Source organism: Azorhizobium sp. AG788 (assembly GCF_004364705.1).
GTDB lineage: Bacteria > Pseudomonadota > Alphaproteobacteria > Rhizobiales > Xanthobacteraceae > Azorhizobium > Azorhizobium caulinodans.
On record NZ_SOBM01000001.1, the window covers coordinates 620,431 to 678,101 of the forward strand.

General features: G+C 66.4%; 46 protein-coding genes, 1 tRNA gene and 1 pseudogene (2 of these 48 only partly in view). 27 read left to right on the forward strand and 21 right to left on the reverse strand.

Annotated elements, in window-relative coordinates; translation table 11 throughout:
* On the forward strand, positions 1-1,043 hold the 3' portion of the coding sequence (locus DFO45_RS02855; RefSeq protein ID WP_166657033.1) for an autotransporter domain-containing protein. The gene continues 2,380 nt to the left of window position 1, outside the view; the window shows 1,043 of its 3,423 coding nt (coding positions 2,381-3,423); the start codon falls outside the window, past its left edge; it ends in the stop codon at positions 1,041-1,043.
* Between the two features lie 299 nt (positions 1,044-1,342).
* On the opposite strand, the gene DFO45_RS02860 is transcribed toward DFO45_RS02855, so the two are convergent.
* From DFO45_RS02860 to DFO45_RS02875, 4 genes are all read right to left on the reverse strand, one after another.
* Positions 1,343-2,962, reverse strand: a complete 1,620-nt coding sequence (locus DFO45_RS02860) for an ABC transporter substrate-binding protein (RefSeq protein WP_133863665.1) — start codon at positions 2,960-2,962, stop codon at positions 1,343-1,345.
* A 296-nt stretch (positions 2,963-3,258) separates the two neighbouring features.
* Positions 3,259-5,256 (reverse strand): RNA polymerase sigma factor RpoD, encoded by a 1,998-nt coding sequence (gene rpoD / locus DFO45_RS02865; RefSeq protein WP_043879595.1) that lies wholly within the window; start codon positions 5,254-5,256, stop codon positions 3,259-3,261.
* A 178-nt stretch (positions 5,257-5,434) separates the two neighbouring features.
* Positions 5,435-7,366, reverse strand: a complete 1,932-nt coding sequence (gene dnaG / locus DFO45_RS02870) for a DNA primase (protein WP_133863666.1) — start codon at positions 7,364-7,366, stop codon at positions 5,435-5,437.
* Between the two features lie 135 nt (positions 7,367-7,501).
* Positions 7,502-7,960: a GatB/YqeY domain-containing protein gene (locus tag DFO45_RS02875; RefSeq protein WP_133863667.1), complete on the reverse strand. Its 459-nt coding sequence runs from the start codon at positions 7,958-7,960 to the stop codon at positions 7,502-7,504.
* Positions 7,961-8,141: 181 nt separating this feature from the next.
* Here DFO45_RS02875 and carA point away from each other — a divergent pair, with 181 nt between their 5' ends.
* Positions 8,142-9,347 (forward strand): glutamine-hydrolyzing carbamoyl-phosphate synthase small subunit, encoded by a 1,206-nt coding sequence (gene carA, locus DFO45_RS02880; RefSeq protein ID WP_133863668.1) that lies wholly within the window; start codon positions 8,142-8,144, stop codon positions 9,345-9,347.
* 101 nt (positions 9,348-9,448) lie between these two features.
* On the opposite strand, the gene DFO45_RS02885 is transcribed toward carA, so the two are convergent.
* Entirely contained in the window at positions 9,449-10,138 is a 690-nt protein-coding gene (locus tag DFO45_RS02885; protein WP_012172160.1) for a GntR family transcriptional regulator, read from the reverse strand.
* Between the two features lie 347 nt (positions 10,139-10,485).
* Here DFO45_RS02885 and DFO45_RS02890 point away from each other — a divergent pair, with 347 nt between their 5' ends.
* From DFO45_RS02890 to oxlT (DFO45_RS02905), 4 genes are all read left to right on the forward strand, one after another.
* Positions 10,486-10,956: a CBS domain-containing protein gene (locus tag DFO45_RS02890; RefSeq protein WP_012172159.1), complete on the forward strand. Its 471-nt coding sequence runs from the start codon at positions 10,486-10,488 to the stop codon at positions 10,954-10,956.
* A gap of 200 nt (positions 10,957-11,156) precedes the next feature.
* A complete protein-coding gene (frc, locus tag DFO45_RS02895; protein ID WP_133863669.1) occupies positions 11,157-12,386 on the forward strand; it encodes a formyl-CoA transferase in 1,230 nt (409 codons plus the stop codon).
* A 179-nt stretch (positions 12,387-12,565) separates the two neighbouring features.
* Complete coding sequence (gene oxlT, locus DFO45_RS02900; protein ID WP_012172157.1) at positions 12,566-13,867, forward strand: oxalate/formate MFS antiporter; 1,302 nt, start codon at positions 12,566-12,568, stop codon at positions 13,865-13,867.
* Between the two features lie 467 nt (positions 13,868-14,334).
* Positions 14,335-15,645 (forward strand): oxalate/formate MFS antiporter, encoded by a 1,311-nt coding sequence (gene oxlT / locus DFO45_RS02905; RefSeq protein WP_043879592.1) that lies wholly within the window; start codon positions 14,335-14,337, stop codon positions 15,643-15,645.
* 95 nt (positions 15,646-15,740) lie between these two features.
* On the opposite strand, the gene DFO45_RS02910 is transcribed toward oxlT (DFO45_RS02905), so the two are convergent.
* The 6 genes from DFO45_RS02910 to DFO45_RS02935 form a co-directional block, all read right to left on the reverse strand.
* The gene (locus DFO45_RS02910) at positions 15,741-15,941 is read right to left on the reverse strand and encodes a hypothetical protein (RefSeq protein WP_043879591.1); all 201 of its coding nucleotides are present in this window, start codon (positions 15,939-15,941) and stop codon (positions 15,741-15,743) included.
* A gap of 144 nt (positions 15,942-16,085) precedes the next feature.
* Positions 16,086-17,768, reverse strand: coding sequence for a glucose-6-phosphate isomerase (gene pgi / locus DFO45_RS02915; RefSeq protein WP_133863670.1), 1,683 nt, complete (start codon positions 17,766-17,768; stop codon positions 16,086-16,088).
* A gap of 13 nt (positions 17,769-17,781) precedes the next feature.
* Positions 17,782-18,507, reverse strand: coding sequence for a 6-phosphogluconolactonase (gene pgl / locus DFO45_RS02920; protein ID WP_133863671.1), 726 nt, complete (start codon positions 18,505-18,507; stop codon positions 17,782-17,784).
* Between the two features lie 69 nt (positions 18,508-18,576).
* A complete protein-coding gene (gene zwf / locus DFO45_RS02925) occupies positions 18,577-20,049 on the reverse strand; it encodes a glucose-6-phosphate dehydrogenase (RefSeq protein WP_012172152.1) in 1,473 nt (490 codons plus the stop codon).
* A 252-nt stretch (positions 20,050-20,301) separates the two neighbouring features.
* Complete coding sequence (gene rpsU / locus DFO45_RS02930; protein WP_012172151.1) at positions 20,302-20,535, reverse strand: 30S ribosomal protein S21; 234 nt, start codon at positions 20,533-20,535, stop codon at positions 20,302-20,304.
* A 316-nt stretch (positions 20,536-20,851) separates the two neighbouring features.
* Entirely contained in the window at positions 20,852-24,139 is a 3,288-nt protein-coding gene (locus tag DFO45_RS02935; protein WP_133863672.1) for a ribonuclease E/G, read from the reverse strand.
* A gap of 870 nt (positions 24,140-25,009) precedes the next feature.
* Between DFO45_RS02935 and DFO45_RS02940 the strand changes: the two genes are divergently transcribed.
* The 3 genes from DFO45_RS02940 to prfB all read left to right on the forward strand — a co-directional run bounded on the left by DFO45_RS02940 (position 25,010) and on the right by prfB (position 30,274).
* Positions 25,010-26,305, forward strand: a complete 1,296-nt coding sequence (locus tag DFO45_RS02940; RefSeq protein WP_245517931.1) for an N-acetylmuramoyl-L-alanine amidase — start codon at positions 25,010-25,012, stop codon at positions 26,303-26,305.
* A 245-nt stretch (positions 26,306-26,550) separates the two neighbouring features.
* Entirely contained in the window at positions 26,551-29,001 is a 2,451-nt protein-coding gene (locus DFO45_RS02945) for a penicillin-binding protein 1A (protein ID WP_012172148.1), read from the forward strand.
* A 142-nt stretch (positions 29,002-29,143) separates the two neighbouring features.
* Positions 29,144-30,274, forward strand: a complete 1,131-nt coding sequence (gene prfB, locus DFO45_RS02950; RefSeq protein ID WP_012172147.1) for a peptide chain release factor 2 — start codon at positions 29,144-29,146, stop codon at positions 30,272-30,274.
* Between the two features lie 81 nt (positions 30,275-30,355).
* Here prfB and DFO45_RS02955 read toward each other — a convergent pair whose 3' ends face one another.
* The 3 genes and pseudogenes from DFO45_RS02955 to DFO45_RS25475 form a co-directional block, all read right to left on the reverse strand.
* Positions 30,356-30,835, reverse strand: coding sequence for a nuclear transport factor 2 family protein (locus tag DFO45_RS02955; protein WP_208299732.1), 480 nt, complete (start codon positions 30,833-30,835; stop codon positions 30,356-30,358).
* Between the two features lie 107 nt (positions 30,836-30,942).
* Complete coding sequence (locus DFO45_RS02960) at positions 30,943-31,557, reverse strand: hypothetical protein (RefSeq protein ID WP_133863673.1); 615 nt, start codon at positions 31,555-31,557, stop codon at positions 30,943-30,945.
* Between the two features lie 61 nt (positions 31,558-31,618).
* Positions 31,619-32,062, reverse strand: a pseudogene (locus DFO45_RS25475) (peroxiredoxin); the annotation flags it as partial.
* Positions 32,063-32,339: 277 nt separating this feature from the next.
* On the opposite strand from DFO45_RS25475, the gene DFO45_RS02970 reads away from it, so the two are divergent.
* On the forward strand, positions 32,340-35,861 hold the full coding sequence (locus tag DFO45_RS02970; RefSeq protein WP_133863674.1) for an AsmA-like C-terminal region-containing protein: 3,522 nt from the start codon (positions 32,340-32,342) through the stop codon (positions 35,859-35,861).
* 101 nt (positions 35,862-35,962) lie between these two features.
* Positions 35,963-36,328, forward strand: coding sequence for a hypothetical protein (locus DFO45_RS02975; RefSeq protein WP_133863675.1), 366 nt, complete (start codon positions 35,963-35,965; stop codon positions 36,326-36,328).
* Between the two features lie 81 nt (positions 36,329-36,409).
* Here DFO45_RS02975 and tyrS read toward each other — a convergent pair whose 3' ends face one another.
* The gene (tyrS, locus tag DFO45_RS02980) at positions 36,410-37,654 is read right to left on the reverse strand and encodes a tyrosine--tRNA ligase (protein ID WP_133863676.1); all 1,245 of its coding nucleotides are present in this window, start codon (positions 37,652-37,654) and stop codon (positions 36,410-36,412) included.
* 95 nt (positions 37,655-37,749) lie between these two features.
* Here tyrS and DFO45_RS02985 point away from each other — a divergent pair, with 95 nt between their 5' ends.
* Entirely contained in the window at positions 37,750-38,865 is a 1,116-nt protein-coding gene (locus DFO45_RS02985; protein ID WP_133863856.1) for an anhydro-N-acetylmuramic acid kinase, read from the forward strand.
* A gap of 63 nt (positions 38,866-38,928) precedes the next feature.
* Here the strand turns inward: DFO45_RS02985 and DFO45_RS02990 are convergent, their stop codons facing one another.
* On the reverse strand, positions 38,929-39,591 hold the full coding sequence (locus tag DFO45_RS02990) for an alpha/beta hydrolase (protein WP_012172140.1): 663 nt from the start codon (positions 39,589-39,591) through the stop codon (positions 38,929-38,931).
* A gap of 304 nt (positions 39,592-39,895) precedes the next feature.
* Here DFO45_RS02990 and DFO45_RS02995 point away from each other — a divergent pair, with 304 nt between their 5' ends.
* The 10 genes from DFO45_RS02995 (at position 39,896) to DFO45_RS03040 (ending at position 48,389) form a co-directional block, all read left to right on the forward strand.
* Positions 39,896-41,074, forward strand: coding sequence for a cysteine desulfurase family protein (locus DFO45_RS02995; protein ID WP_133863677.1), 1,179 nt, complete (start codon positions 39,896-39,898; stop codon positions 41,072-41,074).
* Between the two features lie 48 nt (positions 41,075-41,122).
* Positions 41,123-42,592, forward strand: a complete 1,470-nt coding sequence (gene sufB, locus DFO45_RS03000; protein ID WP_133863678.1) for a Fe-S cluster assembly protein SufB — start codon at positions 41,123-41,125, stop codon at positions 42,590-42,592.
* A 118-nt stretch (positions 42,593-42,710) separates the two neighbouring features.
* The gene (gene sufC / locus DFO45_RS03005) at positions 42,711-43,466 is read left to right on the forward strand and encodes a Fe-S cluster assembly ATPase SufC (RefSeq protein WP_133863679.1); all 756 of its coding nucleotides are present in this window, start codon (positions 42,711-42,713) and stop codon (positions 43,464-43,466) included.
* A gap of 11 nt (positions 43,467-43,477) precedes the next feature.
* Complete coding sequence (sufD, locus tag DFO45_RS03010) at positions 43,478-44,800, forward strand: Fe-S cluster assembly protein SufD (protein ID WP_133863680.1); 1,323 nt, start codon at positions 43,478-43,480, stop codon at positions 44,798-44,800.
* A 226-nt stretch (positions 44,801-45,026) separates the two neighbouring features.
* Positions 45,027-46,274, forward strand: a complete 1,248-nt coding sequence (locus DFO45_RS03015; protein WP_133863681.1) for a cysteine desulfurase — start codon at positions 45,027-45,029, stop codon at positions 46,272-46,274.
* Entirely contained in the window at positions 46,271-46,645 is a 375-nt protein-coding gene (locus DFO45_RS03020) for an SUF system Fe-S cluster assembly protein (protein ID WP_012172134.1), read from the forward strand. Before DFO45_RS03015 ends, DFO45_RS03020 begins: the two co-directional genes overlap by 4 nt.
* A 4-nt stretch (positions 46,646-46,649) precedes the next feature.
* Complete coding sequence (locus DFO45_RS03025) at positions 46,650-47,069, forward strand: VOC family protein (protein WP_133863682.1); 420 nt, start codon at positions 46,650-46,652, stop codon at positions 47,067-47,069.
* 137 nt (positions 47,070-47,206) lie between these two features.
* On the forward strand, positions 47,207-47,584 hold the full coding sequence (locus DFO45_RS03030; RefSeq protein ID WP_043879587.1) for an iron-sulfur cluster assembly accessory protein: 378 nt from the start codon (positions 47,207-47,209) through the stop codon (positions 47,582-47,584).
* A 186-nt stretch (positions 47,585-47,770) separates the two neighbouring features.
* Positions 47,771-48,205 (forward strand): DoxX family protein, encoded by a 435-nt coding sequence (locus DFO45_RS03035; RefSeq protein ID WP_133863683.1) that lies wholly within the window; start codon positions 47,771-47,773, stop codon positions 48,203-48,205.
* A gap of 98 nt (positions 48,206-48,303) precedes the next feature.
* Positions 48,304-48,389: transfer RNA gene (locus DFO45_RS03040), tRNA-Leu, on the forward strand.
* A gap of 109 nt (positions 48,390-48,498) precedes the next feature.
* Here the strand turns inward: DFO45_RS03040 and DFO45_RS03045 are convergent.
* Entirely contained in the window at positions 48,499-49,563 is a 1,065-nt protein-coding gene (locus DFO45_RS03045; RefSeq protein ID WP_133863684.1) for a DUF3616 domain-containing protein, read from the reverse strand.
* Positions 49,564-49,802: 239 nt separating this feature from the next.
* Positions 49,803-50,201 (reverse strand): hypothetical protein, encoded by a 399-nt coding sequence (locus tag DFO45_RS03050; protein ID WP_043879568.1) that lies wholly within the window; start codon positions 50,199-50,201, stop codon positions 49,803-49,805.
* A 298-nt stretch (positions 50,202-50,499) separates the two neighbouring features.
* Here DFO45_RS03050 and DFO45_RS03055 point away from each other — a divergent pair, with 298 nt between their 5' ends.
* Entirely contained in the window at positions 50,500-50,880 is a 381-nt protein-coding gene (locus tag DFO45_RS03055; protein ID WP_012172091.1) for a hypothetical protein, read from the forward strand.
* Positions 50,881-50,952: 72 nt separating this feature from the next.
* Here DFO45_RS03055 and DFO45_RS03060 read toward each other — a convergent pair whose 3' ends face one another.
* Complete coding sequence (locus DFO45_RS03060) at positions 50,953-52,467, reverse strand: amino acid permease (RefSeq protein ID WP_133863685.1); 1,515 nt, start codon at positions 52,465-52,467, stop codon at positions 50,953-50,955.
* Between the two features lie 212 nt (positions 52,468-52,679).
* On the opposite strand from DFO45_RS03060, the gene DFO45_RS03070 reads away from it, so the two are divergent.
* Complete coding sequence (locus DFO45_RS03070) at positions 52,680-53,981, forward strand: sensor domain-containing diguanylate cyclase (RefSeq protein ID WP_166657035.1); 1,302 nt, start codon at positions 52,680-52,682, stop codon at positions 53,979-53,981.
* A 9-nt stretch (positions 53,982-53,990) separates the two neighbouring features.
* Here the strand turns inward: DFO45_RS03070 and eutC are convergent, their stop codons facing one another.
* Together eutC and DFO45_RS03080 are read right to left on the reverse strand one after the other, a co-directional pair.
* The gene (gene eutC / locus DFO45_RS03075; protein WP_133863688.1) at positions 53,991-54,764 is read right to left on the reverse strand and encodes an ethanolamine ammonia-lyase subunit EutC; all 774 of its coding nucleotides are present in this window, start codon (positions 54,762-54,764) and stop codon (positions 53,991-53,993) included.
* Positions 54,761-56,149 carry an ethanolamine ammonia-lyase subunit EutB gene (locus DFO45_RS03080; protein ID WP_133863689.1) on the reverse strand — a complete coding sequence of 463 codons (1,389 nt, stop codon included), beginning with the start codon at positions 56,147-56,149 and terminating at the stop codon, positions 54,761-54,763. The genes eutC and DFO45_RS03080 overlap by 4 nt, the downstream gene beginning before the upstream one ends.
* A 199-nt stretch (positions 56,150-56,348) precedes the next feature.
* On the opposite strand from DFO45_RS03080, the gene DFO45_RS03085 reads away from it, so the two are divergent.
* The 3 genes in view from DFO45_RS03085 to DFO45_RS03095 are tightly spaced (at most 6 nt apart) and all read left to right on the forward strand, a layout consistent with a single transcriptional unit that may run on beyond the window.
* Positions 56,349-57,206 carry a hypothetical protein gene (locus DFO45_RS03085; RefSeq protein WP_133863690.1) on the forward strand — a complete coding sequence of 286 codons (858 nt, stop codon included), beginning with the start codon at positions 56,349-56,351 and terminating at the stop codon, positions 57,204-57,206.
* Positions 57,203-57,565: a DUF2019 domain-containing protein gene (locus DFO45_RS03090; RefSeq protein ID WP_133863691.1), complete on the forward strand. Its 363-nt coding sequence runs from the start codon at positions 57,203-57,205 to the stop codon at positions 57,563-57,565. Before DFO45_RS03085 ends, DFO45_RS03090 begins: the two co-directional genes overlap by 4 nt.
* 6 nt (positions 57,566-57,571) lie before the next feature.
* Positions 57,572-57,671 carry the 5' portion of a DUF2019 domain-containing protein gene (locus tag DFO45_RS03095; protein WP_133863692.1) on the forward strand. Its footprint extends 272 nt past the window's final position, so 100 of the gene's 372 nt are visible here — the first part of the coding sequence; the start codon lies at positions 57,572-57,574; its stop codon lies beyond the right edge, outside the window.

A 57,671-nucleotide genomic window follows, 5' to 3' on the forward strand; every position in this document is an offset into this window, starting at 1 on the left:
TGGGGCAGGCACTCGCGGTCATGCCGGGGGCTGCGGCGCCGGCGGCGCTGGCCAGCCTCTCCGGCGAGATCTATGCCTCCGCGCAAGGCGTGCTCCAGGTTCAGTCCTCTTACGTGCGCAACGCCGTGACCGGCCGCCTCGCGCAGGCGGAAGGCGCGCCGGGCACGGCGCAGCTCGCACCCGTCGATGGCTTCGGAACGACGCTCTGGGGGCAGGCCTATGGCGGGTGGGGCAGCACGGCCAGCGACGGCAATGCCTCCGCCATGACGCGGTCTCTCACCGGCTTCCTCATCGGTCTCGACGGGCGTCTGTCGGACTGGCGGGTGGGCGTGGCCGGCGGCTACAGCCAGTCGGACTTCAGCACGGACAGCCTGCCGGGCAGCGGCACCAGCGACAATTACGATCTGGCCCTCTATGCCGGCCGGACCTTCGGGGGCGATGCCAACGGGGCCTTCGCGCTGCGGGCGGGTGCGGCCTATAGCTGGCACGATCTCTCGGTGAGCCGCACCGTCACGGCGCCAGGTCTCGTGGCCGGCTATGGCACCGGCTATTCGGCGGGAACGGCGCAGGTGTTTGGCGAACTCGCCTATACCTACGCGCCCAGGACCGAGGGACTGCCGGTGAGCCTTGAGCCCTTCGCCGGTCTCGCCTACACGGCGCTTTCCACCAACGGCTTCACAGAGCCCTTCGGGCCGGCGGCGCTCCGGGCACAAAGCGCGAGCTTCGACACGCTGAGCACGACGCTGGGCCTGCGGGCGCGCACGACTGTGCAGGTGGGGGCCGTGCCCGTGGCGCTCACGGGCAGCGTCGGCTGGCAGCATGCCTTCGGCGATGTGACGCCCACGACCACCTTCACCTTCGCGGCCGGCTCGCTGCCCTTCGCCGTGGCGGGGGCGCCGCTCGCCACCGACGCTCTGCTGCTGGGCCTCGGCGCAGGCGCGAAGCTCGCGGACAATCTCGACCTGTCGCTCGCCTATAACGGCCAGATCGCCTCCGGCTTCACGGAGACGGCCGTGAAGGGGATCCTCTCCTGGCGCTTCTGAGGACGTGGGAGGGCGGTCTCTGGGGCTGACATTCCCCGGCTATCCCCCTCTCTATCCCTCCCCCGATCCCCCTCCCTATCCCTCCCCCGCAGGCGGGAGAGGGGACCTGTTGTGTGGAGCTTGAGACCGTGCGCCATCAGGAGGCGTTGAACGCAGGTGGGCGCCCCCCCAAAAAGGCGGGAAAAGCCCTCTCCCGCTTGCGGGGGAGGGTTGGGAGGGCGCGCGGCCGGGCGCGACGCCGACCGCTGAGGGGGCCCTGGGAGCCCGCGAGCCCCAAACGCCGCCTCCGCCGCCAGCCGTCAGCCCTTGGTGAACTGGCGATAGTCCGGCTCACGGTGGAACCAGAATTCGTAGCCCGAGACGCTCTTCTGCATGGCGACGTCATGCATGGGCTGGTTGAGGGGCACGATGGGCACCTCGGCCATGCACATGGCGATGAACTGCTTCACCGTCTCGGCGTATTCCGCCTTGTCGGCGCTGAAGCGGGCCTTGTCGATCAGCTTGTCCATCTCCGCATTCTTGTAGGCGGAGATGTTGAAGATCGAATTGTTGCCGTGCAGGTTCCAGTAGAAATAGTATTCCGGATAATCCAGCCAGCCGCTGAACCTGTTGAGCACCATGGGGAGCTCCTTCTTGTTCAGCGTCGTGCGCCAGTTGGCGCCGGGGATCTTCTCCACCGCGGCCTTGATGCCGATTTTGGCGAGGTTTTCCTGAATGAGCAGGGCCGTGGGCTCGCCCACAGTCGCGGTGCCCACGTCCAGCGAGAGCGTCGTTTCCAGCCCGTTCGGGAAGCCCGCCTCCACCATCAGCGCCTTCGCCTTCTCAAGGTCGGTGGCATAGGGGAAGGGCTGCGGCCACACCGACTCGGCGGGCGTCGCGCTCTTGGCGCCATACATGGGAATGGCGCGGCCGAAGAAGGCGTTGTCCTGGATCTGCTGGTAGGGCATCGCCCAGGCGATGGCCTGGCGCAGCTTCACGTTGTCGAAGGGCGGCTTCGACGTGTTGAGGGCGATGTACCAGAGGCAGTTGGGGATCGGCACGCCGACCACCTTCACCTTGGCCTCCTTGATGAGCTGCTCGAAATCCTTGGGCGGGAAGCCGGCGGAGAGGTCCGCGTCCCCCCGCTCCAGCATGGCCCGGCGGGTGCCGGCGGAGGGCACGTCGCGGATGATGATGCGGCGGATGGAGGGGAGCTTGCCGTTCTTCCAGCCGTCGAAGCGGGTGAGGATCGTCTCCGAGCCCGGCTTCCAGCTCTCCACCTTGTAGGCGCCGCCGCCGGCCGTGTTCGTCTTCAGCCAGTTCATTGCCCACGGATCGTCCGCCGTGGCGTTTTTCTGGGCGAGGGCGGAGTTGATGACGAAGGGCACCACCACCGCCACGTTGAACAGCAGCATCTTGTCCTTGCGCAGATAGTCGATGCGGAAGGTGTGGTCGTCCACGACCACGAACTGCTCCTTCTTCTCCAGCGAGCCCGCCGACATCTGGAAGGTGGGGAAGCCGCCGACGCTCACTGCCCGGTCAAAGGACCACTTCACGTCCTTGGCCGTGACGGGCGTGCCGTCATGGAAGACGGCGTCCTTGCGCAGGTGGAAGGTGCAGGACATGCCGTCCGCCGCCTCTTCCCAGCGCTCCGCCAGCTCCGGCGCCAGCGTCGCCCGGTCATAGGAGAGCGTGCCGTCGGGCAGCGTCTTGGGGGCATAGGTGAGCAGGCGGTCGTACGTGTTCCAGGAAAGGCCGTTGACGGTCTGGTTGGAGCCGACGCCATGCATGTCGAGGCTGTTGGGGCCAAGCTCCTGCACCACCAGCAGGGTCTCGTTCCGGGCCTGCGCGGAAGCGGTGCCGCCCAGAAGCAGCGACAGGCCCAAAGTTCCCGAACCCTTCAGCAGCGTGCGGCGGTCGAGCGGCAGTTCAAACGGCATCCTGTTCCTCCTCGGCGGCACGGTTTCGTGCCGTTGCCGCAGAGGTAAGCAAGGCTTGTGCCTGCCGCTCGGAGGGCTGGCCAGCCCCTCAGAGGCTGAGCATCGCGTAGATGACGGCCGCGCAGGCGGCGATCAGCGTGGCGCAGATCAGGCCGGCTTGCGGAAAGGGCGCGGGGCGATCGTTCATACCGCCATGCTGCGCCCACAGGCTGGCGCGGAACTGTTGTTGCTCCGCAACGAAAAAGGCCCGTCGCGGGGTGCGACGGGCCTTCGGGTTCGATGGGCGGGCGGCTGCCTCAGTTGTCGAGGAAGCTGCGCAGCTTGCGCGAGCGCGAGGGGTGCTTGAGCTTGCGCAGCGCCTTGGCTTCGATCTGGCGGATACGCTCGCGGGTCACGGAGAACTGCTGGCCCACTTCCTCAAGGGTGTGGTCCGTGTTCATGCCGATGCCGAAACGCATGCGCAGCACGCGCTCCTCGCGGGGCGTGAGCGAGGCCAGCACGCGGGTCGTGGTCTCGCGCAAGTTGGACTGGATCGCGGCGTCGATGGGCAGCACCGCATTCTTGTCCTCGATGAAGTCGCCGAGGTGCGAATCTTCCTCGTCGCCGATGGGCGTTTCGAGGGAGATGGGCTCCTTGGCGATCTTCAGGACCTTGCGGACCTTCTCCAGCGGCATGCCGAGCTTCTCAGCCAGCTCTTCCGGGGTCGGCTCGCGTCCGATCTCGTGCAGCATCTGGCGCGAGGTGCGGACGATCTTGTTGATCGTCTCGATCATGTGCACCGGGATGCGGATGGTGCGGGCCTGATCGGCGATGGAGCGGGTGATGGCCTGCCGGATCCACCACGTGGCATAGGTCGAGAACTTGTAGCCGCGCCGGTACTCGAACTTGTCGACCGCCTTCATGAGGCCGATGTTGCCCTCCTGGATGAGGTCCAGGAACTGAAGGCCGCGGTTCGTGTACTTCTTGGCGATGGAGATCACGAGGCGCAGGTTCGCCTCCACCATCTCCTTCTTGGCCTGGCGGGCTTCCTTCTCGCCCTTCTGCACCATCTGCACGATCTTGCGGAATTCCGCGATCTCCAGCGCCGTCTCGGTGGCGAGGGCGTGGATGTCGCCGCGCAGGGTGTGGATGCCGTCCTTCTCGTGGGCGACGAATTCCTTCCAGCCCTTCGAGCCGAGCTTGGAGACCCGCAGCAGCCACTTCGGGTCGAGCTCATAGCCCTGGTACTGGCGCAGGAAGTCGTCGCGGGCGACGCCATAGCTCTCCGCGAGGCGGAGCAGGCGGCCCTCGAGGCTCACGAGGCGCTTGTTGATCTCATAGAGCTGCTCGACCAGCGAATCGATGCGCGCCTGGTTGAGCGACAGCGACTTCATGTCGAGAACGAGGTCTTCCTTGAGCTTCTTCGCCTTGCGCTCCTGCGCCGGCGAGAGGGTCTCGTTCTTCAGCTTCGATTCGACATTCTGGTCCTGGAGGCGGCGCAGCTTCTTGTAGTTGTCGGCGATGCGCTCGAAGGTCTCCAGCACCTTCGGTTTGATCTCCGTCTCCATGGCGGCGAGTGACAGGGAATTCTCCATGTCGTCTTCGTCATCGCCCGGAGCGGCGCTGTCGTTGAGGAGGCCGTCCTCGCCGGCTTCGGGCGCGAGCGCCGTCTCGCCCTCGATCACCGGACCCGCCTTGCCCTCGGGGCCGGCATAGGTGGCTTCAAGGTCGATGATGTCGCGCAGCAGGACGCGGCCTTCGGTGAGCTCGTCGCGCCAGATGATGATGGCCTGGAAGGTGAGGGGGCTTTCGCACAGGCCGGCGATCATGGCCTCGCGGCCAGCCTCGATGCGCTTGGCGATGGCGATTTCGCCCTCGCGGGAGAGCAACTCGACGCTGCCCATCTCGCGCAGGTACATGCGCACCGGATCGTCCGTGCGCTCGCCCGGCTCGGACTTGGTCTCGGAGCGGACGACGGCGCGCGGGGACTGCTCGGCGAGTTCGCCGCTGTCCACCTCTTCCGGCTCGTCGGCGGTCTCGCCTTCCTCGCTCGCTTCCTCGGCTTCCGCCTCTTCAGCCTCGATGACGTTGATGCCCATGTCGTTGAGCATGGCGAGGGTGTCCTCGATCTGCTCGGAGGTCACCTCCTCGGAGGGCATCACTTCATTGAGCTGCTCGTAGGTCACATAGCCGCGGCGCTTGGCAGACTTGATCATCTTCCGGACAGCCGCGTCCGAGAGGTCGAGCAACGGCCCGTCGGGGGCGTCGACCTCCTTCTCCGGAGCTTCGGTCGTCTCGGTGGCCTGCTTCGCCATGGACATCTCCTGCACATCGCCGCGCGGCGGCGAAAGCGGTGTGCCGCCTGCGCGCCACCGCTCATCCCAATTCAAACGCGGGCCACCCTATGGCGATCCCGTTAAACCAGCCTGAAGGCCGCTCCAACCCCAAAAAGAGGCGGCAGGCCCCCTTGGCCCTTCAAAAAGCGCAGAGCGGCTAGACGGATTTGTGCGATCCGCGGCCGGACGAGGCGCCGAAACCTTCCACCAGGGCCTCCGTTCCCTCGGCTGCCGAAAGGCGCTCGCGCACATCGCGCAGCCACGCGAAGTTCGCCTCGCTCGGATCGGAGCCCAGGGAACGTTCAGCTTCCCTCAGTTCCTTAGATAGCGCGTAAGCCTTTTGATGCAAGGCCGCGCGCTGCAACCACCAGAGCCTTGCGTCCTCCGGAGCGGTGTCGGGATAGGCCGGCCAGTCCATCTTCGGATTGGCGAAGGCTCGCACGCGTTGCGCGAGGGCGTCGAGATCCTCGCGCGTCAGGTGTTCGGTGAGCGCCTCGCCCTCATGGGCGCCTTCCAGATGCGCCTCCAGAAGCGCGCGCCGGAGCCGGTCCGCGTCCTTGTTGGCAAAGGGCAGGCCGGCGACCTCCTCGGCATATTCGTCCATCAGCCAGGGATGGTTGATGAGGCAGAAGAGCAGCAGCGCCTCATTGCGCGGCAGGCTGGCGAGCGGCCCCCGCACCACCGCAGATCGTGCCAACTCCGTGCCTGGCACCAGCGGCGGCTCGCGCATGAAACGGCCGTTCTGGGGCCGGAAATTGCCCGAACGACCGGGCGCAGCGCTCCAGCCGCCCTCGAATCGGCGCGGGCGGTTCTCGCTGCCGGGGGAGAGCAGGCGGCGCAGGCGATCCTGCAGATCCTGCTTGTAATGGCGGCGGACGTTCTCGTCCTGAATGGCGGCCACGGCCTCGCCGATGCGCGCTTCCAGCGCCGCCCGGCGCTCCGGCGTCTCGAGGTTGCTGCCCTCGGTCTCCCGCGCCCACAGCATGGCGGAGAGCGGCTGCGCCTGCGCCAGCACGCCTTCCATGGCCTCGCGTCCGCTGGCACGGATGAGGTCGTCCGGGTCCTGCCCGTCCGGCAGCGCGCCAAAGGAGAGGCTCTTGCCCGGCTTGATGTGGGGCAAGGCAAGCCCCACCGCGCGGAAGGCGGCGCGGCGGCCGGCCTTGTCGCCGTCGAACAGCAGCACGGGCTCGTCCGCCATCCGCCAGAGCAACTGGAGCTGCTCCTCGGTAAGGGCGGTGCCGAGCGGGGCGACGGCGCCCTCGAAGCCCGCCTCCACCAGCGCGATCACGTCCACATAGCCTTCCACCGCGATGACGGGCGCGCCCTTCTGGACGGCGGCACGGGCGGAATAAGCGTTGTAGAGCAGCGAGCCCTTGTGGAAGAGCGGCGTCTCCGGCGAGTTCAGGTATTTGGCCGGAACGTCCTTCTCCAGCGCCCGGCCCCCGAAGGCCACGACGCGGCCCTTCAGATCGGTGATGGGGAACATCACGCGGTCGCGGAAGCGGTCGTAAGGGACGGGAATGTCGTCGCCGGAGATCAGTAGGCCGGTCTCGACCATGTCGGAGACGGGGACGCCGGCCTTGCCGAGCGCCTCCTTGAGCGCGAAGCGGTCGCCCGGCGCGTAGCCGAGGCGGAAGCGCTTCTGCGTGGAGGGGCCGAGCCCGCGATCGGAGAGATAGCCCCGTGCCTTGGCGCCGGCCCGTGCCTGAAGCTCGGCCTCGAAGAAGGCGGCGGCCATCTCCATCACCTCATGCAGCGTGCGGCGGCGGGCCTCCTTGGCGGCCGCCTCCGGCGTCACGTCCGGCAGCGGCAGGCCGGCCATGGAGGCGAGCCGTTCCACCGCTTCGCCGAAGGGGAGGCCTTCGGTCTCCATCAGGAAGTCGAACACGTCGCCGTGCTTGCCCGAGGAGAAGCAGTGGTAGAAGCCCTTTTGGTCATTGACGAAGAAGGAGGGCGTCTTCTCCGCATTGAAGGGGGAGAGGCCGGCGAACTCGCGGCCCTGCTTCTTCAGCTTGACCCGTCGCCCCACCACTTCCGAAACCGGCAGCCGGGTTCGGATTTCGTCGAGGAAGGAGGGCGGGAAGCGCATGCCGGCTGTCTCAGGTCCACAAACGGCTGCGGGAAAGCTCAGCCGGAAACTCTAGACGCGGGCGGGAAACGCGTGCGCCCCGGCCAGTCCAGCCGAGGCGCCAATGCCCGCTATCCCCATTATTCACCGATGGGGTTACGCCGCCGTCAAGGCGTCCTTCACCCAGGCGGAGGCCTTGCCGAAGTCGATGGCGCCGGCGTGGCGCTCCTTCAGCACGCCCATAACGCGGCCCATGTCCTTGATGCCCTTGGCCTCGATCTCCGCGACCACGGCGGCGATGGCCGCGCGGGTCTCTTCCTCCGAGAGCTGCTTGGGCATGAAGTCCTGGATGACCTTGATCTCGTCGCGCTCCTGCGCGGCAAGCTCCGGCCGTCCGTTCTCCTCATAGATCTTCGCGCTCTCCTCGCGCTGCTTCACCATCTTGGCGAGCAGGGCGCGCAGGTCGTCGTCGGAGAGCGGGTCCTTGCCCAGGCCCCGGGCGTCGATATCGCGGTCCTTCACGGCGGCATTGATCAGCCGCAGCGTGGACACGCGGCACTTGTCCTGGGCTTTCAGCGCCTCTTTGAGGGCTGTATTGATCTCGTCACGCAGCACGGCGTCCTCTTGAATAACAGCATCCGCGCCGGTGCCGGTGCCCGGCTCCGCTCTGGGCGCAGATCAGGGGTATGAGCGCGGCCCTTGTCACCAGCGGCATCCTCAGGTAGCCGGGCATTCGGCGCACAAATTCGCGCGCATGGCTGGCAACGCCGCGCGCAGTCCCTTATCTAGGCGATCCATGACGCAGGAACAAGACGCACCCGGCTCCGCCGAGGGCTGGACCGAACCGAAGCCGACCGCCCTTCTGGTTCTCGCTGATGGCACCGTGCTGGAAGGCTTCGGCTTCGGCGCGGCCACCGAGGGCGTGGGGGAGGTGTGCTTCAACACCGCCATCACCGGCTATGAGGAGATTCTCACCGATCCCTCCTATGCCGGTCAGATCATCACCTTCACCTTCCCGCACATCGGCAATGTGGGCACGAACGAGGAGGACATCGAGACGGTGTCCGCCGCCGCCGTGTCCGGCGTGCGCGGGGTCGTGGTGCGCGGATCGGTGACCGATCCATCCAACTACCGGGCCACCCGCCATCTCGACGCCTGGCTGAAGGCGCGGGACATTCCCGCCATCAGCGGCATCGACACCCGGGCGCTCACCGCCCTCATCCGCGAAGGCGGCATGCCGAACGCGGTGCTCGCCCACAATCCGGCCGGCGTGTTCGACATCGAGGCGCTCAAGGCCAAGGCCAAGGAATGGCCGGGCCTCGTCGGCATGGACCTCGTGCCGGGCGTCACCTCGGTCCAGCGCTTCAACTGGGACGAGACCGAGTGGCAGTGGAATGGCGGCTATGGCCACCAGGGCGCGCCCAAGTATCACGTGGTCGCCATTGACTATGGCGTGAAGCGCAACATCCTGCGCCTGCTCGCCACCGCAGGCTGCAAGGTGACCGTGGTCCCCGCCACCACCTCGGCGGCGGACGTTCTGGCGCTCCAGCCGGACGGCGTGTTCCTGTCCAACGGCCCCGGTGATCCGGCGGCGACAGGCGAATATGCGGTGCCGGTGATCCGCGAGCTGATCGCCAAGGAGATCCCCACCTTCGGCATCTGCCTCGGCCACCAGATGATCGGCCTCGCGGTCGGTGGCCGCACCCTGAAGATGCATCAGGGCCACCATGGCGCGAACCATCCGGTGAAGGATCTGACCACCGGCAAGGTGGAGATCACGTCCATGAACCACGGCTTTGCCGTGGATCGCGACAGCCTGCCGGCCAATGCGCAGGAGACCCATGTGTCCCTGTTCGACGGCTCCAACGCCGGCATCGCGCTGGCCGACAAGCCGGTGTTCTCGGTGCAGTATCACCCCGAGGCGAGCCCCGGCCCGCGCGACAGCCACTATCTCTTCACGCGTTTCGTGGAGCTGATGGCCAAGCACAAGGCGGCCGCCTGAGGCATCCGAAGGTCCGAACATAAGAAAGCGCCCGGCCAGACGGTCCGGGCGCTTTTCTTTTGGGGCCTCACTCTGCAGGTTGCCCGCTAGGGCGGCTGGTCTCAGTCGAGGAAGTCGCCGTGGGCTTCCACGTGCTTGGCAAGGCCGAGCGTGTGCTCGCGCACGAGGCGTTCGGCGAGGTCGGCATCGCGCTTCTCGATGGCCTCGACGATCTTCGTGTGGTCGATGATGGAGCGCTGGGCGCGGTGATCCTGCCCGATGGTCACCTTGCGCACGCCGCGCATGTGCGGGAACAGGTTGTCCGTCGTCTCCACCAGGAGTTCGCTGCCCGAAAGCCGGATGATGAGGCGGTGGAAGGCGAGATTGGCCTCCGAATATTCCGAGACGAACGCCTCCGGATCGCGGTCGGCGAAGGCGCGGATGTTCTCGCGCAGCAGCTTGATGTCGGCGTCCGTGGCGCGCTGGCAGGCGAGGCGGGCGGCCATGCTCTCGAGCGCCGCCCAGACGGTGATCATCTCCAGCACTTCGCGCTTGGTCTTGCGCACCACGAAGATGCCCCGACGCGGCACCGAGCGCACGAAGCCTTCCTGCTCCAGAAGCGTCATGGCCTCGCGGATCGGGGTGCGGGAGACGCCGAGCTTCTCGGAGAGCTGTCGCTCCTCCAGCCGGATCTCTTCCTCATGGCTGTAGATGTCCATCTCCATGATGGCAGCCTTGAGTGCCTTATAGGCTTTCATCCGGAAGCTCGATTCGGTCTCGATCGGCTTCACGTTGATATCCTGGTAAGTCATCTCGCCCTTGCCTGACCCAGCCGTTGCAAGCCGTTGCGTATGATCGGGCCGGTGCGCAGGCCCGAAGGATCGGGCGGCGCGGCGCTTCCGGCTTTTCGCATACAACATACTCTGTGTCATCTCTGGGCGGCGAGAGCAAGCAAGCTCTGGCCGACAAAATTCCAGAACATCCGGTTGCAGTGCAGCGTAAAAGTCCCGTTCGGGCTGCGGCACTGCTTATTGACATCACGTATTCTGCATACCAGCATGGTTCCAATGAAGGAGGTGCCATCCTCCGACGCGGCCTGCCTCAGGCGCTGCGCTTCCTCCGCGGGCTTCCGCGGCGTTCCAGCTGAATGAGGACTGCCATGATCTCGGTCGACGATATTCTGCGCGAGAAGCGCGACACCCGCATCGTGACGGTGCGGATGAACGAGACCATCGCCACGGCGGCGATGATCATGCGGCGGGAGAACGTCTCCTCCGTGGTGGTGAAGGACGTGTGCCGGACCGAGGGCAATACGGTGGTGGGCGTGTTCTCCGAGCGCGACGTCACCCGCGCCCTGGTGGAGCATGGCGCAAACACGCCGAGCCTGACGGTCGGCGCCTTCCTGAAGCGTCAGGTCATCTCCTGCGCGCTGACGGACAGCATCGTCACCGTCCTGCGGCTCATGGACGAACATCAGGTGCGCCACCTGCCGGTGATGCAGGAGCATGCGCTCGTGGGCGTGATCAGCGCCACCGATCTCATGCGCCATTACTTGCATGAATCCGAGGTCGCGACTTTCGCTGAACAGGCCCACAGCGGCATGAATGTCGCTCTTGCTGCATTGCGGTAGTTCTCGCGCAGTTGCAGCAAGAAAACGGCTGCAAAACATTTGCAGCCGTTCGGGATGAATGGTACGCTCAAATGTACTTGGTATACGGGATACAATAGCGGAGCCAACGAGCTTCAACCCGCGGCTTGGGCGGGCGGTTTCCAGGGTCGGCGGAAGACCGGCATCGGAAAAAAGAGGGCAGGATCCAGGGGTTAGAAGGCATGGCCAAGGCGCTCGAAGGCGTGCGGATTCTCGATATGACGCACGTTCAGTCCGGACCGTCCGCGACGCAGATGCTCGCTTGGATGGGCGCGGACGTCATCAAGATCGAGATGCCGCGCCGGGGCGATATTACCCGGAGCCAGCTGCGCGACCGCTCCAACGTCGACAGCCTGTATTTCGCGATGCTGAACGGCAACAAGCGCAGCGTCACGCTGAACATCAAGTCGCAGCAGGGCCAGGACGCCCTGACGCGCCTCATCGAGCGCTGCGACGTGCTCGTGGAGAATTTCGGCCCCGGCGTGCTCGAGCGGCAGGGCTTCTCCTACGAACGCATCAGCGCCATCAATCCCCGGATCGTCTACGCCTCGATCAAGGGCTTCGCCGGCACGGACGATCAGGATGCCAAGGCCTATGAGACCATCGCCCAGGCGATGGGCGGGGCCATGAGCACCACCGGATGGCAGTCCGGCCCGCCCACCGCCTCCAGCGCCCAGGTGGGCGACACGGGCACCGGCATCCACTGCGTGGCGGGCATCCTTGCGGCCCTCTACCAGCGCACGGTCACCGGCCGCGGCCAGCGGGTGGACGTGGCCATGCAGGACTGCGTGATGAACATGCTGCGGGTGAAGCTGCGGGACCAGCAGCGCCTCGCCTCCGGGCCGCTGACCGAATATCCCGGCGCGCCGCGCGGGGATTCGGTGCCGCGGGCCGGCAATGCTTCCGGCGGCGGCCAGCCGGGTGCGGCCCTGCGCTGCGCTCCGGGCGGCGAGAACGACTATTGCTACGTCATCATCCAGCCGCAGGGCTGGGCGCCGCTCATGCGCCTCATCGGCCGCAAGGACCTGATCGAGGATGCCCGCTTCGCCTCCCACGAGGCGCGGGCGGAGCGGCTGGACGCCTGCTTCGAGGTGATCGAGGCCTGGACGCGCAAGCGCACCAAGTTCGAGGTGATGAAGGCGCTCTCGGCCATTGACGTGCCGTGCGGCCCCATCCTCTCCACCAAGGACATCATCGAGGACCGCAGCCTCTACGAGCGCGGCTTCCTCGTGGAAGTGCCCCATCCCGAGCGGGGCAATTACGTGACCGTTGCTTCGCCCATCCAGCTCTCGGACAGTCCGGTAGAGGTGGAAAGGGCGCCCCTGCTTGGCGAGCACACCGAACAGGTGCTCGCCTGGATCGGTTTCGGTGCCGACGATATCGCCAACATGCGGGCCTCCGGGGCCGCGTGAATCGTCGGGATCGAAAGAAGGAGCCGGATCCGGCCGGGCCAGAAAGAGCCCGTCCGGCATCTGCGTGATCAGGAAAGGACAAGTTCTACGCGTTCGCAACAGCCGCCCAAAGAGGGACAGAGGGTCGGGCGGTCCTCATATCAATAGAAGAAAAATCATCTTCATCAGGGGTAGGAAACATGGTCGCTCAAGCTGGGAGCAGCCCCGCGCCGTCTACGCGCTGGCTGCAGTTGGTGGCCGGCATCGTCTGCATGGTCGCGGCTGCCAACATTCAATATTCTTGGACACTCTTCGTTCCGGAGATCCAGAACGCCCATGGCTGGACGCGCGCGTCCATTCAGGTGGCCTTCACCATCTTCGTGGTGGTGCAGACTTGGCTGACGCCGATCGAGGGCTACTTCATCGACAAGTACGGCCCGCGCGCCGTGGTGTTCGTGGGTGGTCTCTTCACCGGCCTGTCCTGGATCGTCAACTCCTATGCCACCACGCTGACGGGCTTCTACGTGGGCGCGGTCATCGGCGGCATCGGCGTCGGCTGCGTGTATGCCACCTGCGTCAACAGCGCGCTGAAGTGGTTCCCGGACAAGCGCGGTCTTGCGGTCGGTCTCACCGCGGCGGGCTACGGCTCGGGCACGGTCCTGACGATCATGCCGATCGCCAACATGCTCAAGACCTCCGGCTATCAGGACACCTTCTTCCTGTTCGGCCTCATCCAGGGCGCCATCATCCTTCTCGCGGCGGGCTTCCTGCGGCAGCCGGGCTCCGGTGAAGTGGTGTATTCGGCGAGCGTCGCCCAGTCCCGGCGTGACTACACGCTCGGCGAAGCGCTGCGCACTCCGGTCTTCTACGTCATGCTTGGCATGTTCATCTGCACCGTTACCGGCGGTCTGATGGCTGTGGCGCAGCTCGGCGTCATCGCGGAAGATCTCGGTGTGAAGAAGGTGGAAGTGAACCTCTACTTCTTCGCCATGGCCGCCCTGCCGTTCGCGCTGATGCTGGACCGTATCCTCAACGGTATTTCGCGTCCGCTGTTCGGCTGGATCTCGGACCATATCGGCCGTGAGAAGACCATGTTCTTTGCTTTCGCCATGGAAGGCATCGGCATCGTCGCCCTCGGCACGTTCGGTCACAATCCCTGGGCCTTCATCATCCTGTCCGGCGTGGTCTTCCTCGCCTGGGGTGAAGTCTACTCTCTGTTCAGTGCAACCGCGGCCGATACGTTCGGTTCCAAGCATGTGGGCAAGATCTACGGCGTTCTTTACTGCGCCAAGGGTGTCGCGGCTCTGCTTGTTCCCGTGGCGAACCTGATCATGGAAGCATCGGGCAGCTGGGCGACGGTTCTTTACATCGTCGCTGCCATGGATCTGACCGCTGCCTTTGCCGCGCTTTTCGTTCTGCGTCCGATGCTGGCGCGCCATCACCGGCAGAACGAAGCGGCGGCCCAAGCCCTGCGCGAGCGCGACGGTATCGTCCGCGCTTGAACAAAGAGCCCTCTGTCGCCCTCGGGCGACCCCTCGCGGCCCCGGCTTTGCCGGGGCCTTTTTTTTGTTTTTGCGCGCGATCCGGGCGCTGTTGCCCGTCGCTGCGCAACGCAATAGTCTCGTGCAGGCGAGAGATTTTGAGTAAATTGGCGTATTCGTAAATACATATATCCAGGCGGAATTTTCTAATCGCCTTCATGAAATGTAGTTTCGATTATATCCGCGTATAGATGTGAAATTCGCCTTCCGCAAAATCCGCCTTGATCGGCGAAAATCATTGATAAATCAAGCGGATGTAGCTGTTACATTACAGTAATTAGCATGCAAGACGAACCTTCTTCATGGGATCACAGTGACGGTACGCAAGCCGGCCCGACGCCAAGCGGGCACGGCCTAGAAGAACGGCGACCGTCACGGGCCTTCATCGACCAGTCTTCGATGACACCAACGTGTGGGAAGGGAAGGAAATGTCGTCAGTCCAAACCGCAAGCCAGGGGCCCGTCGGAGGGCGTTGGCTGCAGCTGCTCATCGGCGTGGTCTGCATGTCGATGATCGCCAACCTGCAATATGGCTGGACCCTCTTCGTCGAGCCGATCAACGACAAGTATCACTGGGGTCGTCCGGCGATTCAGGTGGCGTTCACCATCTTCGTGCTCACTGAGACCTGGCTGGTCCCGATCGAGGGCTGGTTCGTCGACAAGTTCGGTCCCCGCATCGTCGTCTTCATTGGCGGCATCCTGTGCGCCGCGGCCTGGGCCATGAACTCGGTCGCGAGCTCTCTGGCGCTCCTCTACGTCTCCGCGGCCATCGGTGGCATCGGCGCCGGCGCGGTGTACGGCACCTGCGTGGGTGCGGCGCTCAAGTGGTTCCCGGATCGTCGCGGTCTCGCCGCCGGCCTTACCGCCGCGGGCTTCGGTGCCGGCTCGGCCATCACCATCGTCCCGATCGCGGACATGATCCACAATGCGGGCTATGAGCAGACCTTCCTCGTGTTCGGCCTGCTGCAGGGTGGCGTGGTGCTGCTGCTCTCGCTGCTGCTCCAGAGCCCGAAGGAAGGCCAGCTGCCGAAGACGGTCTCCAAGGGGATCGTGCAGAGCCGCCGCAACTACGGCCCCGGCGAGATGGCCAAGGCTCCGGTGTTCTGGGTCATGTACCTGATGTTCGTGCTGGTGGCCGCCGGCGGCCTGATGGCCACGGCGCAGCTCGGCTCCATCGCCAAGGACTTCCACATCGGCGATGTGCCGGTGAGCCTCATGGGCATCACCATGCCGGCGCTGACCTTCGCGCTGTCCATCGACCGCGTGCTGAACGGCCTCACCCGCCCGTTCTTCGGCTGGGTGTCGGATAACATCGGCCGCGAGAACACCATGTTCATCGCCTTCGCCCTCGAGGCGGTCGGCGTGCTAGCCCTCGCCAAGTTCGGCTCCAACCCGGTGGCCTTCGTTCTGCTCACCGGCCTCGTCTTCTTCGCCTGGGGCGAGATCTACTCGCTCTTCCCGGCCACCTGCGGCGATACCTTCGGCTCGAAGTTCGCCACCACCAATGCCGGCCTGCTCTACACGGCCAAGGGCACGGCCTCGCTGGTGGTCCCCTTCGCCAGCATCGCCGTGGCGCAGATGGGCAACTGGGACATGGTGTTCCTCGTCACCGCGGCGGTGAACGCCATTGCGGCCCTGATGGCGCTGTTCGTTCTGAAGCCCATGCGCTCCCGCTTCGTGGCCCAGGCCAAGATCGAATCGGAAGAGATCGGCAAGGTTCAGGCGAAGATCGCCAACTGAGGACGAGAGGCGGGGCTGAGCTCCGCCGGTCATCGAGACTGCGGTCCCCGGTCCGTCCGGGGGCCGTTTTCATTTGTGGAAGGGAAAACGTCGTCTCAGAGCGCGCGGGGGAAGGACGCCCAGGCGGGCTCGTGCTCTTCGTCCTTGCGGCCGCCGAAGCTGGCGCGCGGGGCGGTGTCGGTCAGCGTGGCAGCCGGCGCGCCGGCGAGCGCGGGAGCCTGCACAGGAACGGCCGACCGCAGCATCGCGCCGAGGGTGCCAAGGAGACGCGAGAGGGTGGATTCGTTCGTGGTCATGTCTGCCTCCAGGTGCGGGCCCTTCCCGCACCGTCTGCCGGCCGCCACGTCGGCGGCCGTCGTTCACGGAAGACATACTGACCCAGTTTCAGGATCCGTGGTATACAAAATAACGCAGAACGCTCCCGCGTTTGCGCATATCAATTACTTTACGTAAGCGGCAAGATTTCGCAGGTGCGAAAGAGTGCCGCGCGTCGATCCGGACGTGCCGGCGGGCACGGCGCCTTCTGTCACGGCGGGCAGGAAGTCCGTCGCCAGCTCCTTGCCGAGTTCCACACCCCATTGATCGAAGGCGTCTATGCCCCACACTGCGGCCTCTATGAAGACGCGGTGCTCATAGAGCGCGATCAGGCGACCTAGGGTGAAGGGGTCGAGGAGCGTATAAGCGAGGGTGAGGGACGGCCGGCTGCCGGAGAAAACACGGTGCGGTGCAATACGTTGCGCCTCCGCCTCACCCATGCCCTTGGCGCGGAGCTGCGCGGTTGCCGCCTCCAGCGAACGACCCCGCAGCAGGGCTTCCGACTGGGCAAGGCAGTTGGCGATCAGCAGATCGTGCTGGTGGCGCAGCTTCGGCTCGTGGCCCTGGGCGGCAATCAGGAACTCCACCGGAATGATGTCTGTGCCCTGGTGGATGAGCTGGAAGAAGGCGTGCTGTGAATTGGTGCCCGGCTCGCCCCACACCACCGGCCCCGTGGGTCGCGCCACCGGCGTGCCGTCGAGGGTCACCGACTTGCCGTTGCTCTCCATGTCGAGCTGCTGGAGATAGGCGGGCAGGCGGGCGAGGCGCTGGTCATACGGAATGACGGCGCGGGTCGGATAGCCGCACACGTTCCGGTGCCACAGGCCGACCGCCGCCAGTAGGGCCGGCAGGTTCTCCTCCAGCGGCGCATTGCGGAAGTGCTCGTCGATGGCCGCGCCGCCGGCGAGGAAATCCGCGAACAGGGCCGGGCCGATGGCGACCATGAGCGGCAGGCCCACCGCCGACCACACCGAATAGCGCCCGCCCACCCAATCCCAGAAGCCGAAGGCGCGGGCGGTGTCGATGCCGAAGGCGGCCACCTTGTCGAGGGCGGTGGAGACGGCGGCGAAATGCGCACCCACCGCCGCCTCGCCCTGCGCATCGGCGATCCAGGCCCGCGCGGTGCGGGCGTTGGTCATGGTCTCGATGGTGGTGAAGGTCTTGGAGGCGATGATGATGAGCGTGGTCGCCGGATTGAGCGGCTTCAGCACGTCATGGATGTGCGCGCCGTCCACGTTCGAGACGAAGTGCAGGCGCGGGCCATCGTGATAGGGCGCGAGCGCCAGCGTCGCCATCACCGGGCCGAGGTCGGAGCCGCCGATGCCGATATTGACCACGTCCGTGAAGGCCTGCCCGCGCGCCCCGGCGATGGTGCCCTTGCGCACGCCTTCGGCGAATGCGGCGAGACGGCCGAGCGTTTCGCGGATCTCCGGCTTCACATCCTGCCCGTCCACCAGCAGCGGCGCGGCGGTGGTGTCGCGCAGCGCCGTGTGCAGCACGGCGCGATCCTCGGTGATGTTGATGTGGGCGCCGGCGAACATGGCGTCCCGCCGCGCTTCCACCCCTGCCGCGCGCATGAGTGCGTAGAGGCCGGCCAACGCCTCCTCGGTCAGCGAGGTCTTGGAGGCATCGAGCAGCAGGTCGCCGAGGCTGAGAGAGAAATGCTCGAAGCGGTTCGGCGCGTCAAAAAGCCGGGCGATGGGGGTATCGCTCGTCGCGGCGCGCAGGGCGGCGAGGCGCTCCCAGGCCGCGGAGACCGCCTCGGCACGCGCCTGTGGGTCCGCGATCTCGGTGGTCACGTCGGTCATCGAAGGATCTCCGTCAGGGGCACCACAGCACGTCGAGCGGGCGTGGGCTGTGCAGAAGGATGGCGCGGATCGGACGCTCCATGGGATCGCCGGGTTCCCGCGCCGCATCGAGCACGGCTTTCTTGCCGGCCCCCTCGATGTGCAGGAACAGGGCGTCCGCGCCGATCAGCGGGCCGATGGTGAAGGTGATGCGCGGCTCGCCCGCTGCCGGCGCGCGGGCGGTGATGAGGTCGGCATCGGTGCGTGGATCGATGGCCGCCGCCAGCGTGTCCGCGCCGGGAAAGAAGGAGGCGGTGTGGGCATCATCGCCCATGCCCAGCACCACGGCCGCGAAGGGGCGGGGTAGGGTCGCGACGGCGGCATGGGCAGCGGCGAGTCCCTCCTCGGGGGAGGGGGCGCCCGTATAGAGCGGCACGAACCGGGCAGCGGCGGCCGGGCCTCGCAGCAAATGGGCGCGCACGAGGGCGGCGTTGGAGCGGTCCGAAGTCTCCGGCACCCAGCGCTCGTCTACCGGCGTCACGCTGACCTTTGCCCAGTCGAGGGGCGCGCCGGAGAGCGTCTCGAAGAAGAGGGTGGGCGTGCGCCCGCCGGAAACGGCTAGGGAGGCCCGACCATCGCTGGCGAGGCGCCGGCGCAGGGCCTCGGCCACGTGGGCTGCGAGGGCGCGGGCGAGCGCCGCGCGATCCTCATAGGCCGTGAAGGCGACGGGCAGCAGCTCGCCCGGTGCGGTTTCGGTCATGGCGGGCTCCAGTGCGGGGCCGGAAGGGCAGGGCGGTCCCCGGCCGGAGCCAGGGTCACGCGGCAGGCGTCAGTCATCCATCCAGGTGCGGCCGTCGCGCTCGATGAGCGCGATGGAGGCGGAGGGTCCCCAGGTGCCGGCCGTATAGGGCTTGGGCGGCTCGTGGGAATTGCGCCAGGCTTCCAGGATGGGATCGATCCATTTCCACGCCGCTTCCACTTCGTCGCGGCGCATGAACAGGGTCTGGTTGCCGCGCACCACGTCCATCAGCAGCCTCTCGTAGGCGTCTGGGTTACGCACCCCGAAGGCCTCTGCAAAGCTCATGTCGAGGGGCACGTGCTGGAGGCGCATGCCGCCCGGGCCGGGATCCTTGATCATCAGCCACAGCTTCACACCCTCATCCGGCTGAAGGCGGATGACGAGGCGGTTGGCCATGATCGGCCCCGCCTGCCCGTCGAAGACGGAATGGGGGATGGGCCGGAAGGCCACGACGATTTCCGAGACGCGGGAGGGCAGGCGCTTGCCCGTGCGCAGATAGAAGGGCACGCCGGCCCAGCGCCAGTTGGCGATCTCCGCGCGCAGGGCGACGAAGGTCTCGGTGTCGCTCTCGGGCGATCCGAGTTCTTCGAGATAGCCCGGCACCGCGCCACCGGCCGAGGCGCCTGAGCGATACTGGCCGCGCACGGTCAGATGCGGGGCGCTGCGCTCGTCGATGGGCACGAGGGCCTTCAGCACCTTCAGCTTCTCGTCGCGCACCGCGTCCGCATCCATGGAGACGGGCGGCTCCATGGCGACAAGGCAGAGCAGCTGGAGGATGTGGTTCTGCACCATGTCGCGCAGGGCGCCGGCGGTGTCGTAATAGCCCGCGCGCCCGGCGGTGCCGATGCTCTCGGCCACCGTGATCTGCACATGGTCGATATGGGCGTTGTTCCACACCGGCTCGAACAGGGCATTGGCGAAGCGCAGCGCCATCAGGTTCTGCACCGTCTCCTTGCCGAGATAGTGGTCGATGCGGAAGATCGAGTCTTCCGGGAAGACCCGGCCCACCGCCTCATTGACCTTGCGGGCCGAGGCGAGATTCTTGCCCACCGGCTTTTCCACCACCACGCGGCTCTGGGGCGTGACGAGGCCATGGGCGCCGATGCGGCTGCAGATGTCGTCGAAGAGGTCCGGCCCCACCGCGAGATAGAACACGCGCACCCGGTCGCCGCCTTCGGAGAGGCGCGCCTTCAGGTCGGTCCAGCCTTCGTCGGAGACCGCATCCACCGCCACATAGTCCACGCGGTCGAGGAAGCGGGCGAGGCGCTGGGCCTCGATGGTGTCGATGCCGTCGCGATCCTCCACCGAATCGCGGGCCAGTTCCTGGAACTCGCCCCGCGACATGGGACGACGGGAGACGCCGATGATGCGGGCGTCGGGCGGGATCTGCCCGGCGAGGTCGCGCTCATAGAGGGCGGGCAGCAGCTTGCGTTTCGCCAGATCCCCAGTGGCGCCGAACACCACGATGTCAAACGGATCCACGGTTATGACGCGAGCAACCATCTCAACTCTCCAGACCCGGCCCAAGGCCGAACACCGTCGTCAAAGGACCCTTCTAGCAAATCCTTCGCGTCGATGATGCGACCATCGGGCGGGAACGTTAAGGCCGCGGTGAAGTTCCCTCGCGACCAGGGCGCGCGGCCGTCCGGCGTTGCCGGGCCGGGGAGGGACAAAACGCAAAACACCCGCGCGGCAGCGGCCACGCGGGTGTCTGGCTCAACTCGAATTTATCGGCCGACGGGTCGGCCCTCAGCCTCAGCGGCCGGCGGGACGCGGCTTGGAGGGCAGCAGGCCTTCACGCTGGGCGCGCTTGCGGGCGAGCTTGCGAGCGCGACGAACGGCTTCCGCTTCCTCGCGGGCGCGCTTCTCGGACGGCTTCTCGTAGTGGCCACGCAGCTTCATCTCGCGGAAGATCCCCTCGCGCTGCATCTTCTTCTTGAGCGCCTTGAGGGCCTGATCGACATTGTTATCGCGGACGAGAACTTGCACGTGTATCCCTCTTCGAGCTGTTGCGCCGAGCGAGCGTCAATAAAATCTGGGATCGAAAGCCTTGGTCCGCAAACGCTTCAGCGCCCGGGGCCAATCTCCCGAAGGAGCGCTTCCATATCAGGGCACGCCTGCCTTGTCCACCTGTGGCGGCAGAGAATCCGATCACGCTTTCGAGGCGCCGCATTGCATTGCTGGCTCTTGATCCGCTGACGGTCGTCTCAGGGGCGAGGGCCGGCGTTCCAGACCCCTGAAAGCAGAACGGCGCCCGAAGGCGCCGTTCCAAGATCACTCAAAGAGTCTCTCGCCCAAACAGGGCTCACTCGCCGAACAGCTTGCGCTGCCACCAGCCGGTGCGCGGCTTGGCGGGCGGGGCGGCTGGCGCTGCAGGCGCCTCTTCCGCCTGCGCCACCGCCCGCTCGACCGGGGATTCGGGGGCGGCCTCCACCGGCTCGGACGCGGGTTCCGCGGGAGCCTGCGGCGCCGGAGCGGCCTCGGCGGGCGCGGAGCTTGCGGCGCCGCTCACGGGTGCCTTCTCGCGCACCGTGGACCGGCGACGGGGGGCCGGGGCGGCAGGCGCCTCGGGCTCGGCAGCGGGCGCCGGCGCCAGAACCTCGGGAACTACGACCGGCTCCGGCAGCGGGGCATCGGCGGTGACGGGGGGCTCGTGGGAGCTCGCTTCGTGGGAGGGGGATTCGCTCGAGGTGGCCTCGATCTCCGCGAAGGTCTCCTGGCCGGGGAAGCTCAGCGCGCGCGCCGGCTCTTGGCCGTCGCTCTCGAGGCCCTCGCCTTCCGCGCTCTCGCCATCGGCTTCGGCGTCTGCGGAGGTCTCGTCACCGGAACCGGCCTCGCCCTCGCGGCGATTGCGGCGACCGCCACGGCGGCCGCGGCGGCGGCGGCGGCGCTCGGCGCTGTCGGCCTCTGAGCGGTCCTCGCCCTCGGCCCGGGCTTCGTCGGCGCCCTCGCCGGATGCGGATTCGGTCTCGTCATCGCCCTCGGCGCCGTCCTCGTCGGAGCCGTTGGCGTCATCGGCGCGCGATTCGCGCTCGCCCCCCCGCCGACGGCGGCGGCGGCGACGCTTGCGCGGCTGATCGTCGCCGCGCTCGGACGCGACGGCCTCGCCCTCGCTTTCGTCCTCGGCTTCCGCCTCGGCGCTCTCCTCCAGTTCCTCCTCATCGTCCTCATAATCCTCATCCGGCAGGATGGAATCGGGATGGACGGCGGAGCTGAGGCGCGGCGCGGGCGCGGGCGGGGCGGCGATCTCGCCCTTCTCGATCAGGAAGGGCTGGTGTCCGGTCACGCTCTCGTCCGCCTGGACGATGAGGGTGACGGAGAAGCGGTCTTCCAGCTCGCGCAGGTGCGCGCGCTTGTGGTTGAGCACGTAGAGCGCCACCTCGCCGCGGGTGCGGGCGATGAGATTGTGGCTGGCCGAGCGCAGGAGCTGCTCTTCCAGCGCGCGCAGCAGCTGGAGCGCCACCGAGGCGGCGGAACGGACATGGCCGGTGCCGCCGCAGACGGGGCACACCTCGATGGAGCTTTCGAGCACGCCAGTGCGGATGCGCTGGCGGGACATCTCCATGAGACCGAAGTGCGAGATGCGGCCCACCTGGATGCGGGCGCGGTCGTTCTTCAGGCAATCCTTGAGCTTGCGCTCCACCGACCGGTTGTTGCGCTTCTCCTCCATGTCGATGAAGTCGATGACGATCAGGCCCGCGAGATCGCGCAGGCGGAGCTGCCGGGCGATTTCCTCGGCGGCTTCCATGTTCGTCTTGAGCGCGGTGTCCTCGATGTGGTGCTCGCGCGTGGCGCGGCCGGAGTTCACGTCGATGGAGACCAGGGCCTCGGTCGGGTTGATGACGATGTAGCCGCCGCTCTTGAGCTGGACGACGGGCGAGAACATCGCGTCGAGCTGATGCTCCACGCCATACTTGGCGAAGATCGGCTGCGGCTCGCGATAGGCAATGACATTCTTCGCATGGCTCGGCATGAGCATGCGCATGAAGTCGCGGGCTTCCTGGAAGCCCTCCTCGCCGGCCACGTGAATCTCGTCGATCTCCTTGCTGTAGAGATCGCGGATCGCGCGCTTGATGAGGGAGCCTTCCTCATAGACGAGGTTCGGCGCGCTGGAGGTCAGCGTCAGCTCGCGCACCGTCTCCCACAGGCGCAGGAGATATTCGAAGTCGCGCTTGATCTCCACCTTGGTGCGGTTGGCGCCAGCGGTGCGCAGGATGATGCCCATCCCTTCGGGCACCTCCAGCTCCTGCACCACTTCCTTCAGGCGCTTGCGGTCGACCGCATTGGTGATCTTGCGCGAGATGCCGCCGCCCCGGGCGGTGTTCGGCATGAGCACCGAGTAGCGGCCGGCGAGCGAGAGATAGGTGGTGAGGGCGGCGCCCTTGTTGCCGCGCTCCTCCTTGACCACCTGCACCAGCATCACCTGGCGGCGGCGGATGACTTCCTGGATCTTGTAGGTGCGGGCACGACGCTGGGGCGCGCGCTCGGGCACCTCCTCCAGCGCGTCGTCGGAGCCCATCTGCTCCACGCCCTCGTCTTCCTCTTCGCCGTCCTCGCTCTCGCCGTCCGTCTCATCCTCGACGGGCTTGCGGTTGCGGTGGCGGGAGCGGCGGCGGCGGCGATCCTCGCGCGGCGCGCGCACGGGCTCGGCTTCCGCCTCGACTTCGGCGCCTTCGCCCTCGGCAGCGTCCGCCTCGGAGGCGCCGACGTCCGTGGCCTCTTCACCGGCGTCGTTGGCCGCAGAGGCTTCCGGCGCTTCGGACCCGGTGGCGGGCGCCGGCTCGACCGGCTCGCTCAGCACGGCGTCGCCCGAGGCCAGCATGGGCTTCGATTCGACTTCGGCGGCGGCGGCCTGCTCGGCCTCAACCTGGGTCTCGGCTTCCGGCTGGACGGGCTGCTCGGCGGGCGCGGGCAGGGCTTCAGCCGGCGCCTCGGGGGCAGCGGCCTCAGGCTCGGCTTCAGCCGCGGACTCCGCGGCGTGGCTCACCACCGGCGCATCGGCCTCGACGCCATCCTCGGCGGCAGCGATGTGGGCGACGTCGGTCTCGCGGGGCAGCGTCTCCGGGTCGAGCGGCTCGACCTCGGCGTCCTCATCCTCGTCCTCGTCGTCCTCCTCGTCGGAGAAGGAGGAGATGATGGTGCCGTCCTCGATGGTGTCGATGACTTCCTCGTCCTCGACTTCCTCGACGTCGCTGTCCTCGGCTTCCTCGTCGGCGGCCTCGACCTCGGGGGCGGCGGCGCGCTTGTGGCGGGACCGCTCGCGGCGGCGCTCGCGGCGCTCCTCCTCGTCCTCGGCGGCGCGGGCGGCGCGCTCCTCTTCCTCGATCAGAGCCTGACGGTCGGCGACGGGGATCTGGTAGTAGTCGGGATGGATCTCGCTGAAGGCGAGGAAGCCGTGGCGGTTGCCGCCATATTCGATGAAGGCCGCCTGGAGCGAGGGCTCCACGCGCGTGACCTTGGCGAGATAGATGTTGCCGCGCAGCTGCTTGCGGGATGCGGACTCGTAGTCGAATTCCTCAACCCGGTTGCCGCGCACGACCACCACCCGGGTCTCCTCCGGGTGGGTGGCATCGATAAGCATCTTGTTTGCCATGGAAATCTCTCTTCGCGGCGTCGGAGCGCGTGCGCTTCCATGGGCGCCGGGGCAAGGCCCGCGACCCGTTCAGACACCGGATGTGATGGCGGAAAAGGACAGAGGATCGGCAGCGCGCAGGCGTCCTCACGACACCTTCGGCATCGGGCCACACGGGAGCACGCTCGGCGTGCTGTTCGTGCGATAGAACGTCCATGCCCTCGGCTACTCGTCCCTCAGCGAAACATGGGGACGGACCCGTGTCCGACCCAAGCACATGGCTGCTTGTCCCCTTGTGATCGGGGCAGTCCTCGGCATCCGTGCGACCTAACAGCCCATCCCTCGAACCGGTACCGTGCCCGCGCTTGCGTGGGGCCGGTGGGCCGCGAAGCGCGCTTTCACGCCTTCGCCGCAGACGGCCTCCCGCGGAGCGCCTGCGCTGGAAGGGTCGCGTCCCGGGGAAGGGCCGCGCCCATGGGAAGCTGCGGTTTCAGGAAGGCCAGAGGCGAATTCCGGAGCGCAAACCATATGCGTTTTCTTCATACTCGCCCCGCGCCATCTTTGGCAAGGATGATGCACGCGCCGTGGGCTGCCAGCTTGTTAGGCAGAGACGCCGTGAACAGCCTCGCGACGGCTTTGTCCGCCACGACTTGCCGCATGGCGGTTGTGTGGTAGCGGCGCCACAGCTTCCTGCCGGGAACGGGCGCGGGATCAACGGTGAGTTAACGCCGACGCCCGTATCGAGTAGGACTATCGCAGCGGATACGGAAGGTCGAAGTGCCGACGCTCCAGCGTTCTCCTCTTCCCGTTCTGGCCTGCGGCGCCCGGCGTCGCGCGGGAGCGGCGATCTCGTCTTCCGGTATCAAGATCCCGACGTTTCGTTCCGGTTCTGTGCTGGCGATATTTTTTGCAGCGGCCTTCGCCTGGTCCGCCCCGGCCGCATGGGCGGGCGAGGCATCGGCGGGCGCTGCTCCGGCCAAGGTCGAGGCCAAGCCTGATCCGTTGAAGGTCGCCGCCCGTGCCGCCTCATCCGGCGCCCCGACCTCGGGTCCGGCCACCGCGCAGGAGGTGCGTCTCGCGGGCGACGACCAGCGCACGCGCCTTGTGGTGGATCTGAGCCGGCCGGTGGAGTTCCGCGCCTTCACGCTGGCCAATCCCACCCGCGTCATCGTCGATCTCACGGACGTGACCTTTGCCTTCAAGGCGGACAATCGCGACCTGCGGCGGGGCCTCGTTTCCGCCTATCGCTTCGGCGTCTTCGCCCCCGGCAAGGCGCGCATGGTGCTGGACGCCTCCGATCCGGTGCTGGTGGACAAGGCCTTCGTGCTTCCCGCGCAGGACGACCAGCCGGCCCGTCTGGTGGTGGAACTGGTGAAGACCGATGCCGATACCTTTGCCCGCTCAGTCGCCACCGCTACCGAGCTCGCGCCGCCCCCGGCCGCCGACAGCGCGCCGGCTGCGCCCGACGACCGCCGGCCGGTGGTGGTGATCGACCCCGGCCATGGCGGGCTCGATTCGGGCACGACGGGCTATTCCGCCTTCACCGAGAAGACCATCGTGCTCGATGTGGCGCTGGCGCTCCGGGACAAGCTGGAGCGAACCGGGCGCTACCGGGTGGTGCTGACCCGTTCCACCGACGTCTTCGTGCCGCTGGGTGAGCGCGTGCGGATCGCACGCAACAATCGCGCGGCTCTGTTCGTCTCGATCCATGCGGATGCGCTGGCGCAGGGGGACGGGCAGGCGCGCGGCGCCAGCGTCTATACCCTGTCCGATCAGGCGAGCGATGCGGACGCGGCGCATCTGGCGGAGAAGGAGAACAAGGCCGACGCCATCGCGGGCATCGATTCCTCCGACGAGAGCAGCCAGGTGGCGGACATCCTCTTCGACCTCGCCCAGCGCGAGACCAAGAGCTTTTCCATGCTGTTCGCGAAAACCCTCGTCGGGACCATGAAGACGGCGGCGCGCCTCCACAAGTCGCCCATCAAGTCGGCGGGCTTCCGGGTGCTGAAGGCCCACGATGTCCCGTCCGTGCTGGTGGAACTCGGCTACATGTCGAGTCCGGAAGACCTGAAGCACATGACCTCGGGGGCGTGGCGCGACAAGATGGCCGACGCCATGCAGACCGCCATCAACGACTTCTTCGCCAGCCGTGTCGCCGGTGCCGCACCAGCCGCCGTGCCCCAGTGAAAGCAGTGGATTGCCGGCACACGGTCCCGACAGCGTTACCGTCTTTTAATCCGGCTGTGGCTTCGCCCGGCCGCGATTGGCCGTGAAGCAGCCACAGTTCGCCAACATAGCCTAGGGATACGCATTGCGTTAAGGATGGCCCGCGCGGCGCCGCCTGGAACAGGCGTGCCCGTGGGTATCTTGTCGCCATTGGTCTGTTCGGCCGCCTCCCACAGGGGCCGGCTGTCGGGGAGGGAGCCGGCGAAATGCGGCTGGTGTTGAGGTTCTTCGGCTTCCTGTTTGCTCTCGGCACGCTGGCGCTCCTCGTCGGTGCGGCCGGTGCCACCTATTTCGTGTGGAAATATTCCCAGGACCTGCCGGACTACACCCAGCTTCAGAATTACGAGCCCCCGGTGATGACCCGCGTCCATGCGGGCGACGGTTCGCTGGTGGCGGAATACGCCCGACAGAAGCGCCTGTACGTCCCCATCCAGTCGGTGCCGAAGCTCGTGGTCGAGGCCTTCCTCTCGGCCGAGGACAAGAATTTCTACGAGCACGGCGGCATCGACCCCACCGGCATCTTTCGCGCCGGCATGTTCTATCTGCAGAACCTCGGCACCAGCCGCCGTCCGCAGGGCGCCTCCACCATCACCCAGCAGGTGGCCAAGAACTTCCTCCTGACCAACGAGGTCTCGATCGACCGCAAGATCAAGGAAGCCCTGCTGGCGCTGCGCATCGAGCGTACCTATTCCAAGGACCGAATCCTGGAGCTGTACCTGAACGAGATCTATCTCGGCTCCGGCTCCTACGGCATCGCCGCCGCCGCGCTGACCTATTTCGACAAGTCGGTCGAGGATCTGAACATCCAGCAGGCGGCCTATCTCGCGGCCCTGCCCAAGGCGCCGTCCTCCTATAATCCCTATCGCAACACCGACCGTGCCATCGAACGCCGCAACTGGGTGATCGATCGCATGGCCGAGAACGGCTACATCACCGCCGCCCAGGCGGAGACGGCCAAGAAGAGCCCGCTCGAGGTCACCCCGCGCCCGACCGGCGCCCACATCTTCGCGGCCGAATATTATGCCGAGGAAGTGCGCCGCCAGATCTACGAGCGCTATGGCGAGACCAAGCTCTATGAGGGCGGCCTCTCGGTGCGGACCGCGCTCGACCCGCGCCTCCAGTCCATCGCCAAGAAGACGCTGATGGACGGCCTCATCCGCTTCGACGAGCAGCGCGGCTGGCGCGGCCCGGTGACCAAGATCGAGTTCGCCGGCGACTGGGGTCCCAAGCTCGCCGAGGCCAAGACCTTCTACGACATCCCCTGGAAGCTCGCGGTGGTGCTGGACGCCGGCAAGGACACCGCGCGCATCGGCCTCCAGCCGCCCAAGGACCGCTCCGGCGGCATCTCGAGCGCCCGCGACGTGGGCCTCATCAATCTGGACGGCGTGAAGTGGGCGCGCTGGGTGAAGGGACCGGATGCCGGCCGTGCCGTCTCGTCCGTCTCGCAGGTGCTGAAGACCGGCGACGTCATCTATGTGGAGGCCATTCCCGGCAAGGACGGGCAGTATCGCCTGCACCAGATCCCGGAGATCGAGGGCGCCATCACGGTGATGGAGCCCCGCACCGGCCGAGTGCTCGCCATGGTGGGCGGCTTCTCCTACGATGAGAGTCAGTTCAACCGCGCCACGCAGGCGCTGCGCCAGCCCGGTTCCTCCTTCAAGCCGATCGTCTATTCCGCCGCGCTGGACAATGGCTACACGCCCTCCACCGTGGTGCTGGACGCGCCCATCGAGATCGACCAGGGGCCCGGTCTCGGCGTGTGGGCGCCGGAGAACTACGCCAAGAAGTTCTACGGTCCGCAGACGCTGCGCTTCGGCCTCGAACAGTCGCGTAACGTGATGACCGTGCGCCTCGCGCAGGACATCGGCATGCCGCTCATCGCCGATTACGCCAAGCGCTTCGGCGTCTATGACGACATGCTGCCGGTGCTCTCCATGTCGCTGGGCGCGGGCGAGACCACGCTCATGCGCATGGTCGGCGCCTATGCGATCATCGCCAATGGCGGGCGCAAGGTGACGCCCTCGCTCATTGACCGCGTGCAGGACCGCTACGGCCACACCATCTTCCGGCATGACGAGCGCGAGTGCCGCGGCTGCGACGCCACCTCCTGGCAGAACCAGCCCGAGCCGACCCTGCTCGACCGCCGCCCGGTGGTGCTCGACGCCATGAGCACCTATCAGATCACCGCCATGATGGAGGGCGTGATCCAGCGCGGCACCGGTACCGCGCTCAAGGATCTCGGCCGCCCCGTCGCCGGCAAGTCCGGCACGACCAATGACGAGAAGGACGCCTGGTTCATCGCCTTCACCCCCGACATGGTGGTGGGCATGTATCTGGGCTACGACCGCCCCCGCGCCATGGGCAAGGGCTCCACCGGCGGCGTGCTCACCGCGCCCATCGTCCGCGACTTCATGAAGAGCGCGCTGGGCGACAAGCCGGCCGTTCCCTTCCGCGTGCCGCCGGGCATCAAGCTGGTGCGCATAAACCCGAAGACCGGCCTGCGCGCGGGTCCGGGTGAGGCGTCCATCCTCGAAGGCTTCAAACCCGGCACCGCCCCGCCCGACAGCTATTCCGTCATCGGCACCACGGACGCCTCCATCGGCGTCACGCCGGAGGCGGATCGGGCGGTGCGCTCGGGCACGGGCGGCCTCTACTGACCTGCCCCTTTGACGTTTCGACCGGGAGGTCCGCCGTGTGCGGGCCTCCTTGTGCTTTATCCGGCGCGCCACGGTGCCGGGCGTTTACACAGCGCCCCGTCGCCGCTACGTTCCGCCGCCCAAATCCGGAGTTAGGTAAGCCATGCGTGCGGAGCTCGCCGCGAAAGTCGACGAGATCAATGCTTCCGTTGATCTGCTGCGTCAGCATCTCAACGTGGACCGCTCGCGCCGGCGCCTCGCGGAACTCAACGCCATCGCCGAGGACCCCACCCTGTGGGACGATCCGGAGCGGGCGCAGAAGATCATGCAGGAGCGCACCTCCCTGGAGGATGCGCTGAACGCCATCGACCGCATCACCCGCGATCTCACCGACAATATCGAGCTGATCGAGCTCGGTGAGGCGGAAGGCGACGAAAGCGTGATCACGGAAGCCGCCGGGGCGCTCGATGCCCTCAAGGCGGAACTGGCCCGGCGCGAACTCGACGCCCTGCTCTCGGGCGAAGCCGATTCCAACGACACCTATCTGGAAGTCCATGCGGGTGCGGGCGGCACCGACAGCCAGGACTGGGCCGAGATGCTCCTGCGCATGTACCGGCGCTGGTGCGAGCGGCACGGCTTCAAGGTGGAACTGGTGGACGAGTCCGCCGGCGAACAGGCGGGCCTCAAGTCCGCGACCATCATCGTGAAGGGCCACAACGCCTATGGCTGGCTGAAGACCGAGGCCGGCGTGCACCGTCTGGTGCGCATCTCTCCCTTCGATTCCAATGCCCGCCGCCAGACCTCCTTTGCCTCCATCGACGTCTATCCGGTCATCGACGACCGCATCGTGGTGGAGATCAACGAGAGCGACGTGCGCGTGGACACCATGCGCTCCGGCGGCGCCGGCGGCCAGCACGTGAACAAGACCGAATCGGCGGTTCGACTGACCCACATTCCCACCGGCATCGCCGTGGTCTCGCAGGGCGACCGGTCCCAGCACAAGAACCGCGCCACCGCGTGGAACATGCTGCGCGCCAAGCTGTTCGAGATGGAGCTGAAGAAGCGCGAGGAGGCCGCCGCCGCCGAGCAGGCCGCCCGCACCGACATCGGCTGGGGCCACCAGATCCGCTCCTACGTGCTCCAGCCCTATCAGCTGGTGAAGGACCTGCGCACGGGCGTCACCTCGGGCACCCCGCAGGAGGTGCTCGACGGCGATCTCGATCCCTTCATGGAAGCGGCCCTCGCCCAGCGCGCCTATGGCGGCGGCCCGGGCCAGGTCGAGGACGTGGAGTAAGTCGTCCCGAGCGGACGGCGCCCCATTGAGAGCGCCGTCCGGTGTGGGGCGCGCAGTGCCTGAGCCCTTACCGCTTGCCGTTCACGCCGGCAGGGGCGCGGCCTGCCGGGCCAGCAGCTTCCAGCTGCCGTCGGCCTTCTTCCAGACCTGAAGCACCTTGATGTGCGCGGTGCTGGTCTTGCCGTCCGGCAGATTGTTCACCGCATCGAAGGTGTGGCGCACCACGGCCACGTCCCCGACGATCTGCACCGTCTGGTCGCTGAGATTGATGGACTTGAAGGCATTCTTGCCGTCGAGGCTGGCCACGAAGGCCGCCTTGTCCTCCAGTCGCGCGTTGGAATGGCCGTAGGTCAACTGGTCGAGGGTGAGGGCTTTCAGCTTGGCCCCGTCGCCGGACAGCATGGCATCCTTGAGAGCCGTGACAGCGGTCTCCACCTGACGGGTGTCATCCTCTGCCGCCAGCGCCATCGAGACCGGCAGAACGGCGGTGGCCACGAAGGCGGCCGCGGCGGAACGCAGAACCAGCCGGCGCGACTGGCCGGGCATCATCTCGTTGTTCATGTTTCCTCCCGTTCGTCACTTGGGCGCCGTCATGAAATGCGGGCTGTGACTGTATGGTAGCATACCAGTTGGGAGTGGCCTGCCAAGCGCGCGGGTTGGTCTGAACTTCAGCAGATCGGGTGAGCCCCTTTCCGCTTCCGCTTCATCTGTCTCGATCGGCAGCATATGCCGTCTGGGCCGCAGCCTCGGTCTGCCGGTATCGAATGTTCCTCCAGCCAAGCGATCCAAACCGCCAACTCGTCTGCCGTGACCGGAGAGCGCCTGTGGCCGCGCCGGGCGGTCATTTCCAGTCGTGAACTGATGATGCTGGGTGGTTCCTTGTCGGGTCCAATGCGCCAGAAACGCTCGAAAACAAGAACGTTCAAGCAACTGAGATCTCGCGCCTTTTGAGACGGGTCGTGACTACAGTTTTGGACCTGAACGAAGGAGTTCCCAACCGGCCGATATATGTTGTCCGGATGGCAGCAGGCTCCGGGCTTCTTGCCCTGGAAGTCCGGCGCATCCCAGTATTCGCTGAATGTCATTTTTCCGCTGACGATGCCGCCCCAGACGACGGCGTGCGGGTTCCTGCGAAGCCCAGATCCGGCATAGGCAACGACCAGATCACCGATCTCCGCGCGCTTGCGAATCTGCGGCTTGCAAATGGCGAGCGTCGCTGCGGGAGCGTCATAGTTGGGCGCCTTGCCCGCGTCCGTCGTGATCACGTACTGCCAGAGCTGCATCGCCGCATTCCCCCCTCTGCGCACGGCGGTAGGGTGATGCGGCGACGCTGTTCATGCAAGCTCAGTCCAGCGCCTGCGCGGCCTTCAGCACGTCCTCGGCGTGGCCGTCCACCTTCACCTTCGGCCAGACCTGCGCCACCTTGCCGTCGCGGCCGATGAGCAGCGTCGCCCGCGACACGCCCATGTAGGTCTTGCCGTACATGCTCTTCTCGGCCCACACGCCATAGGCCTCCAGCATCGCGTGGGTTTCGTCCGAGCCGAGGGGAAACTCCAGCGTGTATTTGGTCTTGAACTTGTCCTGGGCCTTCACCGCATCGGCGGAGACGCCGAGGATGGCGGTGTCGGCGGCGGCGAATTCGGCGCGCAGGCCGTTGAAGGCGATGGCTTCCTTGGTGCAGCCGGGCGTGTCGGCCTTCGGGTAGAAATAGAGCACCAGCTTGCGCCCGGCGAAGTCCTTCAGCGAGACCTCGCCGCCCCCGTCGCGGGGCAGGGTGAAGGCCGGAGCCGGGGTGCCGATGGCGGGGATCTGTGACATCTGCCTTCCTTTCGACGTGACCACGTCATAGAGGCGCATACGATGAGACCTGCGGATCGGATCGGCAAACCGTGAGCCCGGCTGTGCGGCGCCGGACACAGTGCGATGCGGACGCGGGCGCGAAGCGTGCGCGCCTGTCCCTTTGTGGGGACATGTCCTTGCTTCGAGGACCGGATTGGTCATTCTGCCTGCGGTCCGACACGGGGCACGGGGGCGTGCCAGGGTGCTGCCGGAGGATGCGGAAGGCATGAGCGAAGACCGGGGGCAGTTGAAGCCGGCAGTCCGAATGCCGCGCCGGTCGCGCCTGCATGGCCTCGCGGGTGCGCTGATTCCGCGTTCGCGTCCGGCCCGCATTGCGACCGGCCTCTTTCTGGGTCTCATCGGCATCGCCGGCCTTGCCGCGCTCGTGCTCTATTTCCTGATCGCTCAGGGGGTCGTCACCGCCAACCTCGCGACTCCCTATATCGAGCGCGCCATCGAGGAGCGGCTCGACGGCAAGTACAAGGTGCGAATCGGCTCGACGGCGGTGGAGACCATGAGCGGCGGCGCCACGCTGGTGATCGCCCGCGACATCTCCGTCACCGAGCCCGACGGCACCGTGGTGGCGAGTGCCCCCAGCGCCGAGGTCGAGCTTGATGGCAGCCTGCTCACTCTCTCGCTGAAGGCCCGCCGCTTCGATCTCATCGGTGCGGAAATGACCCTGCGCATCGGCGCGAAGGGTGAACTGGCGGTGGCCGCCGGCAAGGGCGCGCGTCCCATTTCCGCGGGTGCCGCACCGGTGGAGCCCGGCGGCAACGCGCCGCCCGTCGTCCCGCAGGCGCAGCCATCGCAGGTCCCAGCCGCGCCGGGTGCCGTCCCCGGTTCTGTTCCCGCGCCGCAGGCCGCCGATCTCGGCGGCGATCCCCTCGTTCTGCGTGCGCTGGCGCAGGGCCTCAATGCGCTGGAGAGCAACGGCTTCGATGGCGGTGCCCTCTCGGACATTGGCCTCAAGAACGGCAGCCTCGTGGTGCAGAACGAGGCCACCGGGCGGCAGATCACCTTCGACAACATGAGCATCCGCCTCGGCCGCACGGCGGAGGGCGGGGCGACCTTCACCTTCACCTCGCAGCAGCCGCACGGGCTCGCCACGCTGGTCGCCACCATCGCGCCGGCGCGCAACGGCGAGCGGCAGATCGATTTCGAGCTGAAGGACGTCTCGACACAGGATCTGGTGCAGGCCTTCAGCCAGGACCTGAAGCGCTTCTACATGGACACGCCGCTCGGCGCCTCCCTGCGGGCCCGGATTGCCACCGACGGCCGGGTGCTGGCCGCCGAGGCCAACGTGGTGCTGGGCGCGGGCGAGATCGGCAACGGCGAGGAGCCGGAAGAGCGCTTCGTCATCGACCGGGCGGAAGCCCGTCTCACCCTCGATCCGGCAAAGCGCGTCATCGTCGTCGAGCCTCTGATGGCGGTGAAGAACCAGAACCGGATCGCGCTCAAGGGCCTCATCGCCGTTCCGGCGCTGGCGGCCCAGCCCTGGCCCTATGCCATCTCTCAGGTGGGCGTGGTGCTGGCGGGCCCCGAGATGCCGGACCCCGCGCTCGTCTTCACCGGCGTCACCATCGCCGGCCGCTTTACGCCGCCCGACCGGAAGCTGCTCATCGATCAGGGCGAACTGACGAGCGCCGTGGGCAGCCTCAGCTTCACCGGCCTGTTCGATTTCGGCGTGGACGTGCCCTACATCCAGATGAAGGCGACGGGCTCGCGCATGCCGGCCTCCACCGTCAAGCGCTTCTGGCCGGTCACGCTCGCGCCCCCGGCGCGGACCTTCGTCATCGAGAATGTCCCGGCCGGTATGGTCGAGGGCACGACCGTCACCGTGAAGATGGCGCTCGACCTCATCGGCCAGAAATCGGTGCCGCTGCCGGACGATGCGGTGCGCCTTGAAATGAACGCCAGCGCCGTGACGCTGCGCCCCGTGAAGGGCCTGCCGCCGGTCTCCAACGCCAAGCTCAATATCGTGGTGACCGGCCGCACGGTGCGGGTGAACATTCCCGAGGGCACGGTGGTGACGCCGCAGAACCGGCGCCTCGCCCTGTCCGAGGGCGTCTATTACATGCCCGATTATTTCCCGCGCGAGCCCAGCGGCCTCGTGAAGGTGAAGTTCGACGGCCCTGCGGATGCGGCCATCGAAATTCTCGGCATGGACCCCATCAAGGGCTCCGAGGGGCAGGCTTTCGATCCCTCCACCACGCGCGGCAAGGTGTCGGCGCTGCTGCAGGTGAAGATCCTGTTCCGCAAGGTGCCGCAGCCGGGCGACGTGGACTATTCGCTGGAAGCCAAGCTCACCGATTTTGGCGTCGACAAGATTTTCCAGAACCAGCGCCTGGAAGGGGCGAGCGTGGACGTCTTCGCCTCGCCCGCGGGTGTCCAGTTGCGGGGCGACGGCAAGATCGCGGGCGCGCTGGTGACGTTCGATTACAACAAGCGCAAGGACAAGGCCGATTCGGACGTGCGCGTGAACGCGACGCTGGACGACGGCTCACGCCAGAAGCTCGGCCTCGACATTCCCGCCGTCACCGGCCCCATCGCGGTGAAGCTGGTGGGCACAACCAACAACACCCAGACCAAGGCCGCCATCGAACTCGACATGACGGCGGCCCGCATCCTCGATCTGGTGCCGGGCCTCAGCAAGCCGGCGGGCGATCCGCTGAAGGCGAAGTTCAATTCCAACGACGCCGGCAAGAGCCTGAAGATCGACGACCTGACCCTTGAGGGCTCGGGCACCTACATCCGGGGCTCGATCGAATTTTCCGACGATAACCAGATCCTCTCGGCGAACTTCCCCAGCTTCCAGTTGAGCGACGGCGACAAGGCGAGCCTGAAGGCGGACCGCTCGGGCGACGTGCTCAAGATCCGCATCTCCGGCGAGGTGATGGATGCACGCGGCATCCTCAAGAGCCTCGTGAGCACGCCCTCCGGTGCCAAGAACACCCAGAAGACGCCGGACGTGGACGTGGAGGCCAAGATCGGCGCCGTGACCGGCAACAATGGCGAGGTGCTGCGGCAGGTGGACCTCGCCATGGGGCGGCGCTCCAGCGAGCTGCGCTCGTTCGCGCTCACCGCCAAGGCCGGGCGCGAGGGCACCCTGGCGGGCGAGATCCGCAACTGGGGCGACACCCCCCGGCGCGCGCTCTATGTGAGCACGTCGGATGCGGGCGCCGTGCTGCGCTTCCTCGACATCTACAAGAAGATCCAGGGCGGCACGATGTGGGTGATCGTCGATCCCCCGCGCGGCGACAACGCCCCCCAGAACGGCGTCATCAACGTGCGCGACTTCGTGGTACGCGGCGAGCCGGGCCTCGACAGCCTGAGCCAGGCGGCCCGCGACAGCTCGGGCCGTGTGGAGCAGGGCACCGCCGTGTTCGAGAAGGCGCAGGCGCAGTTCACCCGCACCACCGGCAAGATTTCCTTCCGCGACGGCGCCATCTGGGGACCGGTGGCGGGCGCCACCTTCGACGGCACCATCGATTTCGCCGCCGAGCGCATCAACATGCGTGGCACCTACGTGCCGGCGTATGGGCTCAACAACCTGTTCAGCAAGCTGCCCATCCTCGGCAATATCCTCGGCGGCGGGCCGAACGAGGGCCTCGTGGGCGTGACATTCGAGGTGGCCGGTCCCATGGCCGCGCCGGCCCTGCGCATCAATCCGCTCTCCGCCGTGGCGCCGGGCTTCCTGCGCAAGATGTTCGAGTTCCGAAGCTCCACGGAGACCGCGCCGGCCCCGTAGAGCGGGCCGGGATGTTCGTATCCCTTATTATAGTAACGATGGACGCTGAAGGATCGGCTCTGCTAAATCTCCCGTTGCGGAAGTTTAGGGAGAAGTTCCAGATGCGTTCTCTTGTCATCGCCTCCATGGCGCTTGTGCTCGTCGGTGCGGTTTCTCCGGCGCTCGCCAAGGGGCCGGGCAAATATGCCGTGCAGGGCAACAATTCCGAGGACAAGTCGTCCTACAAGGGCACCGCGACCATCACCAAGACGGGCAAGGATTCCTTCCGCGTGGTCTCGGTGATCGACGGTGACAAGTTCGATGGCTACGGCATCGGCGACGACGACCTCATCGCCGTGACCTTCACCGGCAACGGTTCCACCGGCGTCGCGCTCTACGTGGCGCAGGACGACGGCAGCTACAAGGGCATCTGGGCCTTCAAGGGCGACAGCAAGATCAGCACGGAGCAGCTCACGCCCGCAAAGTGAGCGGGGCGACCGGTCCTGCTCCTGAAACGCGAACGGCGGGCCGATGGCCCGCCGCTCCTATTTTGAACGTCGTCTGTCCGCTCACACGGGGCGGACGAGGACGTGCTTCTTCTTGCCCATGGAGAGCTTGATCACGCCCTCGGCGGTGAGGTCACGCTCGCCCAGCACCAGCTTCTCGTCGGTGACGGTGGCGTCATTCACCTTGAGGCCGCCGGACTTGATCTGGCGGCGCGCCTCGCTGGTGGAGGGCACGAGACCGGCGGTCACGAAGGCGCTGTTGGCGGCAAGACCCGCCTTCAGCTCCGCCGCCGGGATCTCGATGGTGGGCAGGTTGGTGGAGAGGGCCCCTTCCTCGAAGGTGGCGCGGGCCGTGGCCTTGGCCTCCTCCGCAGCGGCGCGGCCGTGCAGCAGGGCGGTCGCCTCGGTGGCGAGCACGTCCTTGGCGTGATTGATCTCCTGGCCCCCGAGGGCTGCGAGACGGGCGATCTCGTCCAGCGGCAGCTCGGTGAAGAGCTTCAGGAAGCGCTCCACGTCCGCATCGCCGGTATTGCGCCAGTACTGCCAGTATTCGTAAGGCGACAGCAGCGCCGCATCGAGCCACACCGCACCGCCCGCCGTCTTGCCCATCTTGGCGCCGGAGGAGGTGGTCAGCAGCGGGGTGGTCAGCGCGAACAACTCGGCGCCGTGCATGCGGCGGCCCAGCTCCATGCCGTTGACGATGTTGCCCCACTGGTCGGAGCCGCCCATCTGCAGGGTGCAGCCGTGGCGCTTGTTCAGCTCCACGAAGTCATAGGCCTGCAGGATCATGTAGTTGAATTCGAGGAAGGTGAGGGGCTGTTCGCGCTCCAGCCGCAGCTTCACCGAATCGAACGTCAGCATGCGGTTGATGGTGAAGTGCGGCCCCACCTCGCGCAGCAGGGGGATGTACTTCAGCTCATCCAGCCAGTTCGCATTGTTCTCCATGATCGCGCCGCCATCGAAATCGAGGAAGCGGGCGAACACCTTGCGGATGGAGGCGATGTTCTCGTTGATCTGCGCATCGGTGAGCATCTTGCGCGCCTCGTCCTTGCCGGACGGGTCGCCGATCTTCGTTGTACCGCCGCCCATGAGCGCGATGGGCCGGTGCCCGGTGCGCTGGAGCGTGCGCAGCATCATGATGGAGAGCAGATGCCCGGCATGCAGCGAGGAGGCCGTAGCATCGAAGCCGATATAAGCGGTGATCGGCCCTTCGCTCGCCTTGGCGTCGAGGCGCTCGAGATCCGAGCACTGGTGGATGTAGCCGCGCTCTTGGAGCGTGCGCAGGAAATCGGAGCGAAGGGTGGTCATGTCGATCTGTTCGGATGACGGAAAGGAGCGGTGATGTAACAGGTCTTCGCCGGGAATGCACCGGGCGGAGCGGGAAGGGTGCCATGCGGGGGACAATGCGGGCGATCGGATTGATGAGTGGCACCTCCATGGACGGCATCGACGCCGCCCTCATCGAGACCGATGGCGAGACCGTCGCCTGGCTGGGATCGGCCCTCACCATCCCCTATGGCGCCGAGACCCGCGCGCTCCTTGAGGGTGCCATGGCGGATGCGCGGGGTGTGAACGCCCGCACCGACCGGCCCGGGCGCCTCGCGGAAGCCGAACGGCGCATCACCACCCTCCATGGTGCGGCCGTGCGGGCGCTGCTGGACAGCCTGCGCCTCACACCCGCTGACATCGACGTGGTGGGCTTCCATGGCCAGACCGTGCTGCACCGGCCCGATGCCGCTCTTACGGTGCAGATCGGGCTCGGGCAGGCGCTGGCTGACGATCTGCGCATTCCCGTGGTTGCGGACCTCCGCGCTGCCGATGTGGCGGCGGGCGGGCAGGGGGCGCCGCTGGTGCCGGTCTTTCATCAGGCGCTGGTGCGCGGGCTCGACCTGCCGCAGCCGGTGGCCGTGTTGAACATCGGCGGGGTGGCCAATGTGACGGTGCTGGAGGCTGGGGCCGACCCCATCGCCTGCGACACCGGCCCCGGCAATGCGCTGCTCGACGATTTCATGGCCGAGCGCACCGGCCGGCCCTATGACGACGATGGCGCTTCTGCCGCGCGCGGCCAGGTGGACGAAGCGGCGGTGGCCGAGGTGCTGGCCCATCCCTTCTTCGCCGCGCCGCCCCCGAAATCCCTCGACCGCAATGAGTTCCGCGCCTTCGTGACCGAGGGCCTGCATCTGGCCGGCGCGACCACGGAAGATGGAGCGGCAACGCTGACCGCGCTGACCGCGGCGAGTATCGCTGCGGTGGTTCCCCTTCTGCCTCAGGCCCCGAAAAGCTGGATCGTCGCCGGCGGTGGGGCGCGCAACAGCACGCTGCGGGCCATGCTGGCGGAGCGCCTCGGTGTGCCGGTGCTGGTGGCGGAACAGGTGGGCTGGTCGGCGGACGCGCTGGAAGCGCATGCCTTCGGCTTCCTCGCCGTACGGTCGCTGAAAGGGCTGGCGCTGACCTTCCCCACCACGACCGGCGCGCCGGAGCCCCTGACGGGCGGCGTGCTGTTCCAGCCCCGTCCCTGAAACGCGAAACGCCGCGCCCCCGGAGGGACGCGGCGTTCCGTTAATGGATCGAAGCCGGAAGCCTCAGGCGGCGCTGTCCTTACGGGTGCCGGGCAGGCGCTTGTCGAGATAGGTGCCGACCACGCCCATCAGTTCCTCGGTCTTGCCGTCGAAGAAGTGGTTCGCGCCGGGGATGATCTGCTGTTCGATCACGATGCCCTTCTGCGTCTTCAGCTTCTCCACCAGCGTCGCCACGGCGGTGGTGGGCACCACCGCATCCTTGTCGCCATGGACGAACAGCCCCGAGGAGGGGCAGGGCGCGAGGAAGGAGAAGTCGTAGAGGCTGGCCGGGGCGGCGATGGAGATGAAGCCCTCCACCTCCGGACGGCGCATCAGAAGCTGCATGCCGATCCAGGCGCCGAAGGAGACGCCGGCGATCCAGCAGGCGCGCGCGTCCGGGTTCACCGACTGCGCCCAGTCGAGCGCGGCGGCGGCATCCGCCAGTTCGCCGGTGCCGTGGTCGAACGAGCCCTGGCTGCGGCCGACGCCCCGGAAGTTGAAGCGCAGCACGGAGAAGCCGCGGTTCACGAACTGGTAGTAGAGGTTATAGACGACCGGATTGTTCATCGTGCCCCCGAACTGGGGGTGCGGATGAAGGATGATGGCAATCGGCGCGTTGCGGGTCTTTGCGGGCTGGTAGCGACCCTCGAGCCGCCCTTTTTCGCCAGTGAAGATGACTTCGGGCATGGACGTGCGCGACCTCTTGGGGCGCGACCGTGAAGTCAAGGGAGCGTCTCCCGGACCGGTGGTCCAGAAGCGGACGCCCTTCGGAGCACATCTTCACGACGCAACCTGTTGAACCGACAGGTCTTGGCTAGAGGATGTCTTGACTTGGCCCGGACGCCGCCCTATCTATTTAGAATAATTCTAATGTATCCCTGCTGACTGCGCGGGGACGCGCTGCACGACAGAGACGGGTGAAGTTGGATCATATGGACGAAAGAAGGCGCAATTGCAAGCCTTTCGGCTTCACACGCGCGGGAGCGCGGTGATGGCGGAGGCGCGCGTCCATCTCGACCACAATGCCACATCCCCGCTCCGGCCGGAAGCGCGGGCCGCGCTGATAGCGGCCCTCGACGAGGGCGGCAACCCCTCTTCCGTTCATGCGGACGGGCGCGCGGCCCGCGGGCGCATGGAGGTTGCGCGGACGCGGGTAGCGGCCCTGTGCGGCGCCCCGGCGCGCGGTGTCATGTTCACCTCAGGTGCTACCGAGGCCAATGCGCTGGCGCTGCATCCGTCCTGGGAGATCGCAGGCCGCCCGATGACGTGCGACGTGCTGTTGACGAGCGCCGTCGAGCATCCGGCCGTGTTGCGGGGCCATCGCTTTGCAGACGCGGCCGTCGAGCTGCTGCCGGTGGATGAGGCCGGGCGGCTGGAACTCGATGCGCTTTCCGACCGCCTCGCCGCCCATGCGGCGGCCGGCCGGCGGGCACTGGTGAGCCTGATGGCCGCCAACAACGAGACCGGCGTCATCCAGCCCGTGGCCGAAGCGGCGGAACTCGCCAAGGTTCACGGCGGGTTGATGCATTGCGACGCCGTGCAGGCGGCTGGCCGCCTGCCGCTTGACATGACGGCGCTGGGCCTTGATCTCCTCTCGCTCTCCGCCCACAAGCTCGGCGGGCCGCAGGGCGCTGGCGCGCTGGTGGCGGCGAGCGAGGATACCCGGCCGCTGGTGCCGCTGCTGCGGGGCGGCGGGCAGGAGCGGGGCCGCCGCGGCGGGACGGAGAACGTGCCGGCGGTCGCGGGCTTCGGCGCGGCGGCGGAGGCGGCGCGTCTCGCGCAGCCGCAGGAAGCCATGCGCCTCGCGCACTTGCGCGACCTGCTGGAACAGGAGATTGTCGCCGCCCTTCCGGAAACGGAGGTTGTCGGCGGCGCCGCAGCGCGCGTGCCGAACACGAGTTGCATCGCCTTCGGCGGTTTGAAGGCGGAAACACTGGTGATCGCCCTCGATCTTTCCCACATAGCGGTCAGTGCCGGCTCGGCCTGTTCCTCGGGGAAGGTGGGGTCCTCGCATGTGTTGTCGGCCATGGGGTTCGATGCCGTGCGCGCCGGCGGAGCGATCCGCCTGTCGCTGGGCTGGTCGAGCACCGAACAGGATGTGGAACGGGCGATTGCGGCCTTGCGCCGTGTCGTTCCGCAGGTGAGAAGCCGCTCCCTGAGGGCGGCGTGAGGAACTTGACCCGCGGGCCTTGACCCCGCGCGGGAGAGGAGACGGAAGATGCCAGCAGTCCAGGAGACGGTCGAACGCGTCCGGTCGATCGACGTCGATCAGTACAAGTACGGGTTCGTTACCGATATCGAGAGCGAGAAGGCCCCGAAGGGCCTGAACGAGGACACCGTCCGCTACATCTCGGCCAAGAAGAACGAGCCCGAGTGGATGCTGGAGTGGCGCCTCGACGCCTTCCGCCGCTGGCTGACCATGGAGGAGCCCACCTGGGCCCGCGTCAGCTACCCCAAGATCGATTTCCAGGACTATTATTACTACGCCCAGCCCAAGGCGAAGCCGAAGTCGCTGGACGAGATCGATCCGGAAATCCTCGCCACCTATGACAAGCTCGGCATCCCGCTGCGTGAGCGCGAGGCGCTGCTCGGCATCGAGAGCGGTTCGCGTCCCATCGCGGTGGATGCGGTGTTCGACAGCGTGTCGGTGGCCACCACCTTCAAGGCCGAGCTCGCCAAGGCAGGCGTGATCTTCTGCTCCATCTCGGAAGCCATCCGCGAGCATCCCGATCTGGTGAAGCAGTATCTCGGCTCCGTCGTGCCGGTGTCGGACAATTTCTATGCGACGCTGAACACGGCGGTCTTCTCGGACGGCTCCTTCGTCTATGTGCCGAAGGGCGTGCGCTGCCCCATGGAGCTGTCCACCTACTTCCGCATCAATGAGCGGAATACGGGCCAGTTCGAGCGCACCCTCATCATCGCCGATGAAGGCGCCTATGTGAGCTATCTCGAAGGCTGCACCGCTCCGCAGCGCGACGAGAACCAGCTGCACGCGGCGGTGGTCGAGCTCGTCGCCCTCAAGGATGCCGAGATCAAGTATTCCACCGTCCAGAACTGGTATCCCGGCGACAAGGACGGCAAGGGCGGCATCTACAATTTCGTCACCAAGCGTGGCGACTGCCGCGGTGACAATTCCAAGATCAGCTGGACGCAGGTGGAGACGGGCTCCGCCATCACCTGGAAGTATCCGAGCTGCATCCTGCGCGGCGACAACAGCCAGGGCGAGTTCTACTCCATCGCCATTTCCAACGGCTTCCAGCAGGTGGACAGCGGCACCAAGATGATCCACCTCGGCAAGAACACGTCGAGCCGGATCATCTCCAAGGGCATCGCTGCCGGCCGCTCGGAGAACACCTATCGCGGTCAGGTGACCGCGCACCGCCGGGCCACCGGCGCGCGCAACTTCACCAATTGCGATTCGCTCCTCATCGGCGACAAGTGCGGCGCGCACACCGTGCCTTACATCGAGGCCAAGAACGCCTCCGCCGTGTTCGAGCACGAGGCGACCACCTCCAAGATCTCCGAGGACCAGCTATTCTATTGCATGCAGCGCGGCCTCTCGCAGGAGGAGGCGGTGGCGCTCATCGTCAACGGCTTCGTGAAGGACGTGCTCCAGCAGCTGCCCATGGAGTTCGCCGTCGAGGCCCAGAAGCTGATCTCCGTGAGCCTCGAAGGCTCGGTGGGCTGATTGACCTCATGCCCCGCCGCCGCAGGGCGGGGACCGACATCCGGACGGGACGGCAGGTGCGCGCTGGGACACAAGGCCGCGCACCGCCCCACCGCAACCTAAACAATGGAACACGCCAATGGCTTTGCTCGAGATCAACAACCTGCACGCGTCCATCAATGAGAAGGAGATCCTCAAGGGTCTCGACCTCAAGGTGAATGCGGGCGAAGTCCACGCCATCATGGGGCCGAACGGCTCCGGCAAGTCTACGCTCTCCTATGTCCTCTCCGGCAAGCCGGATTATGAGGTGACGGAGGGCTCCGCCGTGCTCGACGGCGTCGATCTGCTGGAACTCGGCGCCGACGAGCGCGCCGCCGCCGGCCTGTTCCTCGCCTTCCAGTATCCGGTGGAAGTGCCGGGCGTCGCCACCATGACCTTCCTGCGCACGGCCCTGAATGCCCAGCGCAAGGCGCGCGGCGAGGACGAGCTGTCCACGCCGGACTTCCTGCGCATCGTGAAGGAGAAGGCCGGCTTCCTCGGCATCTCGCAGGAGATGCTGCGCCGGGGCGTGAACGTCGGCTTCTCGGGCGGCGAGAAGAAGCGGAACGAGATCCTCCAGATGGCCCTGCTGGAGCCGAAGGTGGCGATCCTCGACGAGACCGATTCCGGCCTCGACATCGACGCTCTCAAGATCGTCTCCGAGGGCGTCAACGCTCTGCGCTCGAAGGATCGCGCCATGGTGGTCATCACCCACTATCAGCGTCTTCTGGACCACATCGTGCCGGACTTCGTGCATGTGATGCACAAGGGCCGCATCGTGCGCTCCGGCGGCAAGGAACTTGCGCTGGAGCTCGAAGCCTCGGGCTATGCGGCCTACGGCCAGGACGCGGCGTGAGGAACACGGCCATGAACGTCGTCACCCCCCTGCGCACGGCCGCCGAGCAGGCGCTCGCCGCCGCCGTGGAGCAGCGCCTTCAGAGCCAGCCCGTCGCGGGCCGGATCGGAGAGCTGCGCCGCGCCGCCGCCACCGCCTTCACCGAGGGTGGTCTCCCCACCCGCCGGGTGGAGGAATGGAAGTACACCGACCTCAAGGCGATCCTGCGCGATGCCGTGCCGCTGGCCGGCCCGCTGGATGCCTCCGCCGAGGCGGAAGGCTCCTTCAAGGCGCTCACCGTGCCCGGCGCCAAGCGCATCCTGTTCGTGAACGGCGCGCTGGCGCGCCCGGCCTCGGACCTGCTGGCGCTGGAAAGCGGCATCGCGGCGCTGCCGCTCGAAAGCGCGATCGCGTCCAACGACCCGCTCGCTGAGCGCATCGGGGCGCTCCAGCCTCAGCGCTATGACGCGCCGCTCGCCCTCAACACCGTCTTCCTCGGCGAGGGCCTGCTGGTGCGCGTGGCGGCGGGGGCGAAGATCGCCGCGCCGCTGCACATCGCCAATGTCTTCACCGGCGACGATGCCGCCGCCACTTATGGCCGCGTGGTCGTGGTGGTCGAGGACGGCGCCGAGGTGACGCTGGTGGAGAGCTTCCAGGGCCGCGACGGTGTTGCCTACCAGACCAACACCGCGCTGGAACTGGTCGTGGGCGACGGCGCCCATGTGGACCTCGTGCGCGTGCAGGAGGAGGGCGACGCCGCCCTTCACCTGTCCACCATCATGGTGGAGATCGGCCGCGAGGCGCAGCTGCACACCTTCACCCTCAACAGCGGCGCCAAGGCCTCCCGCACCAGCCTCTACGGCCGGTTCGGCGGCCAGCATTCCCATGCCGGCCTGCGTGGCGCGAACCTGCTGAAGGGCAAGCAGCATCAGGACACGACCCTGCTGCTCGACCATGCGGTGCCCCATTGCGAGAGCCGCGAGCTCTTCAAGACGGTGCTGGCGGACGAGAGCCATGGCGTCTTCCAGGGCAAGATCGTGGTGCGCCCCGACGCCCAGAAGACCGATGGCCGGATGATGAGCCGCGCCCTGCTGTTGGGCGAGACCGCCGAGATGGACAACAAGCCCGAGCTTGAGATCTTCGCCGACGACGTGCAGTGCGGCCACGGCGCCACGGCGGGCGATCTCGATGAGGACCTGCTGTTCTATCTCAAGGCCCGCGGCATTCCGCAGAAGCAGGCGGAGGCCCTGCTGGTGCAGGCCTTCGTGGGCGAGGCCATCGAGTTCGTGGAGAACGATGCCCTGCGCGAGCTGATCATTGCCCGCGCCGAGACCTGGCTCGCCAAACGCGCCTGACGCACGGGCGCCACGGCTCTGACCGTGGCGCTCCCTTCGGCCGGCGGAACGGGCCGGATGGTCCTGCGCAGACCGACGCGCGCTCGTGTCGCGGCCGCCGCAGGCGTTATCCCGCGCGGTGCTGCCATCTGGAACGTACCGCGTTCGTATTTCCTGAGCTAAGGCGGAGTGGCCCGCTTCGATGGTCTCAAGCCCGGCGGGGCGGCTCCGGATAAGGACATTGCCGATGACCAAGGGCCATCCCGCCGTGTTGGACGGCGCCTATGACGTGGAGAAGGTGCGTGCGGACTTTCCCGCGCTCGCCCTCGAAGTCCACGGCCACCCGCTCACCTATCTGGACAATGCGGCTTCCGCCCAGAAGCCGGTGCAGGTGCTGGAGCGCATGCGCCACGCCTATGAGGCGGAATATTCCAACGTCCATCGCGGCCTGCACTATCTCGCCAACGCCATGACGGAAGCCTTCGAGGGCGCCCGCGAGAGCGCCCGGCGCTTCCTCAATGCGGCTTCGCAGGACGAGATCATCTTCACCCGCTCCGGCACCGGCTCCATCAATCTGGTGGCGAACTCGCTCGGGCAGTCCATCGGGGAGGGGGATGAGATCATCCTCTCCATCATGGAGCACCACTCCAACATCGTGCCCTGGCACTTCCTGCGCGAGCGCAAGGGCGCGGTCATCAAGTGGGCGCCGGTGCGCGAGGACGGGTCGTTCGACTTCGAGGCGTTCGAACAGCTGCTGACGCCGCGCACCAAGATCGTCGCCATCACCCACATGTCCAACGTGCTCGGCACGGTGACGCCCATCAAGGAGATCGTCCGCGCCGCCCATGCGGTAGGCGCCAAGGTGGTGGTGGACGGCTGCCAGGCCTCCGTTCACCTGCCCGTGGACGTGCGCGACCTAGACGTCGATTTCTATGCCGTCACCGGCCACAAGCTCTATGGGCCCACCGGCATCGGCCTGCTCTATGGCAAGCGGGCGCTGCTTGCCGAAATGCCGCCCTATGAGGGCGGCGGCGAGATGATCCGCGAGGTGGAGGAAGGCCGCGTCACCTATGCCGAGCCGCCCCATCGCTTCGAGGCGGGCACGCCGCCTATCGTGCAGGCCATCGGCCTCGGCGCGGCGCTGGACTATATGGACCTCATCGGCCGGGAGGCGATTGCCGCCCATGAACATGACCTCTCGGTCTATGCCCACCAGCAGCTCGGCGCCCTGAACAGCCTGCGCATCATCGGCACCGCGAAGGACAAGGGCGCCATCGTCGCCTTCGAGATGAAGGGCGCCCACCCCCACGATGTGGCGACCGTCATCGACCGGTACGGTGTTGCCGTCCGCGCGGGCACCCATTGCGCTCAGCCGCTTTTGGCCCGATATGGCACCACAGCGACGTGCCGCGCATCCTTCGCGCTCTACAATACGCGCAGTGACGTGGACCGCCTCGTGGCGGCCCTCCTCAAGGCGCAGGATTTGTTCTCATGACCGATACTGTGGCCAACGATACGCCCAACGCGCCCGCGATTTCCTCCGGGATCCCGGAGGCGGAACTGACGCGCCTGACCGATGAGATCGTCGGCGCGCTCAAGTCCGTCTACGACCCGGAAATCCCGGTCGACATCTATGAGCTCGGCCTCATCTACAAGGTGGATATCGCCGACGACCGCACCGTGGCCGTCGAGATGACGCTGACGACGCCCAACTGCCCCTCGGCCGCCGAGCTTCCCGGCATGGTGGAGAGTGCGGTGGCCGCCGTGCCCGGCATTGCGGACGTGAAGGTGGACATCACCTTCGATCCCCCGTGGGACCAGGGTCGCATGTCCGAAGAGGCACGCGCGACTCTGAACCTCTGGTGAGGGGGTGAGCACCGCCCCGCCGCTGGGGTCGGTCGTCGAGACGGGCCTCTATGTGGAGGATCTCGACCGCGCGGCCGGCTTCTACGAGGGCGTGCTGGGTCTCTCGCCCATGCTGGCGGACGAGCGCTTCCGCGCTTATCCGCTGGAGCGCACGGTGCTGCTGCTGTTCAAGCGCGGCACGGCGCTGGAGACCATCCATCTGCCCGGCGGAACCATTCCGCCCCACGACGGCGCCGGGCGGCTGCATTTCGCGCTCTCGGTTGCGGCTTCGGACATTGAACCCTGGCGGGCGCACCTTGCCCATCACGGCGTCGCCATCGAGGGCGAGACGCGCTGGCCGAAAGGCGGGCACAGCCTCTATGTGCGCGATCCGGACGGCCATCTGCTGGAATTGGTGAGCCCCGGCGTCTGGTCGAATTACTGACGCCCCTGGGTGCGGAGCAGCCCGGCACCAGCCGAAGCTGCCACCTTGTCCCTTGCCGCCCGCCCGGAGCAGGCCCATCTTGGTAGATGAGAAGCGTATCCGCCGGCCTTGAACCGGTGTGGTTCGGAGAGAAGTTCATGGCCCCACGTCCCCGTCCCGCTGTCATGCGCATCACGGAAGCCGCTGCTGCCCGCGTGCGCCAGATCATGGCCCGCACCGATCCGCCGCCGGTGGCGGTACGTGTCGGCGTGAAGAATGGCGGCTGCGCCGGCATGTCCTACACCATGGACTATGCCACCGAGATCCTGCCTACCGACGAGGTGGTGGAGGACAAGGGCGTGAAGGTCATCATCGATCCCAAGGCCGTGCTGTTCCTGCTGGGCACGGAGATGGACTTCAAGACCGACAAGCTGGCGTCCCAGTTCGTGTTCAACAATCCGAACCAGACGTCCGCCTGCGGCTGCGGCGAGTCGGTGGCCATCACCCCCGCCAAGGAAGACGCGCTCTCCCTCTGAGGGCGGACAGCGGTCTCTCCTTCCCGACCCGCGCACGTGCAGGCTTCCCCTGCGGGAGCCTGTATGGCAGATGTGCTGACGTGAAACGGCAACCGCAGCCTGCATGGCTGAACGGGGCCGCACGTGGAGAGCGGCGCTGCGGTGGCTTTATGTCGCGTGCAGTGCGCTCGGGCCGGGGAGCTGCACATGACGCCGTCTTTCGTCGGCGCGATCCTGTCGTCGCGCGCTTTCTTCATCTTTGCCCGTGTCGTCTTCACCTTCATCTTCTGGGGGGCGGGCATCGGCAAGATCGTCGATTATCAGGGCACGCTGGCGGAGATGGCGCACTTCGGCCTCAATCCGCCGCAGGTTTGGGCGCCGCTGGTCATCGTCACCCTGCTGGTGGGATCGGCGCTCATCATCGTCAACCGCTTCGCCTGGCTCGGCTGCGGCATGCTCGCGGTGTTCGTGGCGCTGACGATCCCGATCGCGCATCCCTTCTGGACGCTGCCCGAGCCGGAAGCGACCTATCACTTCCACACGTTCGCCGAGCACGTCACCGTCATCGGAGCGCTGATGATCGCCGCCATTCTCTGCGCCGGGGCGCCGCGCACGGGGCGGCTGCTGCCGACGGGCGGCTGAGGGGACGGCCCAACCCTCAAAGGGTGTGGGTTTCCACCGGCGCGGATGCCGGAGGGGCGTTTTCTCGCGCCGGGAACCCTTCTATGGTGCCTGCGCGTGCGGACGTGGCGAAATCGGTAGACGCAAGGCACTTAAAATGCCTCGCCTTCTGGGCGTGCGGGTTCGAGTCCCGCCGTCCGCACCACCTGCCACGCATTGCGCGTCTGAACCGGTCCGTTGGGGCGGCGTCGGACGAAATCGGCATCCTCAGTCCCCATGCGATGTGCTGATGCCCACCGCATCAAATTTGCCGGCTATCGGCGACTGAGGAGAATCGCTCGAAAGTTCTGCACGTCGGCAGGCTGGTCTTTGCAAGCGCCGGTGGGCTGATTGGCAGCGTTCACGAAGGGGCGATCCCCATCGTCGCTAATGACAAGGATATTCTCGCCCTTGGCGTCGGCGATAAGCGCTTCCGGGTGGAAGTGGCTGATTTTCGCGAAGATGGCCGACGCGCCTCTGATGGGGCTGGGAGAGCCCTTGCCTGGACCTTGCCAACTGTAAAGATCAAAATCTCCCTTGTCGCCGCTGGGCCCCGCGACAATGAGAAATTCGCCACGGGCGGATATGTACTCGATGCTGCGTATACCCCGCCCACCAAGGTCTACCTGGTAAGGCGTTTCAAATTGGGGAACAGCGCCCTTCACGACCTCTTCCGGGTTCTTCAGGCGTACAAGAAGGGCATTCCCTCCGAGCTTAGGGTTGCGCAGCCCGATCAGCAGGGATTTGCCATCCTCGCCAGCGGACAGGCCTTCAATGTTGAGACCGTTCTGTTCGGGAGCGAGATTTTGATCGCCCGCGTCATTGCCAATCGCCGCAGCAACGGCCGGGGAAATTGCAGCCAGAGACTTCAGCAGGCTGACACTCTCTCCAAGTTGGGAGATGCGGAGACCGTTTTGCCCATTCAGCTCAAATTTCGTTGCGAAGAACTGATGACGGGCTGGTCTGACTTCACCTTTGCTGTTTCGACCATGCGATGCGATCCAGAACACTATATCGCCAAGTCTGGCCGCACCTTCCAGATCGGCAGAGCCGCTCCTCGCGAGCGTGAAAGGCGGGTCTGTGGTGACCGGTGCGATGGGCGGAGACTTTCCACCTTTTCCGCCCGAAGGATCAATAGGATAGGCGTAGAGCTGGTTTTTTTCATCGTTTGCTACGACGAAAGCGGAAAAATCATCGGGCTTCAGCGCCACGGCGGCAGAAGCGTCGCAATAGCCCTTAAAGACCGCGATATCGCCGATCAGTTCGACGTCTGCTGACGCGGCCGGAATGGAAACGGCAATTATCAAGCCCGAAAGGGCCATGCGGCTGAAAAAATGCATGAGCAATTCCTATCGTGAATATTAATTCACCGATCATCGCGTCTCGCATGGATGTCGTCAAATATAATGGGCGCATAAAATGCGCGAAACATTATTATTGAATACGGTATATTGGGTGCCTCTGGGCGGTGTTGTTACTCGCGCTTTTGCTGCCTTCGGCAAAAAAGCGCACAATCGAACAGAAAATTGGTGCCGGGATGTCGGATCCCGGCACTCGCGCTGCCCTCAGTGCATCCCGCTCAGGCGGCGCGCTGGAGAGGATAGGGCTCGACGCCGGGCTCGGCCGGCTTCTGCGCCGCAGACAGCAGCTTGGTCTGGATCAGGCTGGCGATCTCCAGCCATTCCGTGTTCCACGCCATAGCGGACTGCTGGAGGAAGGCGAGTTCCTTCGAGGCCAGATTGGCCGGGCCGTCCTCTCGGGAAAGGTCGGTGAACAGGTTGAGCTGCGCCTGAACCTGGCCGGCCGTGAATTTCTGCAGGTGCGTCGCGACCTCGAGAGGGGTTTCCACCCAGAAGCTCTGCACCGCCGACATGGGCCACGCGAGCGGGCCGGCACCGGGATGAAGCTTCAGCAGGTTCTGCTGGAAAGCGCGCAGGTTGTCCTGCCACTGGTTGGTGAAAGCGAAAGCGTCACTCATGGCCATCCTCCTCACGCGAGACGGCGAGGTTAACACATCCCGACGGGCGCGGGTTGCGGAGGATCAATTTATTTCGCCGTTTGTTACAGTGTGAGCCAAAATCGCGAGCGGTTGCTTACTGGCATTCTGTATTTCCGGCAACTGCATTGCCGACGATTGAATTCGTGAAGTAAGCAAGCCTGCGTAATTTTACCGAGTTGCGGTTCCGCCTCCGCTGTCCATCTAAGAGGCAGGCGCGCTCACGGGCCTGTGCCGTTCCCGGCAGTGGCGGGGAGACGCGCGGCAAGGGAGATGAGACATGACCGGGCTTCCCCATGGTTTCAAGGAAGTGCGGCTGGAACTGGCACGCGAGAAGGATCATCCGGAAGGCGCGCGCAATTTCGGCTATGTCTTCGTGGCGCCGCTCGATGCCAATGGCCAGATCGACCACGATCAATGGGCCGCCCATCGCGACGCGTGCCGGGTGGTGCGCTTTCGCCCCGACGAGACCGACGAGAAGGGGCATCTCGTGCGCAAGCCGGGCGGCAGCTGGGCCTTCCGCTATGACATCACCGGCGATGACGAGGACGAGGCCGGCTATCGCTTCAATGACGAACGGTTCGTCGTCGGCGAATATGTCTCGCTGAAGGAGGAAGAGGCGTTCCATACCTTCCGCGTGGTGTCGGTCGAGCCGGTGTGAGCGTGCCTGTCTGATCCCTGCCGGCGCGCTCGGCCCAGCGCGGTGGCTGGGCCGAGGCAGTTGTTTTGAAAATCAATAGCTCTTGTATTCCGAGGTGCCGCCGGAGAGGGCGAACTCCTCCTCCGGCGAGAGCACCAGCTTGTGCCGGCCGTGCAGGGCGAAATAGGCGATGCCGATGGCGAACCAGATGGCGACGCCGATGACGCCGGCGCGGTAGGTCGGATCGGAGAGCTGGAAGTAGATGGTCACGAGCGCTATGAGGATGGTGGCCACCGCGCCCGGAATGCCGAAGGGGCTGGTATAAGGCCGTTCCACATGGGGCATGTTCCGGCGCATGCGGATGAAGGACACGGCCTGCATCACATAGGAGAGCATGGCGCCGAACACCGCCATGTTGAGCAGCGTGCCGCCGATGGCCGCCGATCCCGCATCCGCCCCCAGTGAGAACCAGATCACCAGCATGATGACGAGGCCGACCACGGCGCCCGCCGCCATGGCCACGTGCGGGGTCTTGCGCGAGCCGTGGGTGACGGACAGGCCGCGCGGGAAGTAGCCGGCCCGGGAGAGCGAATAGATCTGCCGGCCCTGCGCATAGATGATGGTGTGGAAGGAGGCGATGAGGCCGATCACCGCCACCAGCGCCAGCAGCTGCGCGATGCCGGTGCCATAGATGGCCTTGAAGCCGTCCAGCAGCGGCTCGGTGGAGGTGGAGAGGCCGAAGGCGCCGTTCGCCACCGAGGAATTGAGCCACAGGATCATGAAGGCCGAGACGATGAGCGTCGCCATGCCGGCGATGATGCCGCGCGGCATGTCGGTCTTGGGATCAACGGATTCCTCCGCTGCCAGCGGCAGTTGCTCGATGGCGAGGAACAGCCACACGGCGAACGGCATGGCCGCCAGCGCGCCGCCGATGCCGAAGGGCAGGAAGGGGCCGCCGCCGTTTGGCAGCTCCACCGCCGTGCCGTCCTCCCCCACGCCCATGTTGAGCGCCCAGCGGGAGAAGTTCATCACCGGCAGCGCCGAGACCCAGAAGGCGACGAGGCAGGCGAGCGCCGCCAGCGTCACCACCAGCGTGACACGGAAGGAGAGCTCGACGCCCACCACGTTCAGCCCGACGAAGATGATGTAGCCGAAAATCCAGTAGACCGGCTGGAATGACGTTGGTGTGCCGAAGATGGAGCCCATATAGGCGCCGATGAAGGACACTACGACCGCCGGCGTGATGACATATTCCACATTCTCGCACAGGCCGGTGACGAAGCCGCCCCACGGCCCCATGGTGGTGCGTGCGAAGGAATAGGCCGCGCCCGTGTGCGGCAGGGCCGCGGACATTTCGGCGATGGAGAAGGTGAGGCCGAGATACATGACGGCGATGATGACGGCGGCGATGAACATGCCGCCCCAGCCGCCGGAGGCGATGCCGAGGTTCCAGCCGGAGAAATGGCCGGAAATGACCGCCCCGACGCCCAGCGCCCAGAGGGACCAGACACGGGCGTGGCGCTTCAGCTTGCGCTGCTCGAAATAGGCGGTGTCGACCGTGGTGTAGCTGATGCCGGATGACGATTTGGACAGGCTACTGTCGCTCATGGCAGGTCTCCATTCGTACCGGCCGCCGCAATGAAAGAGCACCGCGCGCCGGAGGCGACGGCACTCCTGGCGGGGAGGCAGAAGATCTCAGGCAAGTTCCATGCCCGATGGAACGTGTGTTGTCATGAAACTGTCATGACGGCATCACCATACAGTTGTAAGATATTCATCTTGTCCGTCCTCCGGCCGTCCTGGCCAGCGTGAGCTCAGCCGTGAACAAACAGGACCTGTACAGCGTCATCGCCGAGCTCCTTGACAGCATCGACGTCGCCATCTGCGTATTCGATCGAGAGGATCATACCCTTTTGTGGAACGCGACGTTTCTGCATTTTTTTCCAGAGCATGCGGGACGCGTTCACCCTGGGGAATCCTATCGCGCGAATCTTGAACGCTTCTACCTGGGACGTCTGCCGCAGGAAGAGCGCGACAGCATCGAGCGCTATATTGACGAGGGCGTGGATCGCCATCGCCAGCAGACACGCCCTTTCACCTTCACGCACCGGGGGCGATACCTGCGCGTGGGCTCCCTGCCGCTCCCGGACGGCGACCGCATCCGCGTCTGGCAGGAAATGGGGCGCGACATCGGGCAGGTGGAGAACCCCACCGGCTGGACGGAATTTCCCATCGATCTGCTCGAATATCTGGCAGATGGCGCGATGGTGCTCGACAAGCATGACCGCATCATCGCCACCAACCGCGAGTTCCGCATCCTCTATGACGTGGACCCTGAGCGCTCGGTGATCGGCTGCACGCTCCATGAACTGGTGCAGGAGAGCTGGGTGCGGGCCGGTGCACCGGAGCGGGCGCGCCAGTTCAACATGCTGGAGCGGATGCGCTTCGCCGGTGTACCGTTCGAGGTGGAACTGCCCGGTGGCCGCTGGCGCCGGGTGATCGCCCATCGCACGGCCCGCGGCATCGGCTACTTCACCCATTCCGACATCACGCCGCTGAAGCAGGCGGTGAGCGACCTCTCCGCCATCGCCGCCACCGACAGCCTCACGGGTCTCGCCAACCGCCGCCACTTCGACCAGGTCTTCGATGAGGAATGGCGCCGCCGCCAGCGCGACGGCACGCTCATCGGCCTGCTTCTGATCGACGTGGACCATTTCAAGCAAGTCAATGATCAGTACGGTCACATGGTGGGGGATGCCTGCCTGCGGCGGGTGGCGCACGTGATCCGTGGGGCGCTCCTGCGCTCCGGCGACGTGGCGGCGCGCCATGGCGGCGAGGAATTCGCGGTCCTCCTGCCCGATACCGGCCTTTCCGGCGCGCAGGCGGTGGCGCGGCGCATCCGGGCAGCGCTCGCGCAGGAGGACTGGCAGGCCACCCATCCTGACCTTCGCGCCATCACCACCAGCATCGGCATCTGCGCCGGCCCGCCGGCCAGCGGTGCGACCGTCAGTGATTTCGTGCGCTGCGCCGACGCCGCCCTCTATCGCGCCAAGAATGACGGGCGCGACCGCGTGATGGAGAGCCTGCTGACGCCGCTGGAAGGCGGCAGCGTCTCGCTCTAGGACCGCAGTTCAGGCGAGGCGCAGGGGCGGACGGCCGTCCACGAGAAAGTCGTCGCTCTCGTCCTTCAGGTCCACGCCCGTCAGGCTGCGCCGGAACGCCTCCTTCAGCAGCCAGGCGAGCTTGAAGGCCGCGGCTTCATGCGAAAGCCCCTCTGCCCGCACATTGGAAATGCAGTTGCGCTGGGCATCGTTGCAGCCCACCTGCGGGTTGAGCGTGAGATAGAGGCCGAGGCTGTCGGGCGAGGAGAGGCCGGGCCGCTCGCCGATCAGCACCGCCACCGCGCGCGCCTTCAGCAGCTCGCCCACCTCGTCCCCCAGCGCCACCCGAGCTTCCCGAGCGACCACCACCGGGCCGGTGCGCCAGCCCTCGGAGGCGATCCACGGCTTCAGCGCGGCGAGGAAGGGCACCGCCTGCGCATGCACCGCCGCCGAAGACAAGCCGTCCGCCACGACCAGCGCCAGATCGATCGGCGCGTCCGTGCGTGCGGCGAGACGCGTGCGGCTCTCATCCGAGAGGCGGCGGCCGAGATCGGGCCGCCGCAGATAGATGTCGCGGGCGGGCGCGGCGCTCGTCACGTCCAGCGTCTCGAAGCCGAGCGCCCGCACGCCCTCTGCCGTGGCGGCGGCATCGAAGGGCGTGTGCACGGCATCGCGCGCCTGCGCATGGGCGAGCGCGAACTTCAGCACCTCGGCGGTGGGCAGGCTGGCGCCGGTGCGGCCGAGCGCGATGCGGGCGGGGGTGTGGCGGGCAAGGCCGAGCCAGGGATCGCGCTTGGTGCTCATGCCGCGCGCTCCGTGGCGAAGCCGAGCAGCGGATGGCTGCCGGTGGCGGGCAGGAGGCGCCCGTCCGGCCCGGTGATGGCCATGCGTTCCAGCCACCCCTCGAACTCGGGCGCGCGCCTGGCGCCGAACACCTCGCGCACATAAAGCGCATCGTGGAAGGAGGTGGACTGATAGTTGAGCATCACGTCATCGGCGCCGGGAATGCCCATGATGTAGGTGACGCCCGCCGCCGCCAGCAAGGTGAGCAGCGTGTCCATGTCGTCCTGATCGGCCTCGGCATGATTGGTGTAGCAGACGTCCACGCCCAGCGGCACGCCGAGCAGCTTGCCGCAGAAATGGTCCTCCAGCCCGGCGCGGATGATCTGCTTGCCGTCATAGAGATATTCCGGCCCGATGAAGCCGACCACGGTGTTGACCAGCAGCGGCTCGAACACGCGGGCGACGCCATAGGCGCGGGCCTCCAGCGTCTGCTGGTCCACGTCGTGATGGGCATTGGCGGAGAGGGCCGAGCCCTGCCCGGTCTCGAAATACATGGCGTTCTGGCCCACCGTTCCGCGCTTCAGGGCGCGGGCGGCATCCGTGCCTTCCTTCAGCACCGCGAGGTCGATGCCGAAGGAGCGGTTGGCGCCCTCCGTGCCGGCGATGGACTGGAAGACGAGATCCACCGGCGCGCCCCGGTTCATCAGCTCGATGGACGAGGTGACGTGGGTGAGGATGCAGCTCTGGGTGGGAATGTCGAAGCGCTCGATCACTTCGGCGGTGAGTTTGATGAGCCGGTCGAGAACCGGCAGGCTGTCGGAGGCGGGATTGATGCCGATCACCGCATCGCCGCACCCATAGAGCAGGCCGTCGAGCATGGCGGCGGAAATGCCGGCCGGGTCATCCGTGGGATGGTTGGGCTGCAGACGCACGGCGAGTGTGCCGGGCAGGCCGATGGTGTTGCGGAAGCGCGTCACCACCCGGCATTTCTTCGCTATCAGAATGAGATCCTGATTGCGCATCAGCTTGGAGACGGCGGCCACCATCTCGGGCGTGAGACCGGGGGCGAGGCGGGCGAGGGCGGCGCTGTCCGCCGCTTCCGAGAGCAGCCAGTCCCGGAAATCGCCCACCGTGAAGGCAGAGACGGGGGCGAAGGCGGCCGCATCATGCCCGTCGATGATGAGGCGGGTCACCTCGTCGGTCTCGTAGGGCACGAGCGCCTCAGAGAGGAAGGTCTTCAGCGGCACATCCGCCAACGCCATCTTGGCGGCGACGTTCTCCTCCGCCGTTGCGGCTGCGATGCCGGCCAGCATGTCGCCGGAGCGGGGCGGCGTCGCCTTGGCCATCAGCTCCTTCAGGTCCGCAAAGGCGAACCGCCGGCTTCCCACTTGATGGACATAGGTCATGAGGGCCTCCACGCAACTTCCGGCATCGCGGGATGCAATCCCCGTGCCTCGGGTGGGAAGGCCAGCTTACCCGCGCCGGGCCGGAATGCCAGAGGGGGTGGGTCGGCCGGCTGCCCATCCAACTTTTATCTTGAATTTAATCCTAGGAAAATATACCTTGTTCATCCGTGATGGTCGCGGAAGGGCGAGGGGGGATGGAATGGCCGCTGCTGGATACCCATGGCTGACCCGCGAAGAGAGCAGGGGCGCGTATACGGACGATGCGCTGGAAATGCTGCGTCTGCGGTGCGATCTGGCAGCGGCCAGCTTTCTGGCGAAGGGCCTGCTTCTCGGCCAGATGTGGCGCCGGAAGGACTATGATCCCAATCAGCCCCGCAACCCTGCCGGTATGGGTGAGGATAGCGGCCGATGGGTCCGCCCGGGCGCATCGGGCACGTTCCGGGATGTGGGTGATGCCGACGACAATCCCTATCAAGGGATGCGGAATGGCCGCCTGTTCATCGCCATCTGGCCGTCCAACGGCGGCCCACAGCTAGAGGAGCCGCCGCCCGTTATCCCGCCCGTGCCTCTCCTCAAGAGATGGCCCGCCATTCGTCTTGCTCGCGTGGTCACGCTCTGGGTCGCTCGGGTGGCTCCCGCGCTGGAGGCCCTTGCCATGGCCAATCCGGTAACGGCGGGGCTCCTCATCGTCGGTGTCGTCGCTGGCTTCTGGTTGTATGATTCCTACGGCGGCTACATCACGTCTTATTTTGAAGGGCCAAAGCCGCTCGACGAATTGCAGAAGGACGTGGCGGAGGGCCGGCAGGGGACCGACGTGCATCACATTGTCGAGCAGAGTTCTGTCGGCCAGAAGGGCATCCGGCGCGAGGATGTTGAAGCGCCAAGTAACAAGGTTCGGATATCTACATTCAAGCACTGGGAAATAAACCGTTATTACAGCCGGTATGATCGAGAACTGGGTATGTCACCGCGAGATTATCTGCGTGGGAAAAGCTTCGAAGAGAAGCGGGCTTTTGGAATTCAAGTTCTGAGAGATATGGAGATTTTGGAGAAATGAACAAATTTACGAATTATAAAACCGAAGATTTAGTTCTGTATTTTGTGGACCGTTCGATGGAGATGAAACGGGCGGATGATAATATGGATGATAACGCCTATAATGCGGCGGAAAAAAAAGTGCGTGACATTGAGGGCGAGCTGAAACAGCGACCTGGCGATGGGCGCCATGCTTTGCTGCCGTTGCTTGCGCACCCGAACATTCAGGTCCGGCTCAATGCTGCGCTTGCCACGCTTGCCCTCTCGCCGGAGGCAGAGGCGGCGTTGCGCGGGATCGCTCCGCTCGGAAGCTCGAGCCAGCCGTTCACGGCGAGACGTATGCTCGCTGCACTAGAGCGAGGAACCTATAAACCGACGTGAGACTGCATGCCCAAGCTCAGCAAACTCGCGAAGCTCAGAACGGAGGATCTTGTCGCGCTCTTTATCGAACTATCGCTGGAGATGAAGAGGGCTGACGACTGGTTGG

Coding starts and splice junctions, on each gene's coding strand:
- DFO45_RS02860 (WP_133863665.1), bottom strand. CDS start 2,962: ATGCCGTTTGAACTGCCGCTCGACCGCCGCACGCTGCTGAAGGGTTCG.
- rpoD (WP_043879595.1), bottom strand. CDS start 5,256: ATGGCGAAGCAGGCCACCGAGACGACCGAAGCTCCGGAGAAGGAGGTC.
- dnaG (WP_133863666.1), bottom strand. CDS start 7,366: ATGCGCTTCCCGCCCTCCTTCCTCGACGAAATCCGAACCCGGCTGCCG.
- carA (WP_133863668.1), top strand. CDS start 8,142: ATGACGCAGGAACAAGACGCACCCGGCTCCGCCGAGGGCTGGACCGAA.
- DFO45_RS02885 (WP_012172160.1), bottom strand. CDS start 10,138: ATGACTTACCAGGATATCAACGTGAAGCCGATCGAGACCGAATCGAGC.
- DFO45_RS02890 (WP_012172159.1), top strand. CDS start 10,486: ATGATCTCGGTCGACGATATTCTGCGCGAGAAGCGCGACACCCGCATC.
- frc (WP_133863669.1), top strand. CDS start 11,157: ATGGCCAAGGCGCTCGAAGGCGTGCGGATTCTCGATATGACGCACGTT.
- oxlT (WP_012172157.1), top strand. CDS start 12,566: ATGGTCGCTCAAGCTGGGAGCAGCCCCGCGCCGTCTACGCGCTGGCTG.
- oxlT (WP_043879592.1), top strand. CDS start 14,335: ATGTCGTCAGTCCAAACCGCAAGCCAGGGGCCCGTCGGAGGGCGTTGG.
- DFO45_RS02910 (WP_043879591.1), bottom strand. CDS start 15,941: ATGACCACGAACGAATCCACCCTCTCGCGTCTCCTTGGCACCCTCGGC.
- pgi (WP_133863670.1), bottom strand. CDS start 17,768: ATGACCGACGTGACCACCGAGATCGCGGACCCACAGGCGCGTGCCGAG.
- pgl (WP_133863671.1), bottom strand. CDS start 18,507: ATGACCGAAACCGCACCGGGCGAGCTGCTGCCCGTCGCCTTCACGGCC.
- zwf (WP_012172152.1), bottom strand. CDS start 20,049: ATGGTTGCTCGCGTCATAACCGTGGATCCGTTTGACATCGTGGTGTTC.
- DFO45_RS02935 (WP_133863672.1), bottom strand. CDS start 24,139: ATGGCAAACAAGATGCTTATCGATGCCACCCACCCGGAGGAGACCCGG.
- DFO45_RS02945 (WP_012172148.1), top strand. CDS start 26,551: ATGCGGCTGGTGTTGAGGTTCTTCGGCTTCCTGTTTGCTCTCGGCACG.
- prfB (WP_012172147.1), top strand. CDS start 29,144: ATGCGTGCGGAGCTCGCCGCGAAAGTCGACGAGATCAATGCTTCCGTT.
- DFO45_RS02955 (WP_208299732.1), bottom strand. CDS start 30,835: ATGAACAACGAGATGATGCCCGGCCAGTCGCGCCGGCTGGTTCTGCGT.
- DFO45_RS02960 (WP_133863673.1), bottom strand. CDS start 31,557: ATGCAGCTCTGGCAGTACGTGATCACGACGGACGCGGGCAAGGCGCCC.
- DFO45_RS02970 (WP_133863674.1), top strand. CDS start 32,340: ATGAGCGAAGACCGGGGGCAGTTGAAGCCGGCAGTCCGAATGCCGCGC.
- DFO45_RS02975 (WP_133863675.1), top strand. CDS start 35,963: ATGCGTTCTCTTGTCATCGCCTCCATGGCGCTTGTGCTCGTCGGTGCG.
- tyrS (WP_133863676.1), bottom strand. CDS start 37,654: ATGACCACCCTTCGCTCCGATTTCCTGCGCACGCTCCAAGAGCGCGGC.
- DFO45_RS02985 (WP_133863856.1), top strand. CDS start 37,750: ATGCGGGCGATCGGATTGATGAGTGGCACCTCCATGGACGGCATCGAC.
- DFO45_RS02990 (WP_012172140.1), bottom strand. CDS start 39,591: ATGCCCGAAGTCATCTTCACTGGCGAAAAAGGGCGGCTCGAGGGTCGC.
- DFO45_RS02995 (WP_133863677.1), top strand. CDS start 39,896: ATGGCGGAGGCGCGCGTCCATCTCGACCACAATGCCACATCCCCGCTC.
- sufB (WP_133863678.1), top strand. CDS start 41,123: ATGCCAGCAGTCCAGGAGACGGTCGAACGCGTCCGGTCGATCGACGTC.
- sufC (WP_133863679.1), top strand. CDS start 42,711: ATGGCTTTGCTCGAGATCAACAACCTGCACGCGTCCATCAATGAGAAG.
- sufD (WP_133863680.1), top strand. CDS start 43,478: ATGAACGTCGTCACCCCCCTGCGCACGGCCGCCGAGCAGGCGCTCGCC.
- DFO45_RS03015 (WP_133863681.1), top strand. CDS start 45,027: ATGACCAAGGGCCATCCCGCCGTGTTGGACGGCGCCTATGACGTGGAG.
- DFO45_RS03020 (WP_012172134.1), top strand. CDS start 46,271: ATGACCGATACTGTGGCCAACGATACGCCCAACGCGCCCGCGATTTCC.
- DFO45_RS03030 (WP_043879587.1), top strand. CDS start 47,207: ATGGCCCCACGTCCCCGTCCCGCTGTCATGCGCATCACGGAAGCCGCT.
- DFO45_RS03035 (WP_133863683.1), top strand. CDS start 47,771: ATGACGCCGTCTTTCGTCGGCGCGATCCTGTCGTCGCGCGCTTTCTTC.
- DFO45_RS03045 (WP_133863684.1), bottom strand. CDS start 49,563: ATGCATTTTTTCAGCCGCATGGCCCTTTCGGGCTTGATAATTGCCGTT.
- DFO45_RS03050 (WP_043879568.1), bottom strand. CDS start 50,201: ATGAGTGACGCTTTCGCTTTCACCAACCAGTGGCAGGACAACCTGCGC.
- DFO45_RS03055 (WP_012172091.1), top strand. CDS start 50,500: ATGACCGGGCTTCCCCATGGTTTCAAGGAAGTGCGGCTGGAACTGGCA.
- DFO45_RS03060 (WP_133863685.1), bottom strand. CDS start 52,467: ATGAGCGACAGTAGCCTGTCCAAATCGTCATCCGGCATCAGCTACACC.
- eutC (WP_133863688.1), bottom strand. CDS start 54,764: ATGAGCACCAAGCGCGATCCCTGGCTCGGCCTTGCCCGCCACACCCCC.
- DFO45_RS03080 (WP_133863689.1), bottom strand. CDS start 56,149: ATGACCTATGTCCATCAAGTGGGAAGCCGGCGGTTCGCCTTTGCGGAC.
- DFO45_RS03085 (WP_133863690.1), top strand. CDS start 56,349: ATGGCCGCTGCTGGATACCCATGGCTGACCCGCGAAGAGAGCAGGGGC.
- DFO45_RS03090 (WP_133863691.1), top strand. CDS start 57,203: ATGAACAAATTTACGAATTATAAAACCGAAGATTTAGTTCTGTATTTT.